Annotated in this window: 48 protein-coding genes and 3 pseudogenes; 39 read left to right on the top strand and 12 right to left on the bottom strand. The window is 42.4% G+C overall.

What is annotated here, in order from left to right:
* Positions 1-370 precede the first annotated feature (370 nt).
* Positions 371-916, bottom strand: a complete 546-nt coding sequence (locus tag LJE72_RS21340) for a GNAT family N-acetyltransferase (RefSeq protein ID WP_229250005.1) — start codon at positions 914-916, stop codon at positions 371-373.
* A 143-nt stretch (positions 917-1,059) separates the two neighbouring features.
* Between LJE72_RS21340 and LJE72_RS21335 the strand changes: the two genes are divergently transcribed.
* The 12 genes and pseudogenes from LJE72_RS21335 to LJE72_RS21270 all read left to right on the top strand — a co-directional run bounded on the left by LJE72_RS21335 (position 1,060) and on the right by LJE72_RS21270 (position 13,279).
* Positions 1,060-1,317 carry a hypothetical protein gene (locus LJE72_RS21335; RefSeq protein ID WP_229250004.1) on the top strand — a complete coding sequence of 86 codons (258 nt, stop codon included), beginning with the start codon at positions 1,060-1,062 and terminating at the stop codon, positions 1,315-1,317.
* An 82-nt stretch (positions 1,318-1,399) separates the two neighbouring features.
* Positions 1,400-2,379: pseudogene (locus LJE72_RS21330) on the top strand (DNA cytosine methyltransferase); the annotation flags it as partial.
* 354 nt (positions 2,380-2,733) lie between these two features.
* Positions 2,734-2,925, top strand: a complete 192-nt coding sequence (locus tag LJE72_RS21325) for a hypothetical protein (RefSeq protein WP_088224590.1) — start codon at positions 2,734-2,736, stop codon at positions 2,923-2,925.
* Positions 2,909-3,544: a Fic/DOC family protein gene (locus LJE72_RS21320; RefSeq protein WP_229250003.1), complete on the top strand. Its 636-nt coding sequence runs from the start codon at positions 2,909-2,911 to the stop codon at positions 3,542-3,544. The genes LJE72_RS21325 and LJE72_RS21320 overlap by 17 nt, the downstream gene beginning before the upstream one ends.
* Before the next feature lie 333 nt (positions 3,545-3,877).
* A complete protein-coding gene (locus tag LJE72_RS21315; protein ID WP_229250002.1) occupies positions 3,878-4,735 on the top strand; it encodes an AraC family transcriptional regulator in 858 nt (285 codons plus the stop codon).
* Positions 4,736-5,004: 269 nt separating this feature from the next.
* Positions 5,005-5,646, top strand: a pseudogene (locus LJE72_RS26595) (DUF5131 family protein).
* A gap of 383 nt (positions 5,647-6,029) precedes the next feature.
* Positions 6,030-6,899: an aminotransferase class III-fold pyridoxal phosphate-dependent enzyme gene (locus LJE72_RS21300; protein WP_229250001.1), complete on the top strand. Its 870-nt coding sequence runs from the start codon at positions 6,030-6,032 to the stop codon at positions 6,897-6,899.
* 151 nt (positions 6,900-7,050) lie between these two features.
* Complete coding sequence (locus tag LJE72_RS21295; RefSeq protein WP_229250000.1) at positions 7,051-7,812, top strand: MerR family transcriptional regulator; 762 nt, start codon at positions 7,051-7,053, stop codon at positions 7,810-7,812.
* Positions 7,813-7,875: 63 nt separating this feature from the next.
* The gene (locus LJE72_RS21290; protein WP_229249999.1) at positions 7,876-8,610 is read left to right on the top strand and encodes an ABC transporter ATP-binding protein; all 735 of its coding nucleotides are present in this window, start codon (positions 7,876-7,878) and stop codon (positions 8,608-8,610) included.
* The gene (locus LJE72_RS21285) at positions 8,597-9,340 is read left to right on the top strand and encodes an ABC transporter permease (RefSeq protein ID WP_229249998.1); all 744 of its coding nucleotides are present in this window, start codon (positions 8,597-8,599) and stop codon (positions 9,338-9,340) included. Before LJE72_RS21290 ends, LJE72_RS21285 begins: the two co-directional genes overlap by 14 nt.
* 581 nt (positions 9,341-9,921) lie before the next feature.
* On the top strand, positions 9,922-12,534 hold the full coding sequence (locus LJE72_RS21275) for a LuxR C-terminal-related transcriptional regulator (RefSeq protein ID WP_229249997.1): 2,613 nt from the start codon (positions 9,922-9,924) through the stop codon (positions 12,532-12,534).
* Positions 12,535-12,688: 154 nt separating this feature from the next.
* On the top strand, positions 12,689-13,279 hold the full coding sequence (locus LJE72_RS21270; RefSeq protein WP_229249996.1) for a DUF5105 domain-containing protein: 591 nt from the start codon (positions 12,689-12,691) through the stop codon (positions 13,277-13,279).
* Between the two features lie 64 nt (positions 13,280-13,343).
* On the opposite strand, the gene LJE72_RS21265 is transcribed toward LJE72_RS21270, so the two are convergent.
* Both LJE72_RS21265 and LJE72_RS21260 read right to left on the bottom strand, forming a co-directional pair.
* Positions 13,344-14,192, bottom strand: coding sequence for a helix-turn-helix domain-containing protein (locus LJE72_RS21265; protein WP_229249995.1), 849 nt, complete (start codon positions 14,190-14,192; stop codon positions 13,344-13,346).
* A 171-nt stretch (positions 14,193-14,363) separates the two neighbouring features.
* Entirely contained in the window at positions 14,364-15,767 is a 1,404-nt protein-coding gene (locus LJE72_RS21260; RefSeq protein ID WP_229249994.1) for an APC family permease, read from the bottom strand.
* Positions 15,768-16,005: 238 nt separating this feature from the next.
* On the opposite strand from LJE72_RS21260, the gene LJE72_RS21255 reads away from it, so the two are divergent.
* From LJE72_RS21255 to LJE72_RS21230, 6 genes are all read left to right on the top strand, one after another.
* A complete protein-coding gene (locus LJE72_RS21255; protein WP_229249993.1) occupies positions 16,006-16,401 on the top strand; it encodes a Rid family hydrolase in 396 nt (131 codons plus the stop codon).
* A gap of 231 nt (positions 16,402-16,632) precedes the next feature.
* Positions 16,633-17,769, top strand: a complete 1,137-nt coding sequence (locus tag LJE72_RS21250) for a tyramine oxidase subunit B (protein WP_229249992.1) — start codon at positions 16,633-16,635, stop codon at positions 17,767-17,769.
* A gap of 27 nt (positions 17,770-17,796) precedes the next feature.
* The gene (locus LJE72_RS21245; RefSeq protein WP_229249991.1) at positions 17,797-18,108 is read left to right on the top strand and encodes a (2Fe-2S)-binding protein; all 312 of its coding nucleotides are present in this window, start codon (positions 17,797-17,799) and stop codon (positions 18,106-18,108) included.
* A 32-nt stretch (positions 18,109-18,140) separates the two neighbouring features.
* Positions 18,141-19,733, top strand: a complete 1,593-nt coding sequence (locus LJE72_RS21240; RefSeq protein WP_229249990.1) for an FAD-dependent oxidoreductase — start codon at positions 18,141-18,143, stop codon at positions 19,731-19,733.
* Positions 19,721-20,047, top strand: coding sequence for a (2Fe-2S)-binding protein (locus LJE72_RS21235; RefSeq protein WP_229249989.1), 327 nt, complete (start codon positions 19,721-19,723; stop codon positions 20,045-20,047). Before LJE72_RS21240 ends, LJE72_RS21235 begins: the two co-directional genes overlap by 13 nt.
* A gap of 5 nt (positions 20,048-20,052) precedes the next feature.
* A complete protein-coding gene (locus LJE72_RS21230) occupies positions 20,053-21,180 on the top strand; it encodes an NAD(P)/FAD-dependent oxidoreductase (RefSeq protein WP_229249988.1) in 1,128 nt (375 codons plus the stop codon).
* A gap of 323 nt (positions 21,181-21,503) precedes the next feature.
* Here LJE72_RS21230 and LJE72_RS26855 read toward each other — a convergent pair whose 3' ends face one another.
* The 4 genes and pseudogenes from LJE72_RS26855 to LJE72_RS21220 form a co-directional block, all read right to left on the bottom strand.
* The gene (locus LJE72_RS26855) at positions 21,504-21,578 is read right to left on the bottom strand and encodes a 4Fe-4S binding protein (protein WP_396391661.1); all 75 of its coding nucleotides are present in this window, start codon (positions 21,576-21,578) and stop codon (positions 21,504-21,506) included.
* 30 nt (positions 21,579-21,608) lie between these two features.
* Positions 21,609-21,770: a 4Fe-4S binding protein gene (locus tag LJE72_RS26850; protein WP_396391659.1), complete on the bottom strand. Its 162-nt coding sequence runs from the start codon at positions 21,768-21,770 to the stop codon at positions 21,609-21,611.
* A 64-nt stretch (positions 21,771-21,834) separates the two neighbouring features.
* Positions 21,835-22,056, bottom strand: coding sequence for a hypothetical protein (locus LJE72_RS26845; protein WP_396391657.1), 222 nt, complete (start codon positions 22,054-22,056; stop codon positions 21,835-21,837).
* Positions 22,056-22,376, bottom strand: a pseudogene (locus tag LJE72_RS21220) (TlpA disulfide reductase family protein); the annotation flags it as partial. The gene LJE72_RS26845 and the pseudogene LJE72_RS21220, both read right to left, overlap by 1 nt.
* 201 nt (positions 22,377-22,577) lie before the next feature.
* Between LJE72_RS21220 and LJE72_RS21215 the strand changes: the two are divergent.
* The 5 genes from LJE72_RS21215 to LJE72_RS21195 all read left to right on the top strand — a co-directional run bounded on the left by LJE72_RS21215 (position 22,578) and on the right by LJE72_RS21195 (position 26,291).
* Entirely contained in the window at positions 22,578-23,741 is a 1,164-nt protein-coding gene (locus LJE72_RS21215; RefSeq protein WP_229249986.1) for an AI-2E family transporter, read from the top strand.
* Between the two features lie 98 nt (positions 23,742-23,839).
* Positions 23,840-24,010 carry a type II toxin-antitoxin system RelE/ParE family toxin gene (locus LJE72_RS21210; RefSeq protein WP_229249985.1) on the top strand — a complete coding sequence of 57 codons (171 nt, stop codon included), beginning with the start codon at positions 23,840-23,842 and terminating at the stop codon, positions 24,008-24,010.
* Positions 24,011-24,308: 298 nt separating this feature from the next.
* The gene (locus LJE72_RS21205; protein WP_229249984.1) at positions 24,309-24,881 is read left to right on the top strand and encodes a TetR/AcrR family transcriptional regulator; all 573 of its coding nucleotides are present in this window, start codon (positions 24,309-24,311) and stop codon (positions 24,879-24,881) included.
* Positions 24,882-25,076 carry a hypothetical protein gene (locus LJE72_RS21200; RefSeq protein ID WP_229249983.1) on the top strand — a complete coding sequence of 65 codons (195 nt, stop codon included), beginning with the start codon at positions 24,882-24,884 and terminating at the stop codon, positions 25,074-25,076. It begins immediately after the preceding gene.
* A 48-nt stretch (positions 25,077-25,124) separates the two neighbouring features.
* Positions 25,125-26,291, top strand: coding sequence for an acyltransferase family protein (locus tag LJE72_RS21195; protein WP_229249982.1), 1,167 nt, complete (start codon positions 25,125-25,127; stop codon positions 26,289-26,291).
* Positions 26,292-26,637: 346 nt separating this feature from the next.
* Here LJE72_RS21195 and LJE72_RS21190 read toward each other — a convergent pair whose 3' ends face one another.
* On the bottom strand, positions 26,638-26,952 hold the full coding sequence (locus tag LJE72_RS21190) for an MFS transporter (protein ID WP_229249981.1): 315 nt from the start codon (positions 26,950-26,952) through the stop codon (positions 26,638-26,640).
* The gene (locus tag LJE72_RS21185) at positions 26,925-27,695 is read right to left on the bottom strand and encodes an MFS transporter (protein WP_312038956.1); all 771 of its coding nucleotides are present in this window, start codon (positions 27,693-27,695) and stop codon (positions 26,925-26,927) included. The genes LJE72_RS21190 and LJE72_RS21185 overlap by 28 nt, the downstream gene beginning before the upstream one ends.
* A 215-nt stretch (positions 27,696-27,910) precedes the next feature.
* Between LJE72_RS21185 and LJE72_RS21180 the strand changes: the two genes are divergently transcribed.
* From LJE72_RS21180 to LJE72_RS21160, 5 genes are all read left to right on the top strand, one after another.
* On the top strand, positions 27,911-28,480 hold the full coding sequence (locus LJE72_RS21180) for a MarR family winged helix-turn-helix transcriptional regulator (RefSeq protein ID WP_229249979.1): 570 nt from the start codon (positions 27,911-27,913) through the stop codon (positions 28,478-28,480).
* A gap of 561 nt (positions 28,481-29,041) precedes the next feature.
* Positions 29,042-29,653: a TetR/AcrR family transcriptional regulator gene (locus LJE72_RS21175; protein ID WP_229249978.1), complete on the top strand. Its 612-nt coding sequence runs from the start codon at positions 29,042-29,044 to the stop codon at positions 29,651-29,653.
* A gap of 299 nt (positions 29,654-29,952) precedes the next feature.
* Entirely contained in the window at positions 29,953-31,164 is a 1,212-nt protein-coding gene (locus tag LJE72_RS21170; protein WP_229249977.1) for an efflux RND transporter periplasmic adaptor subunit, read from the top strand.
* A gap of 12 nt (positions 31,165-31,176) precedes the next feature.
* A complete protein-coding gene (locus LJE72_RS21165) occupies positions 31,177-34,266 on the top strand; it encodes an efflux RND transporter permease subunit (RefSeq protein ID WP_229249976.1) in 3,090 nt (1,029 codons plus the stop codon).
* Positions 34,267-34,445: 179 nt separating this feature from the next.
* A complete protein-coding gene (locus tag LJE72_RS21160; RefSeq protein WP_229249975.1) occupies positions 34,446-35,087 on the top strand; it encodes a flavodoxin family protein in 642 nt (213 codons plus the stop codon).
* 116 nt (positions 35,088-35,203) lie between these two features.
* On the opposite strand, the gene LJE72_RS21155 is transcribed toward LJE72_RS21160, so the two are convergent.
* From LJE72_RS21155 to LJE72_RS21145, 3 genes are read right to left on the bottom strand one after another with little or no spacing between them, the layout of a single operon-like run.
* Positions 35,204-35,836, bottom strand: a complete 633-nt coding sequence (locus LJE72_RS21155; protein ID WP_229249974.1) for an ABC-2 transporter permease — start codon at positions 35,834-35,836, stop codon at positions 35,204-35,206.
* Positions 35,836-36,690 carry an ABC transporter ATP-binding protein gene (locus LJE72_RS21150; protein ID WP_312038955.1) on the bottom strand — a complete coding sequence of 285 codons (855 nt, stop codon included), beginning with the start codon at positions 36,688-36,690 and terminating at the stop codon, positions 35,836-35,838. Before LJE72_RS21150 ends, LJE72_RS21155 begins: the two co-directional genes overlap by 1 nt.
* 8 nt (positions 36,691-36,698) lie before the next feature.
* Positions 36,699-37,073, bottom strand: coding sequence for a GntR family transcriptional regulator (locus LJE72_RS21145; RefSeq protein WP_229249972.1), 375 nt, complete (start codon positions 37,071-37,073; stop codon positions 36,699-36,701).
* A gap of 586 nt (positions 37,074-37,659) precedes the next feature.
* Between LJE72_RS21145 and LJE72_RS21140 the strand changes: the two genes are divergently transcribed.
* The 11 genes from LJE72_RS21140 to ligD all read left to right on the top strand — a co-directional run bounded on the left by LJE72_RS21140 (position 37,660) and on the right by ligD (position 46,746).
* Entirely contained in the window at positions 37,660-37,956 is a 297-nt protein-coding gene (locus LJE72_RS21140) for a UPF0175 family protein (protein ID WP_229249971.1), read from the top strand.
* Positions 37,953-38,441, top strand: coding sequence for a DUF3368 domain-containing protein (locus LJE72_RS21135; RefSeq protein ID WP_229249970.1), 489 nt, complete (start codon positions 37,953-37,955; stop codon positions 38,439-38,441). The genes LJE72_RS21140 and LJE72_RS21135 overlap by 4 nt, the downstream gene beginning before the upstream one ends.
* Before the next feature lie 431 nt (positions 38,442-38,872).
* On the top strand, positions 38,873-39,292 hold the full coding sequence (locus LJE72_RS21130; protein WP_229249969.1) for a DUF3788 domain-containing protein: 420 nt from the start codon (positions 38,873-38,875) through the stop codon (positions 39,290-39,292).
* Positions 39,293-39,387: 95 nt separating this feature from the next.
* On the top strand, positions 39,388-39,651 hold the full coding sequence (locus tag LJE72_RS21125; RefSeq protein ID WP_229249968.1) for a GNAT family N-acetyltransferase: 264 nt from the start codon (positions 39,388-39,390) through the stop codon (positions 39,649-39,651).
* A 38-nt stretch (positions 39,652-39,689) separates the two neighbouring features.
* Positions 39,690-40,481, top strand: a complete 792-nt coding sequence (locus LJE72_RS21120) for an AraC family transcriptional regulator (RefSeq protein ID WP_229249967.1) — start codon at positions 39,690-39,692, stop codon at positions 40,479-40,481.
* A 108-nt stretch (positions 40,482-40,589) separates the two neighbouring features.
* Positions 40,590-41,015 carry an MATE family efflux transporter gene (locus LJE72_RS21115; protein ID WP_229249966.1) on the top strand — a complete coding sequence of 142 codons (426 nt, stop codon included), beginning with the start codon at positions 40,590-40,592 and terminating at the stop codon, positions 41,013-41,015.
* Positions 41,016-41,021: 6 nt separating this feature from the next.
* The gene (locus tag LJE72_RS21110) at positions 41,022-41,933 is read left to right on the top strand and encodes an MATE family efflux transporter (protein ID WP_229250007.1); all 912 of its coding nucleotides are present in this window, start codon (positions 41,022-41,024) and stop codon (positions 41,931-41,933) included.
* Positions 41,934-42,747: 814 nt separating this feature from the next.
* Positions 42,748-43,077: a PadR family transcriptional regulator gene (locus LJE72_RS21105; protein ID WP_229249965.1), complete on the top strand. Its 330-nt coding sequence runs from the start codon at positions 42,748-42,750 to the stop codon at positions 43,075-43,077.
* Complete coding sequence (locus tag LJE72_RS21100) at positions 43,077-43,283, top strand: hypothetical protein (protein WP_229249964.1); 207 nt, start codon at positions 43,077-43,079, stop codon at positions 43,281-43,283. The genes LJE72_RS21105 and LJE72_RS21100 overlap by 1 nt, the downstream gene beginning before the upstream one ends.
* Before the next feature lie 262 nt (positions 43,284-43,545).
* The gene (locus LJE72_RS21095; protein WP_229249963.1) at positions 43,546-43,857 is read left to right on the top strand and encodes a nucleoside triphosphate pyrophosphohydrolase family protein; all 312 of its coding nucleotides are present in this window, start codon (positions 43,546-43,548) and stop codon (positions 43,855-43,857) included.
* A 447-nt stretch (positions 43,858-44,304) separates the two neighbouring features.
* Positions 44,305-46,746, top strand: coding sequence for a DNA ligase D (gene ligD, locus LJE72_RS21090; RefSeq protein ID WP_229250006.1), 2,442 nt, complete (start codon positions 44,305-44,307; stop codon positions 46,744-46,746).
* The last annotated feature ends 79 nt before the right edge of the window (positions 46,747-46,825 follow it).

Genomic DNA, 46,825 nt, shown 5'->3' with positions numbered 1-46,825 from the left:
ACTGATTTATGAATGTCTGTACGAAGAAGGGATATGCCGATTTAATGAGTTATCCGATGGAGAATTCAAGAAATTGATACGGAAGAAGTGTAACTATATCAAAAAAATTGCTAGCGAAGGATTTTATTAAAAACAGCTCCACGCCGTATCGGTGGAGCTGTTTTTATGCAATACGGTAGGTGTTCCATCGCTTACTGTTCGCCATGAATAGAAACAAAAAAATCCACCGCCCTTATGCAAGCATTGACTGGCAGATCCTTGGCATGTAGCAAAAACGAGCAGGCCGACTCCATCAATACGAAATCAGCCTGCTCGCCAAATTGGAATTTGTAGCTTAACATTGTTGATATAAACTGCGACAAAAACAATGCTATATTGTACGGCTAAAAAGAAGATGAGGTATGTCTTTGTTTTTACAACGTCTAATAAACTGCTTCTTTATAGACATGCCAAGTCTTTCAGCCACTTTTCTTGAAGCCGTATTCTCCGGTCGAATTTGCGCCGTAATTTCATTTAGATGCAAAATATTAAAAGCATAATCAAAACAAGCAGAAGCGGCTTCAAAGGCATACCCGTTTCCCCAATATGATTTTTGATAAATATAGCCAACTCCGACATAGTTTTCATCATCTGCTTGTTCAGAAATTAACCCGGTCAATCCAATTAACTTATCAGACGCCTTTTCTATTATTGCCCAGTAGCTATAACCGTCCCTATTATATCTCATAATATTTTCGTCAATCCACTGCACTACTTCCTCATCAGAAAAGGCATGTTCCCAAGCATACATGACATCGATGTCCTGCAAAATTGAGCAGACAGAACCCATAGTCCGGATATTCTCCGCACCATAAGCTCCTATTTGTCGTATATACGCAATAGAGCATGATGGGATAGTTTCAATATTCATGTACATTGTATGGTATCCTCTTTCATGACATTGTGACCGATCCTTTTTCACCATACAATGCTTTAAAATGAAATGCAAACTAATTTTAAAAATTTGTATATTTTTACCAATAACATCGCCGCCTTTATGCAGGTATTGTCTGGCATCCGGTGGACGCTCTTATACTGCGATTCTCCGATTTGCTCGGCAGGAAAACTGTCAGCAACCAAAACTTCAGGGATGGCGTCACCCCGTACATATGGAAATACGGGGACAAAATCGAATGGTACGTCTACAAGCCGACTAAGGCGGATTACGACCAGATATCCGATGCCCTCAACGATTACTTTAACGTGTTTCTGGAGCCTTCGCAGGAAATGGAACAGACCGGCCTGAACGAAAACAGCCTGACAATGCGCGGCATGTGAAACAACTTATTTTCGGGAGCTTGCAAAATGACAGGCTCCCATATTTTTTTATCCGAAAGGAGGTGACATCCCGTGTTCATATCAAACAGCTGACCCTGTTCGACTTATACCCAGATATATGGTCTGGGAGAATGTATCCGGAGCTTTCTCCTCCGCAGACGGAGAGGACTTCCGCGCGGTACTGGAGGAAATCTGCAGAATTGCTGACAGCACCGTATCTGTACCTCGATCTCCGTGAGGGGTATGGAAGTCTGCTGGGGCCATATTGGGCGATCAATTCTCACTTGCTTGGAGGGGTATATGACGCTCAATACTGGTCCGTCCCACAAAGGCGCAAAAGAATCTATCTTATCGCAGATTTTGGAGGACACACCGCACCCAAAATATTATTTGAGCAAGACCGCTTGCTTGGGGATTCTGCGCCGGGCGAAGAAGCGCGGCAAGGAGCTGCCTCCTGTTCTGAAGCAGGCGCTGGAGATCCAGGCGGGAGTACAGTCTGTGTAGAAGCTGACAGCGGTCTTATCGCCTTTGCATGCAACCAGCGGGATGAGGTGCGCGATTTGCACGATGTGTCCGGAGCGATTCAAGCTCAGCCGGGCATGAAGTAGCAGACCTTTATTGCCGCCGGTTTCTCGGCCGGTCAAGGAGAGAAGGCTGGAGGAATAAGATATCAGGAGGAATGCGCACCGACCCTGAAGGAGTCGGAAAGCGGCTCCAATATGGTGCCTTCCGTACTGTGCCTTAATGATCAGGGCGGAAGCATAATGAATGTAAGTCACAATATTATAGGTAACGCTTCGCGCTCAGATGGATGGTCACCCGCCTCTCGTTATGGGCAATGAGCCGGAGCTGTTCGAAAATCACGGCATTGACTCACGCTATACAGGTCCCCATGAAGTGGCGCCGACCATGTCCGCCCGGTATGGAACAGGCGGAAATAACGTGCCGCTTATTACACAGAACTCCGTACTGCCTGACGATGAAAGTGACGAACCGGCGTATGAGGAAACCTATTGCATTGCCGGAAATATCATCCCGACCTTTTCATATTTGGCCGGGAATTTCCCGAAAGACAAAAAACGCATGCAAAGGTGCGGACGGTCACGTCCGGATTCCCTTGCACACGCAGGTGTTTCATACTTGTATAGCCATAGCAAAAAGTGTAAAATGTTTTTGTCATGGTGCCGTTTTCGGTTGTGCAGGGTGCTCATATCACCTTACGCAGGGCTGAGATGTTACCGCATTTCAGCCTGCCATGACGTATTTTGTTGTCAGAGAAATCCCGTTAACGTGTATTACACCTCTGAAAGGAAGAAAAGTCAAGACGGTTCTCAGCCAGCCTTTCAGTTGAAACTATCAGCTATTCGAATTCTGAGTAAAAATATAGTATAATATATATACAAGGCGGGTGTTGAAATGAGAGATCTGGAAAAACTAATTGATGAGGTTAACGGCTCAATGTCAATGGAAGGCATGCCGCTAACACAGACCGATAAAGACAGAATCAGACATTGCGCGGGGAATGAAGAACTGGTTGAAAAAACGATAGCCGAACTCATCAAAAAGCACACGGCTGTCATGGACCAAACCCATGAACAGCAATTATGATTATAGTTATGAGTGGGATCAGAGATATTGTTACCCTCATTCCAAGGTGCTTATCAACAAGCTGGGCATTAAGAATGAGGAAAAGCTTCGCATTGCCGAAAGAGAAATAACCTCTTTACGGATTGCCAATGCCAAAATAAGCGTTATTAAAGGCGATTTTGACCTGCTCCATCTAAAAAGGGTTCACAAGTATATCTTCGGTGATATCTACGAATGGGCAGGCGAAATAAGATGGGTAAACATTGCAAAAGGCAATATGTTTTGCAACTATGTGTTTATTGAATCCAATGCCGGTTCGCTTTTCAACAAGCTCAAAAGGGAGAATTATTTGAAAGATGTCTCCAAAGATAAAATCCCGCTCCGCTTGGCGCATTACCTTAGTGAGATTAATGCCCTTCACCCCTTCAGAGAAGGAAATGGCAGGGCGCAAAGACTCTTTATCGAATATCTGGCTGAAAACGCAGGTTATCGTGTAGACTTTTCCCAGGTGACCGACAAGCAAATGATTGAAGCAAGCGCCGCTTCATTTCTGTGCGATTATACGAAAATGGACGAGATTTTCACGGCGATAACCCAACCGCTGCCGGGAAACAACATGACGCAAACTTTCATGGGATAAATTCGAATACACAACTCAGAAAAAGGCAAGTTTCATAAATAAGCGGGGGAGTATTCATTTTGCGAATATTCCCTTTTTATATTTTACCTATATGAAAGCCGTTTGCTTAATTGTATCTATAGAGCAAGCGGCTTTTTTATATCCAAATTCAAGCAGAGGGAAGTGTCTATAGAAGTACTTAGTGGCGAAGGAGGTAGAGTCCCCCACCGAAGAACGATATTCAGCTTTAGCTGGACGAGTTCACTAAGCAACCTTATAAATCAATTTTGTGCAGAAATTGAGAGGACATACTATTCATCCCACAGTATAATTTTAGTCAAAGGAGTCATTACGATGGAATGGTTGGACAGGCTGAATCAGTCAATAAGCTATATTGAGGATAACCTTGCAGGTGAAATAGATTTTGAACAAGCGGCAAAAATTGCTTGCTGCTCGTCCTTTCACTTTCAAAGGATGTTTTCTTATATTGCGAGTGTTTCACTTGCAGAGTACATAAGACGCAGGAGGATGACACTTGCGGCGTTTGAGCTACAAAATAGTGCTATTAAGGTTATTGATTTAGCTTTTAAATATGGATACGATTCTCCAACCTCCTTTTCAAGAGCTTTTCAGAGTATTCACGGATTACCTCCATCCACTGCTAAAAGCGAGGGAGTCATTCTAAAAGCGCATCCACGTATGACCTTCTTAATTTCGATTAAAGGAGAAGCGGAGATGAACTACAGGATTGAGAAAACAGAAGCATTTCGTATTGTGGGAGTCAAAAAGCATTTCAATTTGAATGTGGAAGAAAACTTTGTACAGGTGCCTCAGTTCTGGGGAGAGACCTTCCAAAACGGCATCATTGAACAAATCGGTCAATTGTCAAATAAGGAACCTTATGGGGTATTAGGTGTAAGCATGTGTATGAACGGTAAGGATTTTGATTATTATATTGCTTCCGCCACTGATAAACCGCTTCCCGGGAACATGCACGAATATGTGGTTCCTGCAAGCACCTGGGCAATATTTGAATGCATTGGTCCAATGCCAAATGCCTTACAAGAGCTTCAAAAACGTATTATAACTGAGTGGCTGCCGACATCAGGCTATGAGTATGCAGACGCACCGGACATTGAAGTTTATCCCGAAGGAGATACAAGCTCTCCTGATTACAGATGTGAAGCTTGGCTGCCGATTATAAAGAACTAAGAAATGGAGCTTCTTTATGGGGGATTTAAAACACATAGAAATCAGTTATGAGAGTGCAATGAATAAGCATAAAAGGCGATGCCGTATAGCTGGGATTTAAATATCTATCGGGGATGTGAGCATGGTTGCAAGTATTGTTATGCAATGATGAAAATATAAGAAGGCCTTATTGAGCCTGGTGGAGTGCAGTCTGAGAGGCGATTCAAAATGCTTAAAGTGTTCAGAAAAACAAACGCTTCTGTAGGACTGCAAAAATGAGGAGGATGCCTATGAACTGGGAGCCGTGGACAGGTTGCTACAAAGCAAGTGATGGCTGCACAAATTGCTATTTTTATGGGCCACATGCGAAACGCTATGGCCAAAGCACCATACAAAAAACAGATAAATTCGATTGGCCTATAAGGACAAATGCAAAAGGTGAATACAACATCAAAGGAAACAAGATTCTTGCGACCTGTTTTGCAACCGACTTTTTCCTTCCGGAAGCGGATGAATGACGCAAAGAGGTTTGGTCTATCATCAAGGAAAGAACCGACATCGATTTTTTGATTTTGACCAAGCGAATTGACCGTTTCCTTGTATCCCTTCCATTATTTTTATCCTATCCGATCAAGCGGCGTTTTATCGCCTGCGCTCCACTTTTAGAAGCGATAGATTTAACACTGTATCTTCATGGCGTAGACCATGTTACAGTCGGCGGCGAAACAGGGCGAGAAGCTCGTGAATGTGATTATGATTGGGTGCTTAATATCCGTGAACAGTGCGTAAAAGCAAATGTAACATTTTGGTTTAAAAATACAGGATCGCTTTTCAAACGTGACAGCGTAGTGGAAAAAATAAACCCATTTAAGCAAACCGGTATGGCGAAAGAGCTTGGTATCAATATTTCGGATGGAAAAAGGTGGTTCTGATAGAATAATTCATTTAGTTTTCCGTCACAACGGTAAATAAAAAAAAACGTTATTGTGGCGGCTGAATATTTAGTGCCAAGAACTCTGCGGATATTTTTCCTCATACCACCATTTGCATGACATCAATTCCATCAACTCAAGCCACGTTGAGTGTATAATAATGAAGACATAGGGGGAAGGTTCTTATAGGGCGCAATCGGAAGTTTTGCACGTTGGAAAGGCACAACTGTCAGATATGACTGACAGTTGTGCCTTATTTGATATTCTGAGAAGGCACCGCAAAATTTTTGTTGATTCATGCTGAAATTGAACTATTTCAAGATCTATTATATATTGAAATAGTTATAAAACAAGTAGAGATTCGGATTGAGGAGGCATGGCAGATGAGATTGTTCGTAAGACCGGAGTGGCCTATCACAGCTCTTTGGAGCAGAGGAACAAGGGTAATGACGAAAGAATATGGTGAATTGGTGGACATGGAATCGGGGTGCTGGGCGGCAGTCCTTGGGCATAACCATCCTGATGTGGTTCGGGTGATCCATGAGCAGGTGGATACGTTACTGCATACTCATCAATTCTTTCAAACAGAGCATCCAGAAAAACTTGTGGAGGAATTGACTGAGGCAGCGAATCTACCCACTAAGTACAGTGGCTCCTTCTTATCTTCCGGAAGTGAAGCAGTATCCTTGGCGGTAATGTTGTCTGAGTTACTGACGGGTAGAAGGAAAAAGCTATGCATGAACATCACTTACTTAGGAGCTTGTAAAGATCTAAGGCAGCCAAGGGACAATATGTACTGGGATGATCTTGATGTGACGGGGTGTCTCGGGTGCGGGGAGCTTCGCACTAGGGTATGTAACAAAAGAAGTGATACCAATGAAATCATGAAAGATACTAACGAGAGGAACTGCGCAACTTGTGGGCGTTACAACCATTTGGATTTCAGCCAGTACGCTTCTTTTGTATTTGAACCTGGCAATTCGGGAGGGCTCGTGCTCACGCCACCCGAAAAGCTGTTGAAATTCCTTGCAGGAAAAGTGCGGGCAACAGGTGGTCTGTTGGTGGTGAACGAGGTTACGACAGGATTCGGGCGAACTGGTGAATGGTTTGGGTTCCAACATTATGAGTTTCTGAATGACGAGTCCAATGCGCCTGATCTCATTGCACTTGGTAAAGGTCTTGGCAACGGGTATCCCATCAGTGCTGTCTTGGCGAGGGAGAATCTTGTAATGGCTGAAATGACTTCTATGTGATAAAAAATGCCCAAATATGAAAGATTGTAAGTCAAAGCCATCTAAATACCTTGTGATGTTTATCCTCATCGGTTAACTAGAACTCTCCATTATAACACCAGACTTTTGCCGAATGCTATAATAGGTAAAAGATCGGAGGGGATCTGATTGAATGAATACCTATAAAACAGCAGAAATTGCACACTGCATCGGAATCCATCCCAATACGGTGCGCCTTTATGAGGAGCTTGGACTGATACCCAAGCCTGAACGGGAGCCAAACGGCTATCGAGTTTTCACGGATTTCCATAGGGAGCAATTCAAGTTTGCGAGAACTGCCCTAAAAGTTGAGGTTCTGCAAAATGGCTTACGGAAAAAAGCGATCGACATTATTAAGATTTCAGCCCTTGGAGATTTCGATAGCGCGATTCAGCTTACAGAGAGTTATTTACAGCAAATCAAAAGAGAGCAAAGAAACGCCGAAGAAGCCATTACGATTGCAAAGCAGTCATTTTCACGCAGTAAGCAAGGAGGGGATAGCACCTTTTTTACCAGAAAGGAAACGTCTGACCATCTGCAAATCTCCATGGATGCTCTGAGAAATTGGGAAATGAACGGTTTGCTGACAGTCAAACGAAAGCAAAACGGTTATCGCATGTATACGGACGAAGATATTAGGCTGCTCAAAATCATTCGCTCCCTGCGCTGTGCAAATTATTCCCTTGCAGCTATTTTACGGATGCTGAGTGCGCTATCCAGCAATCCTCAAGCAAATATACGCCAGGTCATTGATACACCAAAAGAAAGTGACGACATCATTTCTGTATGTGATAAACTGCTCACGTCCTTGCAAAATGCCGAAAAGAATGCGCAAAGTATGCTCATTCAGATTGATAAGCTGAAAAAGCAGTTCAAAACAAACCCTACACTTTAACACCAGACTTGGTTCTGGTGTTATTCTTTTTATACAAAGAAAAGAATAAGGAGGGTTCATAGCGTGGAAACAACAATCAAGGTAAATCAATTGAGTAAGTCCTATGCCACTGTTAAAGCAGTCGATAATGTCGACATTTCAGTCTGCCGTGGTGAGGTGTTCGGTTTGCTCGGAGCCAATGGCGCAGGGAAAAGTACCACGATTGAGTGTATTTTAGGTACGAAAAAACAGGACAGCGGAAGAGTTTCTATTTTAGGAATGAATCCGCGAAATGACCGGAAGAAATTGTTCGAGAGAGTCAGTGTTCAATTTCAAGAAGCCAATTACCAAGATAAAATTACGGTAGCCGAGCTTTGCGAGGTCACAAAATCTCTTTACAAAACCTCTTTGGACTACGAGGATTTATTAAAGCAATTTGGGCTTTCGGACAAATTTAAAAGTCAAGTGAGCGAGCTTTCGGGAGGTCAAAAACAACGCCTGTTCATAGTTCTCGCCTTAATTCCGGACCCCGAAGTCGTATTTTTAGATGAACTGACAACGGGACTGGACGCGAAAGCACGACGGGATGTGTGGAAATACCTTTCTGATTTGAAAGCAAAAGGTCTGACCATCCTCTTGACTTCTCATTTTATGGATGAGGTGGAAGCCCTGTGCGATAAAATCAATATCTTAAAGAATGGGAAAAGCATCTTTTACGGAACCGTACAGGAGGCTGTTGCAACCAGCCCTTATGAAAAATTTGAGGATGCCTATCTTTGGTACACGGACGAGGAGGAAAAAGAGAATGAAAGCATTTAGCACCCTGTTCAAAACAGAATTAAAATTGTCTCTGCGCGGTATGGATATGTTTATTTTTGCGATCTGTATGCCGATTGTGATGATAGTTATTCTCGGCATTATTTTTGGAAGCAAGCCCGCTTTTGACGGCGCGGAATACACTTTCTTAGAACAATCCTTCGGGGCAGTGGCAACCATTGCCATATGTGCCGGTGGTGTCATGGGGCTTCCTTTAGTCGTATCCGATTACCGGCATAAGAAAATCTTAAAGCGGTTTAAAGTAACCCCTGTCAGCCCGGCCCTCATTTTGGCGGTGCAGGTTGCCATCTATGCACTCTATTCGGTTGCTTCACTCATCCTTGTTTATGCGGTAGCAACAATTTTCTTTGGCTATCAAATGAGTGGATCGTGGCTCCAGTTCTTAGGTGCATATTTCCTTGTGATGTTATCGATGTTTAGTATGGGACTGCTGGTAGGAGGGGTGGCACCCGACATTAAGACAGCAAGTGTCTTAGCCAGTGTATTGTACTTTCCAATGCTCATCTTCTCAGGTGCCACTTTGCCTTACGAGGTTATGCCTGTGGCTCTTCAAAAAGTAGCCGATATATTACCGCTGACACAGGGCATTAAACTGCTAAAAGCCGCTTCACTTGACTTGCCGATCGATAGTGTTTTGCTGCCCGTTATTATGATGATTGCACTTGCAGTGACATGTATTGGCGTTTCTATTCGCTTTTTCAGATGGGAGTGATCCATTGCTTCTATCAGCAACTTGCAGATAGCCGTTATGAAAAGCCAATAGCAGCAGTTGAAAGTCCGTAAAAATAAATTGTTATCTCTTGAGCCGTCACACCATATGGCGGCTTTTCTTATGGTCTTTAGCCTGATCTCCAACTGGCGCTCCCCGGTTGCAAGCATGTTCTACGACTGCGAGGTTGGGCCAGCGGGATATGACGCGCCGATGGGCAGGATCAATGAGATTTGACGCGGAAGCGGCAATTTAAAATCAAGAACAGTGAAATGGAATACACGCTGGAAAGCTCGGTCAACCTCCAAGACGACATTTTGCAGCGCGAATTGAGCCATACCTCGGATGAAAAGATGGAATCCATTATCTCAACCCTCCAGAAGGAACAGAACTAGATTATCCGAAACGAAAAGGCCGGGACGCTGATCATTCAAGGGGTTGCGGGCTTGAGGCAGAATAGTCATGATGACAGAATTCATTCATAAATATATTCGATTATTAGCAATATGTGATGGAAGCTGTTCTTTCTATCAAAAAAATACGATATCATATTAGGATAATTTTTCATAGATACGAGGGAAAAAATGGATAAAAAATTTCTTCTGGATACAAAGCTGCATATGCCGTCTGTCAGACATAATTATATATGCAGGGATATTCTGAATAAAAAGCTAGATGAGGGACTGGATAAAGAGCATAAACTATTTATTGTTTCCGCTCCGGCGGGATACGGTAAAACAACGCTCATTTCCGGATGGTTAAGTCGGTTGGACTACAACTACACTTGGTTATCCCTGGATGAATATGATAATGATCCTTTAAAATTCATAAGCTATTTGCTCGCGACAGTCCGAAAGATCAATAAAAGGTTCGGAACAATGATAGAGGATTTGATGGCGGCACCAAAGCTGCCGGGAGTGGAAACTGTTAGTTTATATATGGCAAGAGAGCTGGAACAGGTTCAAGAGCCCTTTATTCTGGTTTTTGATGATTATCATGTTATTAATAACGCCTACATCAATGAACTGTTAAAAAAACTGCTTGATTCCATAGCCCCAAGGCTTATTATAATTACTCGCAAGGAACCATCTTTGGCCTTTTCAAGGTGGAGAGTCGAAGACAAAATAACAGAGCTGAATTCCAAGGATTTAAAATTCACAAGTCCAGAGATCAGCGGTTTCTTTAGCAGATATTTTAATTTGGTTTTTGACGATGATATGCTGAAAATCGTTGAAAAGCAGACAGAAGGCTGGGCTGCGGGCATGCAATTAACAGGTTTGTCCATAAAAAATATGGAAAAAGCCCGGGCAAAAAGCTTTATGAAAGAATTTAACGGTAATAATCGGTTCATTGCAGACTACCTAATGGATGAGGTTCTGAAAAGCCAGGAGGAGCAAATCCGTATTTTTCTGAACAGGACCTGTACGTTGAAAAAATTTAACGGAGAGCTCTGTGAAGCTGTAACGGGCATCAAGGACAGCAGAAAAATCATAAAACAGTTGGAAAAGGATAATCTCTTTATCGTACCCTTGGATGACACGTATACTTGGTATAGATATCATCATCTATTCTCTGAATTTTTAAGAATGGGCCTGAATGAGGACCTGAAGGCAGAAATGTGCAGAAAGGCCAGTCTGTGGTGCAGGGAGAACGGATTTACCGAAGCGGCTCTGGAATACGCCTTGGAGGCGAGAGATGGAGAGGCGGCGGCAAGTCTGGTTAAAGATAAGGCAATAGAGCTTTTTCAAAAAGGTGAGTTAAAAACCCTGCTTTCATGGTTGAATTCTGTATCGGCAATAAAGAAGGAAAAGGAAGGTATTCTGGAAGTATATAGAGCCTGGTGCCTGTTGATTACAGGAGAAATTAATGAAGCAAACCAAGTGATCGATAGCTTGGAATATATAGAGGAAAGCAGTAATGATCCGATAATCCTAGGAATGGCAAAGGCATCCGCGCCTTTCAGATATAAAAGTGACGATAAAGAGAAGGCTTTGAAGGATGCAGAAGAAGGCCTTTCACTCGTGAAGGACAAGCAGGAGCTTTTCTATTATGGAGGGTTAATTGCTCTGGGACACGCAAATGGTTTGAACGGACATACCCGAAAAGCGGAAGCCTTGCATGCCAAGGTTCATGAAGGAGCCCGCAGAAAGGGTTACCGCTTCCTGGAGGTGACTTCTCTTCACGATGTGGCATTTTATCTTAATTGTATGGGGAAGAGAAGAGAAGCCCTCGCCTTATGTGAAGGAACCCTTGAAAGATTAACGGATCATGGCGGGAATCATTTGCCCATGGCCAAAATTGTCTATTTGCCTGTGGGGATGCTGCTGTATTGTGCCAATAAGCTGGAAGAAGCGCAAAAGTATCTGGAGGAAGGCATCGCATCATACCAGGAACTGGGCTTTGCTCATTTGGGAGGGCTGGGGGAATGGTATTTAGTATTGTTGCTTTATAGTACGGGAGAAAAGGAAAAGGCTTTCGAAATGGCATATCGATTAAAAGCTTATTACAAAGATTTTATAGCCCATAGAATCACCGTATTTTTTGAAGCATTGGAAATGGAGCTGTTTCTTAGGGAAGGTAATATTGAGAGGGTTTCCATGTGGCTGAAGGAACCGGGAATCACCTTTGATAAGGTATCGGGGATATCGGATATAAACCCCTATTTTACCTACATAAGGGCTTTGATTGCGCAGAAGGATTTCCTCAAAGCCCAGACAGCGCTTGAAGAGAAAGAAGAACTTGTCAGAAAAGAAGGCAGGTATGGAGAGTTAATTACAGTGCTGCTGCTGTCAGCTTTGGTCAAGAAACACCTGGGGAGGGAGGCCGAAGCTCTGGTCTATGTGAGAGAAGCAGTGACAATAGCCGCCCCTGAAGGCTATGCAAGACATTTTATTGATGAGGGAAGCGAGCTTCTGGAACTGGCTTATAAAGTGAGGGGTACAGCTCCGGAATTTATCGATAAATTATTCGGGAAAGAGACAAAAAAAATCTGCGGACATACAGATCTTCTCAGGAAAAGGGAAATAGAGATTCTCCTGCTTATAGCGGAAGGTCTGTCCAATGATGATATTGCTGTAAAGCTTTTCATCACAACCGGAACTGCCAAATGGCATATCAACAACATATTTTCCAAGCTGGGAGTCAATAAGCGCACTCAGGCAGTGGACAAGGCCAGACGGCTTAATATAATCTGCTGAGGTTTATAAATTATTTTAAAAAAGAGAAAAGCCTTACTTTTACCTAACTTTCGACAGGTTAAATGTCAGGCTTTTTTAATTACAATGAAAATAATCGAGAAAATTGTAGAAATTCATATTACTCGATTGAAATTAAACTAAAGGGGAGAATATCATGACAAAATTTTCACACCCATCAAGATGTTTACTCATCTTGGTAATCATCACATTAGTTTTTTCCATGGCAGGTTGCACGAATACTGAGTTTCCAAAGGCAGAAGAAAGCGTAAATGGGTTCTTCAAATCATTAAGCGAAGCTGATTTGAAAACGGCAGAGTCATATTGTGTTTCTGATACCGGTAATTTTACATTTGCTGACCCACAAGAAGAAAAGCTTGCAAAGTTAATCTTTTCAAAAACGAAACATGAAATCGTCTCTTCAGTAGAAGAAGGAGAGACGGCAACTGTTAAAGTCAAGCTAACAAATATAGACCTCCAGAAAATTTTTGAAGAAATAATTGGGAAGGTCATGGATGAAGCGTTTAATTCCGCTTTCGCAGGCGAGGAAATTTCTGATGAAAAAATGGAAGAAAACATGATGAAATATTTGGAGGAAAGTATATCAAAGCCGGATGCTTCCGTTTTGACAAATGAACTTGAGATTACATTGAATAAAGATAAGGCAAAAAAAATGTGGGTGATCCAGGATAACGATACCTTTGTCAATAACCTTACCGGGAATCTTAATGAGATGCTTAGTCAATAAAATACACTTGAATGCTAGGGCAGTTACTTAGCACTTTTTTCGAGAAAGGAGCTGAAAGAGTACCTCAGGCAATAACGTGCAATTTCTTGTCATAACCATTATCCAGCAAATTTTTGATATAACTTGTAGGCGTTAAACCCGAAAGGTTCATAAATTCTTTGATAAAATGGGACTGATCATAATATCCGGCGTCCAAGGCAGTATCCGTGCAGTTAATGCTGTGGATGGAATTAATCAGATTGCTGACTGATTTCTGAAAGCGGATTAAGCGAATAAGGTTTTTGGGGTTCATCCCAAATCCTTCATGGATTTTCTGATTCAGGTATCTCTCCGAATATCCGGTGAAAGCACTCAAATCCGCTAATTTCAGGTTGCCGCCTGAGGTTAGGATAAGATTGCGAAGGACACGCTTTAAGCTGTCCTCATCCTCAATCAGGTTATCATTTTGTTTCACATAGAAATTCATGAAGGCCTGTATTTTCTCTTCAAATGAACCGGCAAAATACATCCTTTCCATCAATCCTTCTTTGTCATCATCATGAGTAATGATATCCCCAAAATCTTCTTCATGGTTGACGAGTTCACTAAGTTTCACAATATCATTAACGGGGTTGATACCGGGTAAAAAACGAACCCCAAAATATTCGCATTCCAAATCAGTGGGGGCCTCTCCTTTTTGAAGAAAGGTCCCGGCGATTTTAGCTTTCATTTTATCAGCCTTTTTCCAGAACAAAATATCAATGCAGGCATCCGGGATGACTCCCATTTTATCCGCTTCCGCAGTAAAGGTATAAAAGTGGGAGATTTTATAGTTCATTAAGCATTTTTTAGAATAAGCTGATGTGGCAAGAACAAATTCCGGCTGTTTAGGATTCAATTCATTAATATTTAATCCTGAGTTATAATTCCTCATAAGGTCAACTCCTCTATAAGAATCAAGGCATGAGCGGTTGTTTTGCCACAAAAAAAAGACACAAAGGGGCTTTCACACCTTTGTGTCTTTTTATATTTTATCCTGTGTGTCGGATAAGGTCAAGAAATACTGGAGTGTTCTGCCCAGGTAAATAATTCCTAAAAATCCTTCTCAACTCATTTCCATCTGAGGAACCGGATTTCGGAATCCTTTCGTGACAGCCAGCAGATACATTAACCCTGCCCCCAACCAGATGAGCCCAATGGTATGGGCGGCCGCTCCCAAATTAATGAAGATCCACACCGTTACAGCCAAGCCGATCAAAGGACAAATCAGATGTTTTAAAACAGCTTTCCCATCTTTTTTGCTTTCTTTATCTTGAATAAAGAATTTCCAGATCACAGCCGCGTTAAGCAGAATGAAGCCAACCAGCGCACCGAAGCTTATCAGTGTGGAAATGAACCCCAGAGAGCAGAAGAGGGCAATGGGGGCAGAAACCAGCCCCACAAAGATTGTGGCAACAGCCGGAGTCTGGTACTTCTCACTGACCTGGCCAAGCTTCTTGGGCAGCACGCCGTCACGGCCCATGGCGAAGAGCACTCTGGCCACGGCAGCCTGAGAGGCCTGACAGGTTGCGATGCCGAAGGATAAAATGAGAGTAATGTTGGTCAAGACGGTAAGCCAGGTGCCGCCCACGAAACTGACAATGTCGATAAAGGCAGTATCCACATTCAGCGCTTCATAGTTGGGATAAGCAATTCCGGCAAAAAAGGTGATGACCATAAAAATGATTCCAATGATGATAATCGACCAAATAATTGCTTTACCAATGGATTTTTCGGGTTTTATGGATTCTTCCGCAAGGGTGCTGATGGCATCGAAACCGAGATAACTCAAAATGACAATACCCGTTGCCTGAAGGACACCCGACATATTAAACTGGGCAGGATTGTAGAAGGAAATGGTGTTAAACTCTACCGTGCCATTCAGCCAAAGGCGGATGACACAGGCGAGAAAGGCCAGGATGACAATGATTTGCAGAGCAAATAAAATCCAACTGCACTTTGACATCAGATCGATACCGATGATATTGATGGTCGTACTGAGCAGTATGAAACCAATGGCCCACATCCATACAGGGATAGAGGGAATCAGAGCGTTGGCAAAGGAACTCCCGATAATCACAACTATAGCGGGAAGCAAAAAATAGTCCAGCAGGATGGCCCAGCCGGTCAGAAATCCAAGGGGAGCAGAAACGCCCTTCTGCACATATACATACACCGAACCTGCCATTGGATATTTTTGCGACATAGTGCGATAACTCATACCCGTGAAGAACATGGCTATCATCCCGATCAAATAGCAAAGGGCGACCATTCCACCGGCGGGTCCCAGAAAAGTTCCATACATAGCGGCTGGTGCCATTGGTATCATAAATACCAATCCATAGATAACTAAGTCTCTTGTTTGCAGCGTCCGCTTTAACGTCGGTTGCATACTGTTTTCCAATTTCATTGACCCAACCTCTTTCTTACATTTTTTATAGTGATATATAAAAAGGGCCCTCCACTTCACAGCAGAGCGCCCTTGCCCATATCTTCGGATTTCTTTTGATAGTTCATACTTAATGTTATAGCAAACCAGAGGAACCTTGCATTGTAAAAATCGGAACTGAACAGGACTTTTATTGGAAGTTCCGATTTTTACAATGCGCAAGGAGGAAAAATCTATAGAATGAAAACATGAAGGACAAAGAAGTCTTGCGATAAAAGCTATCGTAAGGCTTTATTTTTTTAGTCAAGGAGGTAGAGCTATGAAGAGAATCAACTATTCATCCGGAGCACCCTTGGAAGGGAAGGTTGGATACTCCAGAATGGTCAAAGTCGGAGAGCATGTGTACATCGGCGGAACTACGGCAGTGCAGCCGGATGGTTCTGTATATGGGGAAACCGCTTATGAACAGGCCAAATATATTTTCAGCAAGTTTATGGATCTGCTGGAAAGGGCAGAGGCAAAGCCGGAAGATGTCATTAAGATAAAAGCTTATGTGACAGATATGAAATTTGCGCAAGAAACCGGTGACGCCTACTCAGAATTTTTTAAAGAAATAGGCCCTTTGTTTACCATGGTGGAAACTCCAAAATTAAACCGGCCGACACAACTGGTGGAAATTGAATTGGAAGCTGTCATCGGGTGTGAAAGGAATTAAACAAGCTGGTTTGGAAACAAGAGTTCCTTAAGTGAACTCCTTCAGCTAAAGCTGAACATTGAGTCTTTGGTGGACTCTGCCTTCTTCGCCGTTAAGTATTCCTATGGAGAAGGGCGACTTCGGTGATTAAACCCTCCACTGGAGGTTTTAATCACCGAAGCAGAGTACGGGAGCCACTCCCACTTGAAGAAGAGGGAGTCTTACTAAATAAAAAATAGGAGGATTCAAAAAATGGAAAATCCAAATCTTGATTTTATCTATCTGAATGAAGAAGACATGATTAAGGCAGGCGTTACCGAGATGGCAGGCTGTGTAGAAGCCATGGAAGAAATGTTTAAGTTATTAAAAATCGGCGACTACCGCATGGGTGGTGCCAATGCCAATTCCCACGGCGTCATGATGACCTTTCCGGACAGCTCGCCCTTCCCCAACATGCCCACGAATGGGCCGGACCGAAGATTTATGGCCATGCCCGCTTACCTGGGCGGAAAGTTCGATATGGCCGGGATGAAGTGGTACGGTTCAAATGTAGAAAACAGAAAAAAAGGCCTGCCTCGCTCTATCTTGATGCTTACCTTAAATGATAAAGACACCGGCGCTCCTCTAGCGTACATGTCAGCCAATATTTTAAGTGCTTTCCGAACCGGCGCTGTTCCCGGGGTGGGAATCAAATATTTCGCCCGGCCAGACGCCAAAGTAGTGGGGATCATCGGGCCCGGCGTTATGAGCAAAACGGCCTTCGATGCCACCATGGCCACCAGGCCGGGCATTGAGACCGTGAAAGTCAAAGGAAGAAGTCAGAAATCCGTGGACAGCTTCATTCAATATGTGAAAGAAAAATATCCCACAGTCAAAGAGCTGCAAATTGTCCAAAGCGAAGAAGAAGCCGTAAGGGATGCGGATATTGTCAGTATCGCTACCTCCAGTCCCACCGGGGACCCCAGCGTCTACCCTTATGTTCATGAGGACTGGATTAAACCGGGAGCGGTGCTTTGTTGTCCGGCATCCGCCAGATTTGATGATGATTTTATCTTAAACCGCGCCAGAAATGTAGCGGATAATATTCAATTATATGAAGCATGGGCAGAAGAAATGGAATTCCCGGCTTACCATTCGATACCCATTCCTGCCGTACATTGCATGGATTTGATTGCCGAAGGCAGGATGAAGAAAGACCAGATTGATGATTTGGGTGATATATTGATGGGTACGGTTCCGGTTCACAGAAAAGAAAATGAAATCGTTGTCTTTTCCGTGGGTGGCATGCCAATCGAGGATATTGCCTGGGGCACGATTGTCTACCGCAATGCTTTGACCAAAGGAATCGGAACAAAATTGAACCTCTGGAAAACCCCTTATTTAGCCTAAAGAAACTAAGCAATAGGAGTAAATAGTATGAGAATAAAGGAACATCCCATCCTGGGAAAACCACCTGAAAAAAGAACCATTGAATTTACCTGCGACGGGAAAATAATCACCGGTCTGGAGGGGGAGCCCATTGCCATGGCCCTGGAAGCCGCAGGAATATTGATTCACCGGTATACGAAAAAACATCATCAGCCCAGGGGTGTTTTTTGTGCCATCGGGAGATGTACCGACTGTGTCATGGTGGTCAACGGGCAGCCCAATGTCAGAACCTGCATCACGCCTTTAGAAGCAGGAATGAAGGTTCAGACCCAATACGGTGTGTCGGCCAAGGACCGGTAAGAGAGGGATGACAGGATGAAAGAGGGATAAGGATGAAACGATATGATTTAATCATCATCGGTGCCGGGCCGGCCGGATTATCAGCGGCCATCGAAGCTGCCAAACGGGGTATTAAGGTTATAGTTTTTGATGAAAACGCCAAACCCGGCGGTCAGCTTTTTAAACAGATTCATAAATTCTTCGGCTCTAAGGAGCATAAAGCTAAGATCCGGGGCTTTAAAATCGGCGAAGAGTTATTGCAAGAAGCCAATCATTATGGGGTTGAAGTCGTCTTAAAGGCCATTGTTGCGGGCTTGTATCTGGATAAAGAAATCACGGTGCAAATTGGCGACGAAATCCTCCATTATAAAGGGGATGCCATCATTGTGGCAACGGGTGCTTCGGAAAATATGGTACCCTTTGCAGGCTGGACCTTACCCGGAGTTATTGGGGCCGGAGCGGCACAGACCATGATGAACCTGCACAGCATTAAACCGGGCAATCGCGTTCTGATGCTTGGTTCAGGAAACGTCGGTCTTGTGGTAAGCTTTCAGCTTATGCAGGCCGGCTGTGAAGTAGTCGCTCTGGTGGATGCGGCACCCCGGGTGGGGGGGTACGGTGTTCATGCTTCTAAAGTGGCCAGGTGCGGGGTGCCCTTTTATCTTTCTCATACCATTATCAAAGCTGAAGGAGAAGAGTTCGTAACCGGTGTTACCCTGGGTGAGGTGGACAGTTCCTGGCAGATCATTCCCGGCACCGAGAAACATTTGGCTGTAGATACCATTTGCCTGGCCGTTGGTTTGTCCCCTATGTCTCAGTTGCTCAGCATGGCAGGCTGTCAGATGCAAGATACCCCCGGCGGATTCCTTCCGGTCTGCGCTGAAAGCGGCGAAACCAGTATACCCGGAATCTTCGCCGCCGGTGATGTTTCCGGAATTGAAGAAGCGAGTTCCGCTATGATCGAAGGACGAATTGCAGGTCTCGCCGCCGCAGAATACCTGGGCTTCATCACCGGGGAGGAGCTGGAGGGGTTGTCCCGGGAACTGGAAAAGGCTCTGCAATGTTTGCGAGAAGGAATGTTTGCCCCGGAAAACAAAGGCCGGACCATTGCCAAAACCGATGAAGGAATTGAAGTTTCCCACACTCTTCTGAAAAAAGGTTATGTGGATCAGTCGGAAATCCTGCGTTTCCCAGGTGTCAGGAAAGCCTCAGGAATCCATCCGGTGATTGAATGCACCCAGAATATCCCTTGTAACCCCTGTCAGGATGTATGTCTGAAAAAGTGCATAAAAATTGGGGAAAAAATGACCGCTCTTCCCGCCATTGATCCGGAAAGAGAATGCAGCGGCTGCGGACTGTGCGTCGCATCCTGTCCCGGTCAGGCCATTTTTCTTGTCAACGAAGAATACGAACCGGGCCTTGCCTCCATAACCATCCCTTATGAATTTATTCCCCTTCCTGTGGCTGGGGATAAAGGAAAAGCCTTGGATCGAAAGGGTGAGGAAGTGTGTCTGGCAGAGGTCACCACGGTAAGGACTGCCCAGGCATTTGACCAGACGAATCTACTGACCATCCAGGTTCCGGCTGATGCGGCCATGAAGGTCAGATTTTTCCGGAGTTTGGAGGCAGAGCCATGGGTAAAATAAAAGATCGTTTAACCTCTATGGGAGAGTTTGTTCCTCAACCGGATGATGACATGATTATCTGCCGCTGTGAGGAAATCAGCAAAGGAGAAATACGACAAGCAATTCACGACGGGATGTTTACCCTGACGGAAATCCGAAGATTCTTAAGAGCCGGTATGGGACTTTGTCAGGGACAGACCTGCACAAGACTTGTTAAGGGAATGATCGCCAGAGAACTGGGGATATCTCCGCTGGAGGTAGAGTCGACAGCAGCAAGGGCTCCTATGCGTCCCATCAAAATGATCGTTTTGGGAAATGAAGGAAAGGAGTCCTGATAGGTATGGGATATCATGCAGATGTTATTATCATCGGCGGAGGGATCATCGGCAATTCCACCGCCTACTATCTGGCCCAAAAGGGCTGTTCGGTGATCGTTCTGGAGAAAAGCGATGATATAGGCAACGGCGGTTCCAGCAGAAACGGCGGCGGTGTAAGGCAATCAGGGCGTGATAAACGGGAATTACCGTTAGCTATGTATGGGGTAAAGCATTTATGGCCGACTCTTTCCGAAGAATTGGGAATGGACGTGGAATATTACCAGCAAGGAAACCTGCGCCTGGGCAAAACAGAAGCTCATATCAAAACTTTGGCAGGACTTACGGAGAGGGCTGTTTCATTGGGCCTGGATGTAAAAATGATCGATCAGGCAGAGGCCAAAGCTATCAATCCCTATCTCTCTGCTGAGGTCTTGGCTGCCAGTTGGTGTCCCACGGACGGGCATGCCAATCCCATGCTGGCAACCCTGGCCTATTATCGCAAAGCCAGGGAATTGGGTGTCAGGTTCATTACGGGTGAAGAAGTGGCTGAGATTAAGAAAATCAAAGGGAAGGCCAGACAAGTGGTGACAACCGAAGATGTTTATGAGGGTGATACTATTATTTTAGCAGCCGGGTATGACAGCCGGGACATCGCCGCCACTGTCGGTATTGACGTTCCCATGACAGGGGCTTTGCTGGAAGTCCTGGTGACAGAAGCCCAGCCTCCCATGTTTTATCAGATGCTGGGCACGGCGGCGGCTGACTTCTATGGGCATCAAAGTTCCCATGGTTCTTTTGTCTTCGGCGGCACCTCAGGCTTAGAGGCTGTCAATAAGGATAACGGGACTCCGGTTACCAATAGTATCACCGCATCCTGCATTTGCCGGGGGATTATGAACTATTTCCCCTGTCTTGGGGAGGCTAAAATCGTGAGAACCTGGGCCGGCTGGATTGATGTCTGTGTGGATCACGTTCCCGTTATCAGCCCTATTGAGGAGGTACCCGGGCTTATTTTGGCCTGTGCCTTTAGCGGGCATGGCTTTGGGATCGCTCCTACCGTCGGAACTCTGCTGGCTCAGATGGCTGTGGGAGAAGCGCCTGTTCTGGATGTCAGTGACTTTCGCTATGATCGATTTAAAGCTAAACTATAAGAGGATTTACTTGTCTGAGAATCACATGCTAAGCGCCGGTATATGCCGGCGCTTAGTTTGTCTCGCTGCAAGTTAGGCGAAAGTGGCGGCCATTCTTTTGTGCGCCTCACAGTCACACAATCTAGGTGGTTAAAATCCACCCGGTAACTTTTTACCCTTTAAAGTGCCGTAGCCGAAGTAGAGATCCTACCTCCGGTAGGAGAAGGACTGGCAGGGTGTCTCTCCCGCGAGGGAGAATCTGAGACAGGCACCTTCTCACCGGATTGAACACCCAGAGAAGCTGCCATTTGGGGATATATGAAAATGTCCTGAAAAGGTATGAATCAATCTGGTCCAAACTTTAATCCCTTTTTTATAGCGTTTGTAGGACATGTTTTTACACATTCCCCACATCTGATACATTCAGCGCTATTGGGGTTTTTATGAACTTATATGTTGATTTTGCATTTATTTACACAAGTTCTACAATTTGTACACTTTTCTGTATCTGCTTCATATTTATAAAAACTTACTTTATTAAATAGTGAGTAAAATGCTCCTAATGGACATATATATCTGCAAAATTGCCTGTATATAACTATCGATGCCATAATAATGGTAATTAGTATAAACATTTTCCATACAAATAAGTAGCCAAGAGAACTACGTAAGGAGTTATTCATTAAAACTAACGGTAATACCCCCTTCCAGTGTCCCGGCTGGACATATGTATTCGCAAAAATAGGGAGGACTTATTCCAAATTCATTTACTAAAAACATAGGGAATAATATAACAAACAAAGCTAAAATAACATACTTCAAATATTTGAGTATATTGTTCACATTTTTGCTTACTTTAATTTTTTGGAAAGGTATTTTATATAATAAATCCTGGATTAAACCAAATGGGCATAACCATCAACTACTAAGTCTCTAATAATATTTCCTGCACTATCAACAAATAATGTCGTAGGAACTGATGAAATATTTGATAATACATTATTTATAACAGTTTCATCAGGGATGATATTCGTATACTGCACACCTGTTTTTGATATAATAGCCTTAGCTAATGCTTCATTGTCCTCATCAGGTGTATCGGAAACAATCCCAATTAGATTAACCCCCTCGCTCTTAAATTCCTCATGAAGTTCTTGAAGGTCAGGCATTTCTTCTATACATGGCTCGCAATAGGTAGCCCATATATTGATCATTGTGAGTTTACTATTGAGTAGTCTTTCATCTCGATTTGGCCATCGGAAACATGTCTAAACGAAGAAATTGTTCAATGAAAGAAGGGAAATAAAGTTGTATTAATTTTAATATAGTTTAATAAAAGATTAGAGATTGGAGCATGTTTTTAGTAAAAGCCATATTCTGAGCAATGAAAATAATTTTAGATAAGGAGTTATAGTAAAGTGAAGGAAACGACGCGATTTAGAAGGTTTTCAGGAGGGGATAACCTAGTCTTTTCCTTGATAGTTCTAATTCTTATAGGAGTTTTAATTTTTTTATATAATAAAATAGCCTTTATTTTTTATCCTTTGATAGTTGTTTTATCGAGTGTTCTTGCACCGGTCATCATAGCAATAGTTATGTATTATCTATTTAACCCCTTAGTGAATTGGTTAGAGAAACATAAAATAAAACGTATTTGGGGTATTATCTTACTATATTTAGCAGTGATCGCGTTGCTTACAGGTTTGATAGTTTTAATTGTCCCAGTTATTCAAGTGCAAGTGACTAGTTTTGTTGAGGATTTTCCAGGTTATGTAGACACACTTTCAAATAAATTTAATCAATGGAGCGCATATTCTATATTCGAACCTACAATTAATAGTGCAACTAAATGGTTTTACGAATTCATAAGAGATGTACCGGGTAATATTGTTGATAATTTAAGTACAACGGCAGATGGTATTTCAAATGTCGTGTCATCAGTATCTAAAGTTGTTATTACATTAGTAATATTTCCAATTTTTTTATTTTTCTTATTAAAAGATGATAAGAAATTTATCCACTATGCAATAAAAATTGTACCACCTAAGTTCAGAAGTGATTTCATAATTGTTTTTACTAACATTAATGAGCAAGTTGCTTCGTATATTAAAGGTCAATTAATTGTATCAATCTGTATAGGGTTCTTGATGTACATCGGATTTGTGATTATCGGACTAAATCATGCAGTAATAATAGCATTAGTTGCTGCTGTCACCTGTATAGTACCTTACATTGGTCCTGCTATTGCTTTCATTCCTGCACTGATCATCGCTGTAATCCACTCACCATTTATGTTATTTAAATTGTTAGTAGTATGGATTGTGGTTCAAACCCTTGAAGGTCAGTTTGTGTCTCCAAATATTATGGGCAAATCTCTAAACATACATCCACTAACAATTATCATTGTTTTACTGGTCATGGGTGAGTTACTAGGTGTTGTTGGATTGATTTTTGGGATTCCAATATATGCTATTATCAAAGTGCTTGTTTCTTTTATTTTCCAAAAAATAAAAATGCGTTATAACCAATACTATGGTGAAGATGCAGGAGAATATGAAATTCAGACATTTGAAAAAGATTGAAGATAGAAATTCTCAAGAGAGTTTCAGTTGCGCGGATAACTACTCCAAACCTGCTCGACCTTTATTCAAGGTCGGGCATTTTTGGAATTACCCGGTCGATGAAGCTGGAAAAAATTAAAACCGCAGTCAATCGTCTGCAAGATTTTTCGGAGTCAGGAAATATACTAAGATATTCAATTTTGAAAAAGCAGGGTTATAGAGTAATTATTGTTGAAAGACATCTTGTATTTTATAAATTTAATATGGAAGAGAAGACAGTGATTATATAGGCCATTGTAGATGGAAGAAGAGAATACCGTAATTTAATATAAGCTATTCCGTCAATAAAAAGTAAGTTAGAATGAGCAATTTTATGCCAAATGGTATGAAAAACCCCGCGGGTGTATTTTCAAACGAAGATACCCCGTTTTTCTTATATTTTTCGAAGACTGAGAATTGTAATAACAATTCTAGAAATTGTCGGTAGAATATTGGAAAATCTTATAAACCCACTTGACAGGATAGATTATCCAGTATTAAACTGAACATGTACGAAACAAGTTCAACAACATGTAAAGGAGTAATCCGATGTCAGAAAGTGAAGCAAAGGAAAAGATCATGTCAGCCGTACGCGAGCTGCTTGCGGAGAGTTGTCCCGTCGGAGATATCACCGTCCGCAAAATTGCCCAGCGGGCAGGAGTGGGGATTGGGACGGTCAGCTATCATTTTCATTCCAAGGATAGGCTTGTCTATGAAGTAATAGCAGCCCAGATGTCTGATCTGGCGGGAGGTTTATCCCCAAACGCAGGCGAGGGGACTCCGCTTGAGCGGCTTCGGAGGTTTTTCAGTCGAACTGTCGAGCTGGCGCTCAAATACAGCGAAATTTTCAAAGCCCAGCTCTCCTACGAAATCGTTAACAGCGATATGAGTATCTGTTATTTCATTACGCCCCTTCTGAAGGAGCACTTCGGCAGTTCCAAAAGTGATCTGGAAATTAAGGTCACAGCGCTCCAGATGATTGTGGTCATGCAGGTGATCCTCCTGAAAATGGAGGAATTTCAGCGTTATACCGGCGTAAACATTCGAGACGTCAAACAAAGGGAAGAAGCTCTGGACGCCATACTCAGTACGGCTGTTCAAGTCACAGGAAGGAGGATATAGATGAGAACGACACACATTATTCTGTCCTTTATTTCTTTACTGCTGGTTGGATCCACTCTGATTTGCGGGTTCTGGATTCACACCAGCAAGAATGTTACCGATATGGCAAGCTCTGTTAATTTCCACATGATGCTCGCGGTAGCGACAGCTGTAGTGGTGCTGGCAACCACGATTTTGGCATTAATTCGTTCGTAAGTAAATTCTAAGTTAATATAATTGTTTGATGAAGGCAAGGTTAATGATATGCAGAAAAATCATGAACATTCTATTCGGCGTAATGACTTAGATTGGCTTCGAGTCACTGCTATCTTGGTAGTCTTTCTATATCACTCTGTCCACTTCTTCGATACCGGGGATTGGTCCGTTAAGAACCCAACCACCTACACTTGGATCGAGCCTACTTTGATGAATTTTATGGCAGTGTGGATAATGCCGTTAATCTTCCTGATATCCGGAGCAAGTGTTTTCTGTGCAGCCTGTAAGACAAAGGCAACCAGATTTATCCGAGATAAAGTTATGCGGCTGTTCGTTCCTCTCATCGTTGGTGTTTTTAGCTTTTCGGCAATGCAGGTTTATCTTGAACGAATCTCCCATGGTCAGTTCCAAGGGTCATTTATAGAATTTATTCCACACTATTTTGAGGGCGTTTACTTACCGGGCAGTACAGGAAATTTTGCCTTTCATGGAATGCATTTGTGGTATTTGTTATTTTTATTTATTTTCACTTTAGCTTTTATGCCCATCTTTTGGTGGTTTAAAGGAGTAACCGGCAGCAGGTTTTTACGTCGAATTGGAGACTTTCTGGCTATACCCGGTTTTTTGGTCTTATTTTTAGTACCTACAGTTATTATCCAAAACGTTATAGCCAATGAAGGTTCAATTGTGGTTGGAGGCTGGCGAATGGCACAATACGCCTGGTTTTTCTTCGCCGGTTATCTGTTAGCATCCCATCAGCATCTGCGATTACAGATCATTACCACTCGTTGGATCTGGGCATGTTTATCCTTTGTGGTCATAATTGGATCCGTTTTTCTGAACAAGGGGCCTGCCAACCATCCTGATATCTTAGTTTGGCTTGAACTTTTTACAATTTTAGGATTTGCCATGAAGCGACTTGATTTTTCTAATCCATTCTTGGAATATAGTCGTGAAGCAGTTATGCCATTCTATATTTTGCATCAGAATGTACTATTTCTCATTGGCTTTTTCATTGTTAAATGGGATATTCCTGATCCGGCAAAATTTCTTATCATTATAATCTGTACATTAGTCGTTATAATGGTTATGTACGAGTATATTGTTCGACGATATAATACTATTCGAGTTCTATTTGGTATGAAGTTGATTAGAAAAAGTGCTTCAAATGGATTGAGGAAGATCCATGGAACAGACACTTCATCTAACATTTAAACAACGCGTTCCCAGTGCGTCCTGGCAGGTTGCACTTCCAGCAGTGGTAGATTCCGCCGGAGTAAGGTCCAGCTAATTGCTTCGACTCCTGAAATTTGCATCAACTTCGCTAAGATCCATAGCCGCACTTATCCCTCTTTTTAAGCCTATGTGGTCCAACACTATATAGCCCGTACCATATGGAATTAGGGATAGAAGACTCGAATGACTAGTGAAAAGCCAACTGCCGCCAGCTAAGGAGCTGCCCGGTAGTGTCGGCTTTTCAGTTGTCCAATGGTTACACAAGCCTCCTGCTTATCATATGTTATGGACAAAAGAGGCCCAGAGAGGCCAGGAGAAAAGGCTCTCACCAACGTTGTCGAACAACTAAGTGCCTTCCAGAAGATATGCCGTCTTCAAATAAATTCTTTGATGGACCTTCAAGGTTGCTAAGAACGTAATATAACAGGATAGACAAGGTGACAATTCCTGCTTCAACCTGAAACATAGAAGAGAAACCTTTCCATGTAACGATGAATCCCATGATCAGAGGACCTAATCCCATGCCTGTGTCTGAAAATACAAAGTATGTGGAAGTTGCAGTGCCGATTCTGTGCGGATCTACAGATTTAATTGCAATTGTTTGCCCCATATTCAAGATGTTTCCGTAGCCAAGCGCCATAAGAACAGCGGCGAGCATGAACATGAGTATGCTGTGGCATATGAAAGTACGAACAGACTTGCCGCAAAAAATGCGATCGACGGCAGCATTACGATATTGTCCTCTTTTTTATTAAGCAGCTTACCAGTAAGTGGTCTGAATACTAAGATAGAAATACCATAGAGGATAAAGGAAATCGGTGCAATATAGGTCATATGCAGTTTAGCTGTATAGGAATCGAGAAACGCGGTGCCCCCCATATAGCACAGACTATTAATGATGATTACAAATGCAAGAGGTAGAGCCTCTCGTTCAAAGATATCTTTTAACGTAAATTTTCTTTTTAGATGCGCGATCTGTTCATCGCTAAACACAGGCTTATCTATTTTTACGAAGCAAGCAAAAAGCAAACATAAAAAGGCTGATAACGAACAGACCGCGAAAAGCGTTGTGTAAGAATAATACTGTACGACAAACATTCCAATAAATGGCCCTAATGCTGTAGCAATCGTAAAATTCAGCGAAAAAAATCCAATCCCTTCCCCGCGCCTGTCCTGCGGGATAAGGCTAACCACAAAAGCAGATAACGCATTGTGGATAATCCCAAAGGTGGCACCGTGCAGGAAGCGAATGATCAAAAAAGGAACGATTCCGATGGGGAGCAGATATGTTAAACTAACAAGGAAAAATCCGACGCAGCCAGACAGAATAATTTTTCTCCGTCCGATTCGTTCCATATATTTTCCCATAGTTGTCCTCCCAATTTAATAATTTTCGTCCTGATAATGCTGATATAGAGCAGATTATCAAATTCTTTTCGGAAAATGCCTGAGACAACAATGGAAACGATCAGGGGTTTGCTGGCTGTATTAGAATGATTAGGAACCTAAATATTTCTGTTGACATTGATGAAAAATCCTAGTATATTAAATATAAGTTAGGTACCTAAATAATATTCGAAATTTAGGAGGAAAAAGATATGTCAAAAACAAATTCAAATAAGTTATATCAGGCTTTGCATCGCTTAAATCGGCAGATGCACCGCTCGTACCATCGAGAAGGACACGGAAAAGGTGGACTTTATCATGGACAAGCAAACTTGCTGCGCATAATCTTGCAAAATGACGGTGCCAGCCAAAGAGATTTGGCAGAGCAACTGGACGTACGTCCGTCTTCAATGACAGAGATGCTGACAAAGCTGGAGCAGAGTGGTTTGATTCTGAGAAAACAAGATGATAAGGATCAGCGGGTAATGCGCATCTATTTAACCGAGGAGGGGAAAAAAGCCGTTGAGAAAATTGCTGAAAGCAAAGATGCCTTCGTAGAATCTTTTTTCAAGGCTTTAACAGAGGATGAACGAGAACAACTCCTTATCCTTACGGAGAAATTGTGCTCAGATTTGGAAGGGGCAGAGGATTCTCATGGAGGGGGAACGCACCGCGGACATGGCTCAGGGCATCATGGTTCCTGCCGGAAAAAAGGTATGCACCAAGGTCATGGGCACCACAAACATCAACATCATCATTGTTGTCCCGCCGAAGGTGAGTAAGCGGAGGTTTAGAATAATAGCATGAAACTGAAAAAAGACAGTAATAGAAAAAGTTCGCTGTAGCAACCCACATTTAGCCAAAGAAAAGTATCTTGAAGCTTTCCAACAGACCGTCGAGAATGTACCCTGCTACCTTGTAACTGTGTGTGCGGACTCTCTATAGCGATACTTATGACCTTTCCGAACTTTATTGTTTGGGAAGGTTTTTGCTTTGTATGATTCCTACAGCTAAAATCAGCCAACGAGCCGAAAAGGATTGATAATTATTGTGCGAGGTGATTAGAATTATGAACGATATAGTGATCGCTATTTTCTCATGATAAAGAAGTCCATATGGACACGTTAAATTCGAGTCGCAGTATGGTTAACAAAGACGGATAAATAGAATCCCAAGCATCTAATGTCAAAAGGACCTTGGCGTTACTTCAAACTTTTTGAGAAGCGATTTTTTTCGGAACTGAAAGTAAGAAAGAATAGCAGATAATAAAATTGACGTGACACCTATTTTAATGTTAATATAAATACATACCAAATGGTCGGTTTAAATAAGGAGATAAATTCATGAATGACACAAGAGAACATATTTTGAAAGTTGCATTTAATCTTTTTTTACTCAAGAGCTATAAGGAAGTAACCATGGCTGAGCTAGTAGAAAAAACAGGAATGTCAAAAGGTGCTTTTTATCATTACTTTAAAAGCAAAGAGCAGTTATTTCTGGAAGCACTTAAAAACTGTATGTCTTCCATAACACCTGATTTTAGTATATTCGACAAGAATTCTCTATATGAGTTTTATCACCAGTATGTAGTTTATCAAAATAGAATACTCAATTCGCTTCAATTATATGGAGATGATCTGGACCGTGGTTTAACTGTGGACTATTACTCACTTGTTTTTGATGCTTTGAAGGTTTTTCCAAGCCTCCGGGAAAAATTGCTTGAACACGAACAAGATGAACTGAAAGCATGGAAAGGGATTATCTCTACAGCTAGAAAAAACGGAGAGATCAGGCCATTCATGAACGATGAACAAATTGCTAAGGTATTTATATATACAAATGATGGAATTGCAATCCGTATTGGTTTAATGAAAGACCGCAGTGAGGATGTCAGTGATATCAGTGATAACTTGTTAGAGTTATGGGATGGTTTTTATATGGAGCTGAAAGGGTAAAATTTTTTCCATTAAACATACCGAACGGTCGGTATATATTTTAATTGGAATTTATTTTACTTATTATACAAATGTGAATAAGGGGGCAAGTAATATGAAGAATTGTGTATCGCGGATGATATAGGCATCATTTGGATAGGTAAGCCACTGCGACACCGATAGGACATTTTTAAAGGACTGCATACGCACTTATGGTAATGTGGGTGAACGAACCGGACTTGGAGGATTTTCGTTCTCAGAGAAAAATAGATGACCTACTAAAGAAGGACAAATGAAGTATATGAGGGGGATTTATCGTTTTGGAAAAAATCAGTTTAGCTATGTGGGGCTTTAAAATTACGAAGAAGAAAGTTCTGACGATTGTTATTGTACTTATTTTGGCTGGTACAGGAGTTAGAAGTTTCATGGGAAAAACGGAGAATAACATTGCCAAAACTGCTCCAAATATAGTTTGTGTCAAAGCCACTGTGGCCGAGAATGTTATTGAGCAAGCAATCATTTCCTATAAGGCATCATTAGAAGCCTCTGAAGAGGGGATTGTAAGTGGCAAGGTCAGTGGTAAGGTAGTTCAAATGATGTTTGAAAATGGTCAATATGTAACCCAAGGAGACCCGCTAATCAAATTAGATGATCAGGAAATCAGAAACAACATAGCTTCTTCTCAAGCTCAGCTGAAAGCTTCAGAAAGTCAATTAGTCTCTTCACAAACAGGGTTGCAGAAAATGCAACTGAACGTAGAAGATGCAGAGCGTAGCTATGATAGAAAGAAAGAACTTTTTGACGCGGGAGCCATTTCCAAGGTTGAACTGGAAAGTGCGGAAACAACGTTAAGGAATGCAAAAATTGATCTGGAAACGGAAAAGGCCAATATTGATACAGCAAAAGCTAATCTTACGACTGCCCAGATTGATTTGAATAATCTTACGGATTCACTGGCGAATACGACAATCACTGCTCCTATTACGGGTATTTTAGATGAGAAAAGCGTGAGTTTGGGACAATATGCCAACATGGGAGTTGTCCTAGCAAAAGTTAAAGCTATATCCCCAATCTATGCTGTGATAGAAGTAGACCAAAACGATATAAGTTCTTTGCAAGTAGGACAGAGTGCCAAAGTAACCGTTGGCAGTAACGTCGTTAAAGACTATGACGGAATAATTAAAAGTATTGAAGCCTCTGCAGATACGACTTCAAGAGTTTTTAAATGCAAAGTTGAGGTGACTAATCTTGATCAAGCACTGAAACCGGGTATTTATGCCAAGGTGGATATTGTTAGTGATCAGACCTCAGAAGTGATTGCAGTACCAACAGATGCTTTGAGTGGAAATCCAGGAAATTATACAGTGTTTGTAATTGATCAAGGGGTTGCCCGTAAACGTATTGTCATTATCGGGCAGATTTCCAAAGGCTTAGTGGAGATTAAAGACGGCGTAAAAAATGGGGACAGTGTCATTATTACCAATGTGAATACACTGCAGGATGGCGATGCGGTTTCAGTTGTAAAGGAATAGGAGGACTAGATTATGTTTTTAACAGATATCAGCCTGAAACGGCCTGTATTTGCCACTGTAATAGTTATCGCTTTGCTTGCCCTAGGTGCTTTAAGTTATATAGGTCTACCCATCAACGAAAATCCTGAGGTCGATGTTCCTATGATTACCGTTACCATTTCCCTGCCTGGAACTGCAGCGGAACAGCTGGAATCAAAAGTGACAAAAAAAGTTGAGGAAGCTGTCGGACAAATTTCAGGCGTGAAACACATTTCCTCCACTATTACTGAGTCCTTCTCCCAGACAATGATTCAGTTTAGTTCTGGTACGCCAGTCAATGTGGCTGCTCAAGATATTAAAGATAAAATAAGCAGTATACGGGGTACTTTACCACAGGACATTAATGAACCCATTGTTCAAAAATTTGACTTAGCTGCCGTACCCATTATATCTTTCGTGGTCACTAGCCCTCTTTCTAACAAGGACTTATCTCAAGTGGTCGAAGATGAGATCACCAAAAAACTAAATACGGTTAAAGGTGTTGGATCGGTTACCACCTATGGTGCGCAAGTCAGGGAGATACATATTAAACTTGATAAAGAAAAAATGGCGGCTCTGAATGTGACAACTGCGGAAATCACCCAGAGTCTGGAAAGTGACAACATAGATAGATCCAGTGGAAAAGTTTCCAACGGTGATAAAGAAGTTTCCCTCAGAACGAATGGTACGGTCAAAGAAGTTAACGATTTCTTGAATATTTTAGTCGCCAATCGTCAAGGGACTGAACTAAGAATCAAAGATATTGCCCAAGTGGAAGATACTATTAAGGAGCGGGACGGTTTATCCTATTATCAAGGTGAAGAATCGATTGGTATTGATATTGTCAAACAATCCGGTGAAAATACCACCCAAGTCGTGGATGCACTTAAAGTGAAGCTTGCAGAGATCCAAGCGTCACTGCCTAAAGATGTAAAAATAGATATTGTCGATGACAATTCACTGGTCATACGAGCGTCCGTGAGTGAAGTTCAGAAAACCTTGCTGGAAGGTTGTATTCTGGCGGTTCTCGTGGTTTTCGTCTTCCTGCGGAATGGGGCAAGCACGGCTATCAGTGCAATTTCACTGCCCACCTCGATTATCACTACCTTTGCCGCTATGAAACTGATGAACTTTTCGCTCAACAGCGTGTCATTAATGGGCCTTTCCTTAGCGGTTGGATTGCTCATTGATGATGCAATTGTTGTCGTTGAGAACATTGTACGTCACATAAATATGGGGAAATCTCCAATGCAAGCATCGAAAGACGGTGCGAGGGAGATTGGATTGGCGGTGACGGCTACAACCTTTACCATAGTTGCTGTCTTTCTCCCCATTACCATGGTTGAGGGATCGATCGGGGCCTACTTCGCGGAATTTGGTCTAACGGTTGCTTTCAGCGTCTTGATTTCGTTATTTGTATCCTTTACCTTAGTGCCGTTGATGGCCTCTAAATATATAAAGAGTGAAAATGATGATAAAGATAAAAATAAAAAACACGGTCCCCTGGGTAAATTGTTAATATGGTTCAATCACTTGTTTGTTAAACTTGCCAGAGTCTATACAAGACTTCTCGGTGCAGCACTGAAGCATAGGATTAAAACCATAGCTATGGCAACTGCAATGTTCTTCGGCAGTTTGCTCCTTCTTAACTTCATTAATCCTAGTTTTCTAGAATCCTCAGACAACGGAAAGATCACAATAGCAGCGGCAACAGATGGAGGGACAACACTGACGAGGGCTGCGGAAACAACTAGAAAAATGGAAAGTATTCTTAATAAATATCCTGGAGTAGTGCACCTGTACTCGACGGTTACCCCCATCAACATCAACATTAGCGTACAGCTTATAGATAAGAATGGCAGAAAAGAGACCTTAAGTGAAACTGCCAATAAAATGCGGGAGAGTTTAAAGCAGATTCCGGGGATTACCCTTTCTATGATGACTGGTTCAACTCTGGGTGGAGGAGCGAAGGACGCTGAGTACCATTTTACCGGCGATGACTTTGAGACACTTTTAAACTACTCGCAACAAGCGGAGAGCGCCATAAAGAGAATTCCTGGGGCAGTTGATGTAAGCATGAGCTATAAGAGTGGCAAAGCAGAAGCAAGCCTTGAAGTGGATCGTGATCGGGCGGCCGATCTCGGTGTGAGTCCACTGGTCGTAGCCAATACCTTGGGAACCCTCTTTAATGGTTCTCTTGTAACCCAGTATGAAACAGAAAAAGATCGCTTTGATGTTAAACTATTGCTTCAAGATGATCAAAGAAAGGACTTTGACAGCTTAAAAGGGATTTATGTGCCTGGTTCAAATAACAGTATGGTTCCTCTTGATCAGGTCACAAAGCAAGTTTTTGCCACGGGCTCTACGACCATCAATAGGTATGATAAGGCCAGAGAAATTCAAGTGACGGCTAATGTCTTTGGAGTTGCAACGGGTGACTTTAACACTCAAATCAAAGCAGCGTTGGAAAATGAAACAAAAATGCCTACCGGAGTCAGCCAAGTTAGCGGAGGAGATCAGGAAGTGATAGAGGAAGCTATCCCTGGCTTAATGAAAGCACTATTTTTAGGAATTCTGTTCATCTACTTGATCCTTGCCGCCCTGTTTGAAAGTTTTATTGATCCTTTTGCGATTGTCTTCGCTTTGCCCTTCGGTATTATTGGAGCCCTGTTAGCCCTGTTTCTTACCGGCAGCAGTTTAAGCATGATGACATTTATTGGCATTATCATGTTGATGGGACTGGTCACTAAAAATGCGATTTTGCTGGTTGACTATGCTAAGCAAAAGCTGGGCGAGGGAGAAGAACTAAGGGCCGCGTTACTTCTGGCGGCTTCTACACGACTGAGGCCTATTATTATGACAACGTTAGCGATGATCTTCGGTATGCTTCCTGCAGCACTCTCCACAGGATTAGGTTCTGAAGGACGCTCACCCATGGCTTATGCCATTATTGGTGGGTTAATTACATCAACTTTTTTAACACTCATAGTTGTACCTGTAATTTATACGCTGTTGGATGATGCTAAAGGATTGTTTCACAGGAAACCGTTTGCAGGTGTAGGGCGGAAAGCGTTTAAGGGCTAATAAAGGGTTTCCACTACGGTTGCCCCTTGGCAACGGGTGCCAATTCTTAACCATTGGGCAATTGGCTAAAAAAGTTAAGATTGTCATTGGAGATAACTTTTTGTAAAATATTTAACAGCAAAACAATGCCTTTATATTTATACTAAAAAGATAAATAACATTGTGGAAGGGCTGATTATATGAAATATATTATTGTCAATGGGTCACCGGGATTTAATAGTTTTACTGGAGAAGCTTTAGATGTGATACATAAAGCTGCAAACCAAACAGGAAAAATCTATAACCTGCGTGAAATGTCGATACTGCCATGTAAAGGATGTCTGGCTTGTGTTTCTAATAATAAATGTGTTCAAAAAGATGATTGGGCCTTAATTGATTCGGATTTGAAAGAGGCAGAAATAATCATTATTGGATTTCCCACTTATTATGGGGCAGCTTTTGGTGTTAATGCACAGACTCATAGTTTTTTAGAAAGATGGTTTGCACTCAGGCATAACGGAGTAAAATTGAAGGCTAAAAAGGTCATAGGTGTAATTACCAGCGGAGGAGAACAGGCGGAGATAGCAGCAGGCAAATTGAGAATATTTTTAGAGGCCTACCATGGTATGGAATTGGCAGATTATATTTCCGTTGAGGGGATCACTCCGTGCTATCGTTGTGGTGATGGAGAGAACTGCCCTATAAGCAGTGTACGTAAGAAATATGGAAAAGATGTGAAAATTACCCCATCAATAACCCCATCTTTGGCTAAACAACCTGAGGTGCTGGAAAAAGCTCGTCAAATTGGAATTAATATTGCCCAGAGTGCTTATGTGGTTTAAAGGTCTGAAGCGGAGCGGAGAAGTCACCCGAACCGATGTCTCTGGTCAGTCTGCACAGCTCCCCTCATTGCTTACCTATTATTGAAAGAACAATTTTCCGAGATGGGGTGAAGCTCTCAAAGCCCTTTGCTTTTATATAGTTTATTGGAAAACCTGTAACAAAACACATTCGTAAAAATTGCAATAATAAACACGGCAATCCAAAGGGGACTATTCATCAAATAGTTATATAAAAAGGCCATAAGCGCCATATACGGAAAAATTGCAAGCGCACCGATAATATCCGCTTTTTGCGTCTCAAACATATAGAATATTAAGAACTCTATCGGCATAAAAACGGCAACCAACAATAAGCCATAAGGTAGAATATGCGTTTGCACAATTGCAAACACTTCCGGCTTTATCGCATGTGTTATGCCGGAAACCAAAATTAAAAGAGGCGTAGCAATTAAGCAGAAAAGATAGATAATTATGCCCCTTGCCCCTATGATTGCTGTAGGCGTAACAGGTAGTATACTGAATAGTAACTTAGTCTTATATTTTGCGTCGTTGAACGCAAAATTTCGCAGAAGTAAATAAGATAGCATCAAAAGTCCCGCAGCGTAAATAATGACATTTGCCAAATCATTGTTTACGTTAATTCGATTAAAAAACATAGGGAATAACGCAATACAAAGAAGCTGCAGCCAAACAATTTGACTTAATGCTGAAATTTGCATTTTTGTGAAATTAAGAAAGTTTGAGTGCATTATTTGTGCCTCCTTGTATAGTAGAGCATTATATCCTCTATCGAGGGGACTTCATAAGCTGTTTTGTCCGGTAGTACCTTTTTGAGTGCCGCTTTGTTATCCGTCAGTCCTTCAAAACCGTAAGCGGATTTGTTTATACCGACAAAGTGATTTTCATAATCTGGCAATAATGCCGCAGTATCGCCTTTTACAATGGCGTGTTGATCGTTTATTTCGTCCTTTTGCCCTTGCAGGATAATTTCACCGTCAACTATGAAAAACAAATAGTCAGCTATTTTGTCAAGGTCGGAAGTGATATGCGTTGACATCAAAACAGTTTTATTGTCCTCAAACACAATGTCTTTGAGTATTTCTATCAGTTCACTTCTTACCAAAGGATCAAGGCCGGAGGTAGGCTCGTCCAGAATGAAAAGGTCAGCGCCATGCGAAAGAGCAAGCACAAGCGCGTATTTCATTCTCATGCCTCTGGACAAATCCTTAATCTTTTTACTCTCCGGTAATTCAAATTTTTTCATATAGAACTGATACACATTATCGTTCCATGTAGGGTACATGGGAGCAATCAGACGTTTCATTTTTCTCAAGGTCAAATCTTCGTAAAAATGACCGTCATCAAAAACAATGCCTAGCTTTGATTTTATTTCTAAATCATTGGAAACGCTATCCATACCCAAAACCGTGATTTTTCCATCATCCGGTTTGATAATGTTCAGTATGCTTTTAATGGTTGTCGTTTTCCCCGCGCCATTAGGCCCTATGAAGCCGGTCAGCGTTCCCTTTTCCAGAGACATATTTATATTCCGCAAACTGAAATCATCATAGTTTTTACAAAGATTGTGAATTTCCAAAACCATATCCAATCTTATTCCTCCCCGCTTAACTCATCGATAATTTTTTTTAAATCCTCGCTTAAAATTCCAACAGGCTTTGCATACTCAATAATATACGTAAGCTTTTTCTCGATTTCCACCAACCGGGTTTCCCGTAAAAGCTCCATATTTTGCGGCGCAACAAAAGAACCTTTTCCCATCATATTGATAGTAAATCCTTCTGCTTCCAAGCCCTCATAAGCTTTCCTTGTAGTAATAACGCTAACATTCAAATCCTTTGCCAAGCCCCTAACAGACGGTAAGACAGCCCCCTCTTTTAATTCGCCAGACAGGATAGCGGATTTAATTTGGTTCATAATCTGCTCGTAAATAGGCACTTCCGCAGAATTTACAATGATTATATTCAAGATCATATTACCTCCACATTCCAATAGTGTGTATGCACTATAAGCACAGTGTAGCCTATCATCCGATGAATGTCAATACTTCGTAAAGCAGATTGTTAGAAATCAAACTGCGAAATAAGCTGTGTTACTCAATTGATGGTAAAGGCGCGTTTCGTCGCTTCAGAGATGTGATCATTAAGCATGGGATAGAAAAAGAATGGGATTCCTACAAATATGAGGCATTATGTGAAATTGTCCGTGAATGGTGCGAATTTCATGAGAATGACTATAAATAAGTTGTTGCGAAGTGAACTTCAAAAAAAGGAAAGGCCAAACCCCTTGGCCTTGGAAGTATGAGAATGAGTGTCAAGCAGGTAGGCATCCGTCAGATTGATCAGGAAACAGGGGAACGGTCATGCCGACCGCAATTCTTGGAGAATAGTCCTAAAGTGGCTGTATAAATTGAAAGAAACTTGAATTGTGTTATAATGGAAATAATTAGTGACTTACACCCATCGCCATGAGCAGCACATCGAATTGAATTATTTATAATAAATATAATGTAAATTGTGGAATGATTTAAAAAGTTAAAAGGATGGTGAGAATTATGAATCAGATAGCGATCAACATGTATCTGCCTGAGGATGTGTTATTGGAGATAAACGCACTGCATATAGAGGGCAAAACTCTTGAGGATAAACTAAAACTCAACCTTTCCATAGGTCTCTTCGTATCCAAAGATATAAGTCTTGGAAAGGCGGCCCAACTTGCAGGCAAGTCTTTATCAGAATTTATCAATATCCTTAACCGTTTGAATATTCCTGCTGTTGAATATACAGACGAAATGTATGAAGATGACCTGAAATTTATGTCCAACCACGAAAGCGAGAGGCCCAGTGTATGAATATTGTATCAAATTCCAGCCCGCTGATATTTCTGAGTAAGATAGGCAGGCTGGATGTACTAACCCAGATATTCAATAAGATATACATTCCTTATGCTGTATATGAGGAAACTGTGCTGTCACACAAAACTGATGATGCCGCTTCGCAGATTTCTCATTTTGTTACAAAAGGACAAATTATCCAGTTCAATGTGCAGAATGAGTTGGCGGTAAAGGCTCTTTCAGGTCGTTTGCATCCTGGAGAAGTTCAAGTTATTATTGGAGCATCTGAACTTGGTATAAAGGAAGTCATTCTTGATGATCTCCACGCACGAAACAAAGCAAAACAATTTGATTTAAACAGCATAGGTACTCTTGGTATACTGAAAATTGCTCATAAAAAGGGTATAATCAAAGATTTTAAATCAGATATAACAGAGCTAATGAACGTTGATTTTAGAATATCGCCTACCTTGCTACAAAGAATACTTGATGATTTAAATTAAGCTGGAACTGCGAATTTATTTTTTTACTTTCCTGTCTGTGCAGGTGGGCTGATGGGCAATGTACAGCACTAAATAAAACTTTGGTAATAACGACGACTATTCTCGGTAAAAGTCTTTTGCAGCATCGTATCGCCCTTGTATTTCTCATTAGCCTGTGCCAATTTGTTTAAAAGGGAAAAAAAGATAATGGCTGGTTGGCATGAAGAACAAATGGAAGCGGAGGCTCAACTAAGATAGATTAAAAAATGACAGCTATTTATTTTCGAATGAGTTAAAGTTAAAGTTTAAATTTTTCATTATCGATATACCGGTTACGCTGAAATTGTAGTCCTCAATAGTTGGAGACATTGTTGTGAAAAATGATAAAAACAAGTTTGGAAATGTGACTTTAGGCATTGAAAAAAATCCTATACTTCGAAGGGGGATTCATAATGCTTGAAAAAGTACCGGCTCCTGAAGAAATGATTGCTTTGCTTGGACAACCGCTCTATGACGTTTGGCTTAACCTGAGTCATTTGATTGAATCTAAATACGATATGGAAAAGCTTTGGAATAGCGGCGGCAAAAGGTGGACTTATGAGTATAAATACCGCAGAGGCGGCAAATCTTTATGTGCTTTATATGCCAAAGAAAATATTTTTGGGTTTATGATTATCTTCGGCAAAGAAGAAAGAGCCAAATTTGAAGCCAATCGGAACGCTTATTCGCCGGAAGTTCAGAGCGTTTACGATCAATCCACGACCTACCACGACGGGAAATGGATGATGTTTGAATTGACGGATACATTCCTGTTTCCGGATATGGAGAAGCTGCTGCTGATTAAGCGAAAACCTAACAAAAATAGCGTTTAGCTTTTCGATCAGATGATGAGCATAAGCCACATCCGAGGACAGCGAAAATAAAATACACATAACACCCTGATTCTTATCAAGGAAGTATCGAGCGTATGCTGATTGCCGAGAACGTCGGATATATTCAACTCAGGCCTTTTATGGACAGTGACCTGCCGTTGTTCGTCAACTGGCTTCACAGCGAGCATATCCAGCGGTGGTATGCGCCTGTTGAAGCTTGGATTGAAGAAGTAAGCAAGCGGGAAAGCGAATACAACTGGATACGGCACTACATCATTTTGTCCAAGGAAACGTCCATTGGGTTTTGTCAGTATTATCCCTATTGGAAAAGCGGAGAGCTTGGTGCGAAACGATTATGATCATCAACAAATTAGTAGCCTAAAGTATTGAATATATCATGAAGCATTTGGATGAGGAGATTCTCGTCGAAGACGTTGCCAAGTACTGTAATTTTTCCAAGTATTACTTTAACAGAGTGTTTAAAGCCGAAACAGGGGAAAGCATCTATGCCTTTATTAAACGGTTAAAAATGGAACAAAGCGCTTTAAGGCTTAAGATAGAAAAGGATAAGTCTGTTACCGACATTGGCCTTGCTTATGGCTATAGTCCGTCCAATTACAGTTCAGCGTTTAAAAAGCATCATCGTCTTTCGCCCATGGAATTTCGCAAAGGGGTCAAAACAGCCTGTGTTTTTCATCCCTTATATCCGGATAAGCTTGCCAGGCTTCAATCATTTGAAGATTATAATCAGCGGATTAAAATCCAGGAATTAAATGATTTTACCGTTATCTATGAAAGACATATTGGAAACTATAGCGAGCTGCAAAAAAACTGGTGCGACTTCACCGCAAAATATAAAGATTATGTAAAGGAAGATACTTTATTAATCGAAAGGTCCTATGACGATCCTTCTATTACAAGTGTAGAGCAATGCTTATATGATATCTGTATGACGGTTGACAAGGCTTGTGCGCTTGGCAATGTGATGACGATTCAAGGGGGAAAATTTGCGGTTTACCATTATGATGGACTGATACAGGGGATATTTGCCGCTTTTCAAGGCCTTTTTAATGTTTGGCTGGCAGACAGCGGCTACGAAATGGATGAAAGATATGGACTGGATATCTACCGGTCAGTTGATACGGAGAACATGCATGTTGTCATGGATTTATGCCTGCCGATTAAATAATTTCCACTGATAAGAACAGAGCACGATTTCAGAAGAATAAAAATAGGCTCCTTACTATAATTAGAACTGCCCCCGGGAGGTAGTTTAATTCAAAGGAGTCTGTTTTTTATGAATTTGGAAAGTATTCGAAATAATACGGTGCGAACGATTTTGCGGTTTTCCGTCCCTTCGATTATTGCCATGGTGCTTAATTCATTCATTACCCCCGTCGATGGCTTTTTCATCGGAAATTATGTTGGCAAGGAAGGGATCGCGGCGGTAAATCTTGGCCTTCCCATTCTATATATCTATTTAGCCATTGGCATTATGGTTGGTGTTGGCGGTATCTCAATTGCGGGCATGGCGCTGGGAGCACAGGATAGAAAGAAATGCAACGAGGTGTTTAACCAGACTGTTATTTCCACCATAACTGTATCGGTAATCATCAGTTTGCTTGTCGCAACTCTTTTCAAGCCGATCATGGGTGTTATGGATATGGATACGCAAGTTGCCGACTGTTTTCGGCAATACTATTCCATTATGATAATGGCCTAACCTGTGATGCTTGTAAATTCTACGTTTGGCATGTTTATTCGCGGAGAAGGCAACCCCCGGTTTTTTATGATGATTATTATTTTAACCGTGATAAGCAATATCGTCCTGGACTATATGTTTATCGGCTGGTTTGGATTGGGAATGGGGGGAGCTGCGCTTGCCTCGTTGCTATCACTCCTTATCGGGGCATTATGTATGGTTGGGTTTTTCCTGAGAAAATCACATGTTTATAAGCTTGGCAAGTTTGCATTTTCTCAAGATGTGTTGAGGGACACCTTGTTAAACGGCAGTTCCGAATTCATCGGGCAGATGTCTATGAGCATCTCGATGTTTGCCTGCAACTGGGTAATCATGAGGATCGTGGGCGTTGCCGGCTTGGCGGCGTTTACGATAATTGGATATGTGGCTTATGTATTCAACATGGTAATTATTGGTTTTGGACAAGGCGCAAGTCCTCTGATTAGTTTCGCGTACGGCGCGCAAGACCTTGAACTGAGCAAAACGGTTCGAAAAAAGACCAACCTGTTTGCCTTCTTAGCCGGAGTAGTTTTCGTCATGGTCATGCTGATGGCCGCCGACTGGTATAGCGCTATTTTTGTCAGTAATGAACATGTTGAAACCATGATTCGTTCCGGTATGGGGATCTTCATGATATCGTTTTTGTTTTCAGGCGTCAATGTCATTACGTCTTTCTATTTCACCTCGATTGGCAAAGCCAAAGAGTCCGCACTCATTTCTTCAGCCAGAGGATTGGTGGTCTTGTTGATCTGTATCTTTACGCTCCCGTCATGGTTGGGGATGACCGGGGTATGGCTTGTAGCGCCTGTCACCGAAGTCTTAACCATTGTTTTAAGCTTTATGCTAATCTGCCGGCATGAAAACGCTGCCGGAACAATCTTAGAATCCCATGATTCGTAACAAAATCAGATTCATGGATAAAGTGATCTTTGCCGACCCTGAAATCACCAAAGGGGATGTGATCCGGTATTACGCCCAGGTGGCAGAGCGCATGCTGCCCTATGTGAGCCACAGGGTTGGAAAAAAAGAATACCGGCTCCTTTCGCTCTTTATACAGTAATAGAAAGCTTAGCCAGAGTTTTATTGTTTGTGCCAAGCAGATCATTGATATGCTACTGGTAGTGGTTATAGTATCGCCTTTCCACCAAAACACACATGGAGACGGTAATAGTGCTATATCGTGGTTGTGGAGAGTTTATTTTTTGTCTTCAGCGTTTGCTTGATAATTCAGCCCCCACGCAGCAGCGGCTATTCTTGGCAAACGTGCCAGCCGGCAATTCGAGGGTGGTCTGCCGCCGAAGGAAAGACTTAACATCGGAATCAGCGGAGATTATTACGGCGATAATATCTGGTTCCCATTCACCTAACGGATTGGTAGTTTTATGAATATTGTCAGGTGCCAGTGGAGATCCTTCCGGTAAAGTTAGACTACCTGAAAAAGTGCTTACATGAGTGCTCGAAGAGTTAATTGTTTGAATCGATTATTATGCTCTTGTATCCTCCGGAAACATGCGCTGCATATCAAATGATAGTTTTGTTAATGGGATGAAAGCGCTCTTTGGTTTTTAGGGCTGAGTGTATAAGTCTCAATAGTATCCTGAATATTAAGGATTTGTAGAGCCAGTATAGTTGACACTAGTACTACCATGCACTTCAATATAGTTAATCTACTATGTATCGCAATATAGCTGGCACTAAGGAAGCAGGAGGAAGTATGTTTGATAAATCGCAACTGATGCGCGGAACGTTAGAGGGCTGTATCTTAAAGATTATCAGTTTAGAGGTGACCTACGGTTATGAAATCATGATAAAACTAACGGGCTATGGTTTTGCTGACATACGAGAAGGTACAATTTATCCATTGCTTGTGAGGCTGGAAAAGAAAGACCTTATCTATGCGGAGTTTAGACCTTCTCCATTAGGACCAAGCAGAAAATATTATTTTATAACCAAAAGCGGCATAGAAGCATTGAATTCTTTTGAAGCCTATTGGAAGAGCATTTCCGTGACGGTAAGCAAGATTTTAACTTTGGAGGTAAAGTAATGGCTAATCAGTTAGAGAAGCTGCGCAAAGAAAATAATATTTATCATCGGTTTTACGGCAGTGTGGACAGCAGTACTGTTAATAAGAGTGTTTATGGGAAAAACTGTTTTATGGTCCATAAATTGTCTGTATCCCACCCTGTTCCTGGCAATTGCCTTTGTGTTGATAAAAACGTTGGAAGACCAACATGTAAACAATATAGTTAAAACCTATAAATTGTATTGACCACCCAATAAGTGCTTAGCAGTTCTTCCTCAGCGGGCAGGGGACCACCAGAAAAAGATTTAAAATCTGAAGGCAATAGAAAGCTTGTCATCCAAGTTATGGCCGGAAGTACCATCAGATTAGTTAAGTGAAGAATAAGTCATTGTGCAAAATAGCATTCTAAATATGACAGAGTGTTGTCATCTTTAGAATGCTATAATTGATTTGCAAATCACAAGGAAAGAAGGGGGAATATGAAAAGATATGAATTTTAGTGAGGTTGTTGAGCGTTCCGTTCAAATAAGAAAACACTATCATCAGTTGGAAAGGCAGTATCATGAAAAAGAATGGACAGTAGAAGAGGATGCGCTTGCTTTCTTGACAGATGCCGGCTTGGTGGGACGTTTGACGATGTCCCAGCAAGAACGTTGGCCCAAAGGCGGCGATACAGTGTCTGAACTGGAGCATAAGCTTAGCGAATGCCTATGGTGGGTGATTGTTTTGGCAGAGCGGATGAATATTGATATCAATGAATCATTGGATGAATTTTTATCAAAACTTGAAAAACAGTTATAGAAAGAGTTCGCCGGTGCAACCGACTTTTAGTAAAAGAAAAGTATGCTGTAATTATTAGTTTGATTCCCCTCCAAGAATAGCTTTTTCTATTCAAGGAGGGGTAATCACTAAAGGCTTGTTATATGCAATTTGTTAGAAGATTCTCCTAACCAAAAAGTCTACAATGTAGGTTAGTATCTGGTAATTGTTTGTGATCTCTCGGGCTAAGGATGATTTGTTCCATCTGCTAATTTCGTTTTATATCTCGGTACTGGGAAAGACTTCCCGGTAATTGGACTGTAGTATATGTCATGTCTCTTTCCCCGGCGTTTTGCCTAACTCGCCTTGCGAGGGTATCTGATAGACATGAAGCGCATAGGAAACGACCGGATACTTATAATTCAATTGGAAACAATAGCTCCGAAAGTGTTTTCACAATGATATATGAGAAGGAATTGGCGTAATGATATGACTGTAAAACTCAACGAGTACAACCAAAAAAGGAATTTTGCCAGAACTTTGGAGCCGGAAGGGATAACAGAAGTTGCCCAAGAGGGCTTGAAGTTTGTTGTCCAGCACCACATAGCTCGCAGAGATCACTACGATTTCCGCCTGGAATGGGAGGGAGCTCTATTAAGCTGGGCAGTACCCAAGGGCCCTTCCTATGATACCCGGGACAAGAGGCTTGCCGTACGGGTGGAGGAGCATCCCCTGGAATACAGGAACTTTGAGGGGACGATTCCTAAAGGGGAATATGGTGGCGGTGTGGTCATGCTCTGGGATGAAGGCTGTTGGGAACCCTATGGGGATGTGGATGATGGACTCCGTGAAGGGATGCTGAAGTTTGTTCTGAAAGGACGCAGGCTTAAAGGAAAGTGGGCTCTGGTGCGCTTGAAAGGGAAAGCGGGCGAAAAGCAAGAAAACTGGCTGTTACTTAAAGAAAAAGATGAGTATGCCAAAACTGGCGAGGGGATGTCTGAATTTACCACCAGCATCCGAACCGGACGCACCATGACGGAAATTGAAAAGGGGGAAGAGGAAAGGATCACGAGCAACCCCTTCAACAGTACCGGTGTGCAGCTGGCCAAATCAGTCAATAGGGTTCCTGAGGGGGAGGGTTGGCTCTATGAGTTGAAATACGACGGCTACAGGATACTGGCGTATATTGAAGGCAACAGCGTCCGGCTGATCACCAGGAATGGCCATGATTATACAACGCGCTTCCAGGATGTCGTCTCTTCCCTCGTTGAATGGGCTGAGGGAAGGGCGATGATTCTAGACGGCGAAATGGCCATCACGGACGCAGGGGGCAAGACAGACTTTCAGGCTCTGCAGAGCTATCTGAAAAATCCCCAGGCCAAAAACCTGACCTATATCGTCTTTGATCTCCTGGCCCTGGAGGGAGCGGACCTCAGGAGATACTGCCTGATTGACAGAAAGGAAACCCTGGAAGCCTTGCTGAAGGATGCTCCCAAAAACCTCCACTACAGCCGACATGTGAAAGGAAAGGGCAAGGAAAGCTTCCGCACGGCCTGTGAGGCAGGTATGGAAGGGATCGTCGGCAAAAAAGCCGATTCTATCTACAGTGGAGCAAGAAACGGTGACTGGATCAAACTTAAATGCGATCAAAGGCAGGAATTTGTGATCGGTGGATATACGCTTACTGATAAAAAAACGAGCGGGGTAAGTTCCCTGCTCCTAGGCGTCTATGCAGGCAGGGAATTAGTCTATGCCGGACGTGCCGGCACGGGCTTAAGCGAAGCCGACATGAAAGAGCTGGAGGAAAAATTTGCGGGTATGAAGAGAAGGGAGCCTCCTTTCCAACTCGTGCCCAAGCCCAGGTCGAAAGAAAAGATAACCTGGCTTGAACCTGAACTGGTGGCGGAAATTAAATTTGCCGAATGGACCGCAGATCATCTCATAAGGCAGGCCAGCTTCAAAGGCCTGCGGACGGATAAGAATCCCAAAGATATTAAAAAGGAAAAAGCGGATGAGGATATACAGCCTCCATCAGCCGCTAAAGAAACGGAGGGAATTGTGGAAGCTAATACCAACGGTCTGATCATTGAAGGAATTAAGATCAGTAACCCGGACAAGGTGATCTTTGACGACCCTGAAATCACCAAAGGGGATGTGATCCGGTATTACGCCCAGGTGGCAGAGCGCATGCTGCCCTATGTAAACCGCAGGATTCTTAGCATTGTGCGCTGTCCCAAAGGCATCTCCCAGACCTGCTTTTATAAGAAGCATCCCGGTCCGGGAAGCATTGGAATCGTGACCATTCCTATTTCCACCGGCGGCGGAGAAATGGAAGACTACTTCTATATTGAGAACCCAGCCGGGCTGATCGCCGAAGCGCAAATGGGCACTCTGGAATTTCATATCTGGGGGAGCCGTGTGGAGGAGCTGGAAAAGCCTGATTTCATGGTATTTGATCTGGATCCGGATGAGGGAATGGATCTGAGCAGGGTGCGCCAGGGGGTGCGGGATGTGAAAAATATTCTGGCAGAGCTTTCCCTGAACTCCTACCTCAAGACCAGCGGCGGCAAAGGGTACCATGTGGTCGTCCCTTTAAAACCTGCCGCTCCATGGGATGGGTTTTACAATTTTGCCAAGCGCGTCGCCCAAGTAATGGAGCAGAAGTGGCCTGACCGCTACACAAGCAATGTGAGAAAGGCCAAGCGTACCAACAAGATCTTCATCGACTGGATTCGCAACGGCAGAGGTGCTACCAGCATTGCCCCTTATTCTATAAGAGCGAGAAAAGGGGCCGGTGTGTCCATGCCCATCGGGTGGGATGAACTGAACACAGTGGCGCCCGATGGCGTCAATATGGCGGAGGCCCTCCGGAGGATCGGCGGCAATGACCCCTGGAAGGATTTTTTCAGGAATAACCAGCAGCTTAAATGAATTAAATCATCCGGATCGATGTTGGAGATAGAGTACAATTAAGTTCGCAAAATTAAAAAAGGGAAAACCATCGGTTACT

Source organism: Desulfosporosinus shakirovi, from assembly GCF_020595055.1.
Classification (GTDB): domain Bacteria; phylum Bacillota; class Desulfitobacteriia; order Desulfitobacteriales; family Desulfitobacteriaceae; genus Desulfosporosinus; species Desulfosporosinus shakirovi.
This window is presented reverse-complemented; position numbering and strand designations above follow the sequence as displayed.

What these genes read in the sequence shown, in the direction of transcription:
- LJE72_RS21120 (WP_229249967.1), top strand. Translation starts at nt 39,690, where the DNA reads ATGAAGCATTTGGATGAGGAGATTCTCGTCGAAGACGTTGCCAAGTAC.
- LJE72_RS21210 (WP_229249985.1), top strand. Translation starts at nt 23,840, where the DNA reads ATGAAGCTGGAAAAAATTAAAACCGCAGTCAATCGTCTGCAAGATTTT.
- LJE72_RS21205 (WP_229249984.1), top strand. Translation starts at nt 24,309, where the DNA reads ATGTCAGAAAGTGAAGCAAAGGAAAAGATCATGTCAGCCGTACGCGAG.
- LJE72_RS26850 (WP_396391659.1), bottom strand. Translation starts at nt 21,770, where the DNA reads ATGGCATCGATAGTTATATACAGGCAATTTTGCAGATATATATGTCCA.
- LJE72_RS21315 (WP_229250002.1), top strand. Translation starts at nt 3,878, where the DNA reads ATGGAATGGTTGGACAGGCTGAATCAGTCAATAAGCTATATTGAGGAT.
- LJE72_RS21285 (WP_229249998.1), top strand. Translation starts at nt 8,597, where the DNA reads ATGAAAGCATTTAGCACCCTGTTCAAAACAGAATTAAAATTGTCTCTG.
- LJE72_RS21265 (WP_229249995.1), bottom strand. Translation starts at nt 14,192, where the DNA reads ATGAGGAATTATAACTCAGGATTAAATATTAATGAATTGAATCCTAAA.
- LJE72_RS21140 (WP_229249971.1), top strand. Translation starts at nt 37,660, where the DNA reads ATGAATCAGATAGCGATCAACATGTATCTGCCTGAGGATGTGTTATTG.
- LJE72_RS21160 (WP_229249975.1), top strand. Translation starts at nt 34,446, where the DNA reads ATGAAATATATTATTGTCAATGGGTCACCGGGATTTAATAGTTTTACT.
- LJE72_RS21110 (WP_229250007.1), top strand. Translation starts at nt 41,022, where the DNA reads ATGCTTGTAAATTCTACGTTTGGCATGTTTATTCGCGGAGAAGGCAAC.
- LJE72_RS21155 (WP_229249974.1), bottom strand. Translation starts at nt 35,836, where the DNA reads ATGCACTCAAACTTTCTTAATTTCACAAAAATGCAAATTTCAGCATTA.
- LJE72_RS21245 (WP_229249991.1), top strand. Translation starts at nt 17,797, where the DNA reads ATGAGAATAAAGGAACATCCCATCCTGGGAAAACCACCTGAAAAAAGA.
- ligD (WP_229250006.1), top strand. Translation starts at nt 44,305, where the DNA reads ATGACTGTAAAACTCAACGAGTACAACCAAAAAAGGAATTTTGCCAGA.
- LJE72_RS21195 (WP_229249982.1), top strand. Translation starts at nt 25,125, where the DNA reads ATGCAGAAAAATCATGAACATTCTATTCGGCGTAATGACTTAGATTGG.
- LJE72_RS21165 (WP_229249976.1), top strand. Translation starts at nt 31,177, where the DNA reads ATGTTTTTAACAGATATCAGCCTGAAACGGCCTGTATTTGCCACTGTA.
- LJE72_RS21235 (WP_229249989.1), top strand. Translation starts at nt 19,721, where the DNA reads ATGGGTAAAATAAAAGATCGTTTAACCTCTATGGGAGAGTTTGTTCCT.
- LJE72_RS21105 (WP_229249965.1), top strand. Translation starts at nt 42,748, where the DNA reads ATGTTTGATAAATCGCAACTGATGCGCGGAACGTTAGAGGGCTGTATC.
- LJE72_RS21200 (WP_229249983.1), top strand. Translation starts at nt 24,882, where the DNA reads ATGAGAACGACACACATTATTCTGTCCTTTATTTCTTTACTGCTGGTT.
- LJE72_RS21270 (WP_229249996.1), top strand. Translation starts at nt 12,689, where the DNA reads ATGACAAAATTTTCACACCCATCAAGATGTTTACTCATCTTGGTAATC.
- LJE72_RS21325 (WP_088224590.1), top strand. Translation starts at nt 2,734, where the DNA reads ATGAGAGATCTGGAAAAACTAATTGATGAGGTTAACGGCTCAATGTCA.
- LJE72_RS21250 (WP_229249992.1), top strand. Translation starts at nt 16,633, where the DNA reads ATGGAAAATCCAAATCTTGATTTTATCTATCTGAATGAAGAAGACATG.
- LJE72_RS21320 (WP_229250003.1), top strand. Translation starts at nt 2,909, where the DNA reads ATGAACAGCAATTATGATTATAGTTATGAGTGGGATCAGAGATATTGT.
- LJE72_RS21130 (WP_229249969.1), top strand. Translation starts at nt 38,873, where the DNA reads ATGCTTGAAAAAGTACCGGCTCCTGAAGAAATGATTGCTTTGCTTGGA.
- LJE72_RS21125 (WP_229249968.1), top strand. Translation starts at nt 39,388, where the DNA reads ATGCTGATTGCCGAGAACGTCGGATATATTCAACTCAGGCCTTTTATG.
- LJE72_RS21340 (WP_229250005.1), bottom strand. Translation starts at nt 916, where the DNA reads ATGTACATGAATATTGAAACTATCCCATCATGCTCTATTGCGTATATA.
- LJE72_RS21300 (WP_229250001.1), top strand. Translation starts at nt 6,030, where the DNA reads ATGAGATTGTTCGTAAGACCGGAGTGGCCTATCACAGCTCTTTGGAGC.
- LJE72_RS21255 (WP_229249993.1), top strand. Translation starts at nt 16,006, where the DNA reads ATGAAGAGAATCAACTATTCATCCGGAGCACCCTTGGAAGGGAAGGTT.
- LJE72_RS21095 (WP_229249963.1), top strand. Translation starts at nt 43,546, where the DNA reads ATGAATTTTAGTGAGGTTGTTGAGCGTTCCGTTCAAATAAGAAAACAC.
- LJE72_RS21115 (WP_229249966.1), top strand. Translation starts at nt 40,590, where the DNA reads ATGAATTTGGAAAGTATTCGAAATAATACGGTGCGAACGATTTTGCGG.
- LJE72_RS21175 (WP_229249978.1), top strand. Translation starts at nt 29,042, where the DNA reads ATGAATGACACAAGAGAACATATTTTGAAAGTTGCATTTAATCTTTTT.
- LJE72_RS21190 (WP_229249981.1), bottom strand. Translation starts at nt 26,952, where the DNA reads ATGGCGCTTGGCTACGGAAACATCTTGAATATGGGGCAAACAATTGCA.
- LJE72_RS21150 (WP_312038955.1), bottom strand. Translation starts at nt 36,690, where the DNA reads ATGGTTTTGGAAATTCACAATCTTTGTAAAAACTATGATGATTTCAGT.
- LJE72_RS21180 (WP_229249979.1), top strand. Translation starts at nt 27,911, where the DNA reads ATGTCAAAAACAAATTCAAATAAGTTATATCAGGCTTTGCATCGCTTA.
- LJE72_RS21100 (WP_229249964.1), top strand. Translation starts at nt 43,077, where the DNA reads ATGGCTAATCAGTTAGAGAAGCTGCGCAAAGAAAATAATATTTATCAT.
- LJE72_RS21240 (WP_229249990.1), top strand. Translation starts at nt 18,141, where the DNA reads ATGAAACGATATGATTTAATCATCATCGGTGCCGGGCCGGCCGGATTA.
- LJE72_RS21295 (WP_229250000.1), top strand. Translation starts at nt 7,051, where the DNA reads ATGAATACCTATAAAACAGCAGAAATTGCACACTGCATCGGAATCCAT.
- LJE72_RS21230 (WP_229249988.1), top strand. Translation starts at nt 20,053, where the DNA reads ATGGGATATCATGCAGATGTTATTATCATCGGCGGAGGGATCATCGGC.
- LJE72_RS21275 (WP_229249997.1), top strand. Translation starts at nt 9,922, where the DNA reads ATGGATAAAAAATTTCTTCTGGATACAAAGCTGCATATGCCGTCTGTC.
- LJE72_RS21135 (WP_229249970.1), top strand. Translation starts at nt 37,953, where the DNA reads ATGAATATTGTATCAAATTCCAGCCCGCTGATATTTCTGAGTAAGATA.